Genomic DNA, 54,461 nt, shown 5'->3' with positions numbered 1-54,461 from the left:
AGCAGACCTGGCTGCCCGGCGAGCGCGAGCGGCGCAGGCGACCGGTCAATGTGCTGGGCATCATCGTGCCGACCATCGAGGCCGCGACGGGCCAGCCCTGGACCCACCAGATCGACCGCCCCTCCGACAAGAAGGAGGCGATCGACGTGCTGGGCGTCTTCTGCACCGCCGCCACGGCGATGAGCCGGGTCTATGAGATCGAGATCGACAAGCGCAGCGAGGATCTGGCGGTGTTCTCCGAGCCGTGCCCCGGCCTCGCGGGTCTGATCGAGCTGGGGGCGCCGGAGGAGGAGCTGCGGCTCGTGATCCGCGACCATGTGGACGCCCTGCGCCGCCGGATCGGGCGGCATCCGGACCGGGCGGTGCTGGGCTGCACCCACTATGAGATCACCGCGCCCCTGTTCGCCGAGGCCCTGCCGCCGGGCACGCCGGTGATCCACCAGCCGGGCGCGGTGGCCGACGCCCTGGAGCGCTATTTCCGGCGGCATGCCGAATACGGTCTGGGCGACAGCGGCCGCCGCGATTTCCTGACGACGGGCCAGCCGGGACCCCAGTCCGACCTCGTCGCGCAGTTCTGGGGCGCGCCCCTGACGTTCGAGGCCGCTTGACGCGGAGGGCGCGACGGCGCCCCCTCGCGGGGGGAGGACCCGTCATGAGGATCATCACCATCAGTCTGGCCGCCGTCGCCGCCGCCTGCATCGCCGCACCGGCCTCGGCCGAGGTCGTGGAGCGCGGCGAAGACGGCTTCGTCCTGGCCTTCGAGACGACGACTCCGGCGGAGGCGGAGGCCATCCTGGCCGCCGTCGGGCGTCCGGCGGCGTGGTGGAGCGACGCCCACACCTATTCCGGCTCGGCGGCGAACATCACCGTGGACCTGCGCCCCGGCGGCTGCTGGTGCGAGGCCCTGCCCGGGGGCGGGGTCAAGCACGGGGAGGCGGTGCTGGTCTGGCCCGAGCGCGGGCTGGTGCGGTTCGACGCGCCGTTCGGCCCGTTGCAGGACCTGGGCGCCGACGCCGTCCTGACCATGAGCTGGGCCGAGGCCGAAGGGGGCGAAGGGCGCCGTCTGCGCTGGAGCTTCCGGGTCAGGGGGGCCGGGGCCGGCGCCATGACCGACCCGGTGCACATGGTGATGGACGAGCAGTTCCGCCGCTTCGCCGCGCACCTGGCGGGCGGCTGATCAGATCAGGGTGATACCGGGGTCAGCCGCACCGTGACGCCGTTGGCGGACCGCAGGGTGAGCTTGGCCACGGGCTCCGGCGGCGGCCAGGCCTCGTCCCGCGTCAGCTCGAAGCGGCCGAGGATCAGGGCCAGCATCAGCGTCGCCTCCTGCAGCGCGAAGGCGGCCCCCGGGCAGACCCGAGGGCCGAGGCTGAACGGCAGATAGGCCTGACGCACCGCCTCGCGGCCCTCGGGCGTGTCGAACCGGTCCGGATCGAAGGCGTCGGCGTTGGGCCAGACGCTGGACAGGCGGTGCAGGATCCAGGGGGCCACGAACAGGGGGTCGCCCGGCCGGGCCTGGTGGCGGCCCATGGGCTCGGGGCGGGCGCATTCCCGAACCACGGTGGTGACCGGCGGATAGAGCCTGAGCGCCTCTCGGAAGACGTCGCGCACCAGCCCGAGCCGCTTCATGTGCTCGAAGGCGATCGAGCCGCCGCCGACCACGGCCTTCACCTCGGCGCGGGCCCGCGCCTGGACGTCGGGCGCCTCCGCCAGGAGATAGAGGGCCCAGGCCAGGCCGCTGGCGGACGTCTCATGGCCGGCCAGAAAAAGCATGGAGACCTGGTCCAGAAGTTCGTCCGGCGAGAAGCCGGTTCCCGTCTCCGGATCGCGCGAGGCCATCAGGCTGGCGAGGATGTCGGTGGGCAGGTCCGGCTCCCCGGCCGCGACGCGGGCCAGCCGCCGGTCGAGCGGCCGCTTCAGCACCCGCCGCAGGCGCTTGCCGGCGCGCATGCGGGCCCAGGTTCCGGGCATCAGCCAGCCCGGCAGGCCCGACAGGCCGATCATGCCGTGGGCGTAGGCCAGGTCCTGGAAGGCCTCGAAGGCGGCGATCGCCTCGCGCGCCTCGGCTTCGGCGATGGGTTCGGAGAAGATGGTGCGGAAGATGACGTCGGCGGCGAAGACCGTCATGGCGTCGTCGACCCGGACGGCGCCGCCCGGACCGGCGCTTCGCTCCAGACCCTGAAGCGCGGTTTCGGCCGCCTCGCGCATGCGGGCGAAGCTCTCGCGCACCCGGGCCTGCTCGAGCGCGGGGTCCACCAGCCGACGCTGCCGGCGCCAGACCTCGCCGTTGGTGGTGAAGATGCTGTCGCCGGTCAGGGGCCGGAGCATCCAGCCCATCAGCTCGCCCTTGGGAAAGTCCCCGGCGCGGTTGACCAGGATGTCGCGGGCGCAGGCCGGGTCGCGCACCTGATAGACCCAGCGGCGACGGCCTCTCACCGACGGAACCGCCATGCGTCCGACCCCGGGGGCGGCGTAGGAGCCGCTCTGCAGCACCGCCAGGCTGGAGCGGGCGATCAGCCGGGCGCGCTTCAGCAGACCCGGCTTCTCGGGCAGGGGCGCGGGCTTCGGAGGGACGAACAGGCTCATCGAGCGGCCTCGGGCGGCGGGGCGATCAGGCGGCGGACGTCATAGACCTCCGGCCGGTCCGAAAGCCCGAGATACTGGAAGTGCAGCGCGCGGGGATCGCGGCGCAGCCGGGACATGCGGGCGGGGTCGAGGGCCTCGTGGAAGCGCGGGGATCGGGCCCGGACCCGGTCCTCCCCGGCCGCCTCGTGCGCGCTGAACCTCAGCGGGCCCCAGCGCCCGGCCGAGGCGCCGTCCGCCGGGGAGGTGACGTCCGTCCACGGAAGATCGGACGCCGTGAGCCGCGCCAGGTCCCGCCGCCAGCCCGCGTCGCCGCCGAGTAACGTGTAGACCGACAGGCAGTGGCCGAGCGTCACCAGGCGCGCCCGTCGCTCAAGGCCCGGCGATAGGGCGAGCGCCCGCGACACGGCCGCGGCCGCCATCAGGGTTCCGATGCTGTGGCCGACCACCAGCACCTCCTGATCCGGGGCGTCGCGCGCCACCTCGGCGATCCGGGCGGCGAGCGCGTCGAGCTTCGCCTCCCGGTCGGGCGGCATGTCCCTGAAGCGGGCCAGGGCGTCGAAGCACTGGCTGAGCCAGTCGAGGTCCAGCCGACCCTGGATCGCGCGCCGGAGCGGCGACCAGGCGAGCAGCGCCGCCAGACCGGTCAGGCCCCAGGCGGCGGACCCTCCGAGCCGGGTCGCGAGGGCGGCGATCGCCAGGACCGCCAGGGTCGTCACGGCGATCATCAGGGCGCCGTGCGACGCCGCGACGAGGGCCGGCAGCAGCATGGCCGCGAAGAGGGGCCGGTTGTCGCGCATCGCCCGGGCGACCACCCCGGCGCGCACATAGGCGGCCAGAAACCGCCACGGCAGGCCGGCGGCGCCCGGACCCCGCACCCAGTGCGCCCGGACCAGATCATCCCAGCGCAGCACCTCGACGCGGCTCTCGGCGCGGCCTTCGGGCCAGTCTACGGCGACGGTCCACGCCGCGCCCTGTCGCGGCCCGACCTCGAACAGGCCGGGCCGGGCCTCGGCGGCCATCAGGGCGTGATAGGGCGCCGGCCCCCGGGGATCGTAGCCGTGAACGAATAGCACGCGCCGCTCGACGACGCCGACCGTCCTCCACGCCTCAGCCCGCTCGCCCGTCGTGTTCGCGCGCACCCGATCCTCCCGACGGCGAGCGTAGGGGGAAGGGCGAGGCTTGGGCAATCCGCGATCGCGCCGTCGGAATAGGCCGGCTTGATGGGACTTGGTCTGAGGATAGGGCGGCCCTAAGTTGAGCGACGATGCTCCCCACCCTGCGCCAGCTTCAGTACCTCAAGCTCCTGGCCGAGCACGGCTCGTTCAGCCGCGCCGCCGACGCCGCCCACGTCAGCCAGCCCGCCCTGTCCTCGGGCGTGCAGGAGCTGGAGCGCATCCTTGGCGGTCCCGTGGTGGAGCGGACGCGGGGGCAGGTGCAGCTGACGGCGCTGGGCGCCGAGGCGGTGCGGCGCGCCGAGGACGTGCTGGCGCGGGTCGAGGACCTGGTCGAGGCGGTCCGCAACGCGGGTCGGCCGCTGTCCGGGCGGTTCCGGCTGGGGGTGATCCCCACGATCGCGCCCTTCCTGCTGCCCCAGACCCTGCCGCGGCTGCAGACCGCGCATCCGGCGCTGAAGCTGTTCATCCGCGAGGACCTGACCCCCCGTCTGGTGGCCGATCTCAAGTCCGGGCGGCTGGACGCGGCGGTCATCGCCCTGCCCTACGCCGCCACCGGGCTGGATCACGCCCGCATCGGCGACGACGAGATCCTGGCGGTCGCGCCGGAGGGCCACAGCCTGGCGAGCGGGCCGCCGCTGGGCCCGGACGCCTTCGCCGGCCAGGACCTGATCCTTCTGGAGGACGGCCACTGCCTCAGGGATCAGGCGCTGGCGGCCTTCAACCTCGACGCGCCGCGTGGAGAGGACGCCTTCGCGGCGACCAGCCTGCCGACGCTGGTGGAGATGATCAGCTCGGGTCTGGGCGTCTCGTTCCTGCCGGAGATGGCGGTGAAGGCGGGGCTCGCCGACCGGCCCGGCGTGGTGGTGCGGCGGCTGGCGGAGGCGGGGGCGGAGCCGCCGCGCCGCGAGATCGTGGTGGCCTGGCGCGCCGGCTCGAGCCGCGCCGACGAGGCCCGGCTCATGGCCCAGGCGCTGAAGCTGGACTGATCAGCGCCCGTCGTCGGGGATGCAGAGCTGTTCGCCGCAGGCCTTGCAGTGGACGGCGTCCGGGTCGTGCCGTTGCAGGCCGCAGGTGGGGCAGGCGTGAAACACCTTGTGCGGCCGCGTCAGGGTCTGGATCAGGTTGAAGAACAGCCCCACGCCGCCCAGCATCACGGCGATCGACACCAGCCGCCCCCAGACGCCCGGCAGGATGATGTCGCCGTAGCCCGTCGTGGTCAGGCTGGTGATGGTGAAGTAGAGGGCGTCGACATAGCCGCCGATGCCTTCGTACCGGCCGATGAAGCCCGTGTAGACGAAGCCGGTGACGACGAAGACGAAGACCACCAGCGCCACGGCCGAGCGCGTCACGTCCTCCACCCGCGTGTCGTCGTAGCGGTGGCCGACCGTCTTCCAGAAGAACTCGCTGTTCACCAGGGTCCACAGCCGAAGGACCCGCAGGAAGCCGAGGTTGAACAGCCAGGCGGGGAACAGCAGCGTGGCCAGGATGAACAGGTCGACCCAGACGATCGGTCGCTTGATCCAGTCCTTCAGGTCCGAATAGGCCAGCGCCCTGGCCGCCAGGTCGGCCGCCAGCAACGCGGCGATGGCGTAGTCGAGCGCGTAGAAGACCCAGCCCTCGGCCTTGAGGAAGGGGGCGGCGATGAAGAAGGCGATGATCGCCATGTCGATGGCCAGGACGGCGATGCGGAAGCGCACCGCCTGACGCGAGCCGCCGTGGTAGAGCGCCCGCAGCCGCGCCCGGATGCGCATGCGCTGCATGAAGCTCTCGCGCGGTTTGGCGGTGGGGGAGGGGCGCGCGGAGCCATGTGCCATGCGCCAGACTTAAGGCCCCATCTGCCGCGCGCCAAGCCGAGCCGCTATATGGGGCCGATGGCGACCCCCTATGTGAAGATGAACGGCCTCGGCAACGACTTCGCCGTGGTGCGCGTCGGGCGCGACTGGTCGCCGTCGGAGGCGCAGGTGCGCGCCTGGGCGGACCGGGCGTCCGGGATCGGCTTCGACCAGCTGATCGCCCTGTCCGAGGGCGACGGCGGGCCGTGGGTGCGGTTCTGGAACAGCGACGGCGGCGAGGTCTCGGCCTGCGGCAACGGCTCGCGCGCGGCAGCCTGGCTGATGATGGAGGCGACCGGAACCGACCGCGTGGGCTTCGGCACGCCGGCCGGGCCGCTGAGCGCCGAGCGCGCCGGCGATCGCCGGGTCACGGTGGACATGGGCGCGCCCCGCCTCAACTGGGATCGCATCCCCCTGGCCGAGGAGATGGACACCCGGGGCATCGAGCTGCAGGTCGGGCCGATCGACGATCCGGTGGTCCACACGCCGGGCGCCGTGTCGATGGGCAACCCGCACGTGGTCTTCTTCACCGATCGGCAGGACGACGCCTTCGTGCGCGGCACGGGCTCGCTGATCGAGCATCACCCCCTGTTCCCGGAAGGGGTCAACGTCGGTTTCGCGAACGTGCTGGGGCGGGACCGCATCCGCCTGCGGGTGTGGGAGCGGGGGGCGGGTCTGACGAAGGCCTGCGGCACCGGCGCCTGCGCGGCCCTGGTGGCGGCGGCGCGAAGGGGGCTGACCGATCGCGCGGCGACGCTTCAGCTGGACGGCGGCGAGCTGCGCATCGTCTGGGACGAGGCGACGGACCACGTCCTGATGACCGGCGGGGTCGAGGTCGAGGGAACCGGCGTCCTGCCCGAGACCAGCCCGGCGTGACGCTGGAGGTCGTCACCTTCGGCTGCCGGCTGAACGCGCTGGAAAGCGAGGCCATGCGCGACGTGGCGGGCGCAGCGGGTCTGACGGACGCGGTGCTGGTCAACACCTGCGCGGTGACGGCGGAAGCGGTGCGCCAGGCGCGCCAGGCGATCCGTCGCGCGGCGCGGGACCAGCCGGGGCGGCCCATCGTGGTGTCCGGCTGCGCGGTCCAGATCGCGCCCGAGGACTTCCGCGACCTGCCGGGCGTCGTGCGGCTGGTGGGCAACAACGACAAGGGGCGCGCCGAGGCCTATCGCGGCGAGGCGCGCGCCATGTCGGACGTCTTCGCCGAGGCGCGGCCGCCGGTTCCCGCCCGCCCGCTGACCGATCGGGTGCGCGCGCATCTGGCGGTCCAGACGGGCTGTGATCACCGCTGCACCTTCTGCGTCATCCCCTATGGCCGGGGGGCCAGCCGCTCGGTCCCGGCGGGCGAGGTGCTCCGCCAGGTGCGCGAGCTGGTCGCGAGCGGGGTGAGGGAGGTGGTGCTGACCGGCGTCGACCTGACCAGCTGGGGTCAGGACCTGCCCGGGCGGCCGCCGCTGGGACGGCTGGTGCGGCGGATCCTGAAAGGGGCGCCGGACCTGAAGCGCCTGCGCCTGTCCTCGATCGACGCGGCCGAGATCGACGCCGAACTGTTGGCCGCCTTCGCCGAGGAGGCGCGGCTGATGCCGTATCTGCATCTGTCGCTGCAGCACGGCGACGACCTGATCCTGAAGCGGATGAAGCGGCGCCACCTGCGCGCGGACGCCGCCGCCCTTGTCCAGCGGGTGCGCGCCGTCCGGCCCGACCTCGCCTTCGGGGCCGACCTGATCGCGGGGTTTCCGACGGAGGACGAGGCGGCGTTCGCGAACCTGCTGAGTCTGATCGACGATCTGGACCTCGCCTATGTGCACGCCTTCCCGTTCAGCCCCCGGCCGGGCACGCCGGCGGCGCGGATGCCGCAGGTCCCGCGCGAGGTGGTGAAGGCGCGGGCGGCGGAGATCCGGGACGCGGGCGCTCGAGCCCTGACCCGGCATCTGGAGCGCGGCGCGGGGCGCCTCGTGACCGCGCTGGTCGAACGGGGCGGGCGCGCGCGGGCGCCGGATCACACGGAGATCGACTGGACGGGCGAACCGGGGACGCTGGTCGAGCTGAGGCTGGTCGGCCACGACGGCCGCCGCGCGAGGGCGGAGATCGCCTGAGCCTCAGGGCTGAGCCTCAGGACTTGCCCGTGCTCTCCCACTCGGCTTCCGAGGCCCTGCGCACATACTGCTCGGCCACCATCCAGCCCTTGATCGGCGGCAGCACCGCCAGGCAGGCGAGGACGAGCAGCGGGAAGGTCACCACCATGTGCACCCACACCGGCGGGCGCACGGTGAACTCGAACGCCATGAAGGCCATCATCCCGAACAGGCCGACGAGGCTCATGCCGAAGAAGGCCGGGCCGTCGGCGGGATCGGCGAAGCCGTAGTCCAGGCCGCAGGCCGGACAGCGGTCGCGCATCTTGAGGAAGCCCTTGAGCACCGGCCCCTGACCGCAGCGCGGGCAGCGACGGCGCAGACCCACCAGAAGGGTGTTCTGTTTCGGATAGTCCGGGGTCTGGGCCATGCCGGTCAGATGCGCCCGTTCCGGCGGGGGCGCAAGCGCCGATCAGACCAGCAGGCGTTTCAGGATCGCGTCCAGCACCGGCCGACCGGCGGCGGTCGCGGCGACCCGCCCCTCGGCAAGATGAACCAGGCCCATGTCCATGAGCTCGGCGAGCGGCCCCTGGGCGGGATCGAGACCCAGCCCCGTCAGCCCCGCGAGCGGCGCGCCCTCGGCGGTGCGCAGGCTCAGCAGCAGCCGCTCCTCAAGCGCGGCCCGATCGTCGAGCGCGGCGGCCTCGGCCCAGGGCGCTCGCGCCGACACGCCCGCGACATAGTCGCCGACCCGGCGGTGGGCGACGGTGGCCGTGCGCCGGCCGTCCAGCGTCAGCCGCCCGTGCGCCCCCGGGCCCAGGCCCAGATAGTCGCCGCCGCGCCAGACATGCAGGTTGTGCCGCGAGCGGTCGGCCGGGGTCCGGGCGTGGTTGGACACCTCATACGCGTCGAAGCCGTGGGCGGTCAGCACGGCCTGCGTCGCGTCATACAGATCGGCGGCGGCGTCCTCGTCGGGCGGGATCAGCGCGCCGCGTTCGAAGGCCCGGCCGAAGGCGGTCCTCTGCTCGATGGTCAGCTGATAGGGCGAGACATGCCCCGCGCCGAGCGCCAGCGCGCGAGCCAGCTCCGCCTCCCAGGCCGCGACCGTCTGGCCCGGCCGGGCGTAGATCAGGTCGATCGAGACGCGCGGGAAGAGGTCGAGCGCCGTCGCCAGGGCGTGGAGGCCGGTCGCCGCGTCGTGATTGCGGCCGAGGAACCGCAGCGCCTCGTCCTGTAGCGACTGCAGCCCCAGCGAAAGCCGCTCGACGCCGGCGGAGCGGAGGCCCGCCATTCGCTCCGCCGACACGTCGTCGGGATTGGCCTCCAGCGCGACCTCCAGATCGTCGGCGGGGCTGAACCGCGTCGTCGCCGCGTCGATGATCCGCGCGACGGCGTTCGGCGGCATCAGCGAGGGCGTGCCGCCGCCGAAGAAGACGGAGGCCAGGGGGCGGGGCCCCAGGCGCGCCGCTTGGGCGTTCAGGTCGCTGACGATGCCCTCGACGAGGGCCGCCTGCTCGGCTTGGCCCCGGTCGCGCACGACGTTGAAGTCGCAGTAGGGGCAGATGCGCCGGCAGTAGGGCCAGTGGATGTAGATGGCGACCGCGTCCGGCCGGTCCGGCTCAGTCAAACAGCGCCGCCTTGAGCTTTTCGAAGGCCCGGGCGCGGTGGCTCATGGCGTCCTTCCTGACCGGGTCCATCTCGCCGAAGGTCTCGGTCTCGCCCTCGGCGATGAAAATGGGGTCGTAGCCGAAGCCCCGGTCGCCGCGCGGCGGGAAGCTGACCCGGCCGTGGACCTGGCCCTCGACCACGACGGCGGGCCCGCCCGGCCAGGCGACCGCGAGCGCCGAGGTGAACCAGGCGGAGAAGTCGCGCGCGCCGACCTCCTCCAGCCGGTCCTCGACCTTTCTCATGGCCAGGGCGAAGTCGCGGTCCGGCCCGGCCCAGCGGGCGGAGAAGATGCCGGGCGCCCCCTCCAGGGCCGCCACCGACAGGCCGCTGTCGTCCGCCAGGGCCGGCAGGCCGGAGCGTTCGGCCGCGTGACGCGCCTTCAAGAGCGCGTTGCCGACGAAGGTGCTCTCGGTCTCGTCCGGCTCGGGCACGCGGGCCTCGGCGGCCGAGACGACGTCGAAACGGCCGTCGAGCAGGGCGGCGATCTCGCGCGCCTTGCCGGCGTTGTGGGTGGCGGCGACCAGGCGGGTTCCGGCGGGCAGGATCAGGGGCATGGGCGACCCTTACGATCTCGTCATTGATTGCGAAAGTTTCATCTCGTTAAACGATATGTAACGTGCATTGCAAGGTAGCGACGGCTATTGCTCTGTTCATGGAAACGGACGCCGCGCCTTTCCAGGTCGGAGCCGGGAACGGCAACGATCTTCCAGCGGAGACAATAAACCGGGCGAAGATCGCCCAAGACGGAGACGAGACCATGCAAGCCCTGAGCACCACCTACCTGATCGAACGTATCGGCCACGGCATCCTGAACACCTTCCTGCTCGCCGCCATCCCGGCCGCGATGATCGCGACCCTGGTCCAGGCGTTCTGATCGCCTTTGACGTTCGCCATGAAGATCGCGAAAAGTGACGCCGCGCGCGGGCCGGCCGGACCCGCCGCGGCGCTGTCGCCGATCTTCCCGGCCTGAGAGGCCGAGAATTTGCGCCCGCCGCGCCTCACCAGACTGACCCTGCCGCGTCCATGGGGCAGCGCCGCGCTCAGGACCCTGGGCCCGGGTTCGGTGTCGAGCCTGCTGAAGGTCGGACTGGACGTGGCCTATGTGCTGCTGTGGGCCATCCTGGCCATCCTGATCCTGGCGTTCGTCGCCGCCGTCTTCATCCCGCTGGACAATCTGACCGTCACCGTCGACGACGCCGCGGGCGGCCGCGAACTGCCGCTGGAGCGCGCCATCCTGCTGTTCGCGGTGGGCTCTTTCTGCGCCTATTTCGGCGCCTTCGCCCTGATCGTCGGCCGTTTGCGCGCGATTTTCCGCACCCTGACCCAGGGCGACCCCTTCCATCCCGAGAACATCAGCCGTCTGCGCCAGATCGGGCTGATCCTGGCCGTGGTGACCGGCGGCGTCTGGCTGTGGCAGATCTGGGCCGCGCGGCTGGCCCCGGGCGCCATGGAGCCGCAGGGCGTGGGCGAGCTTCTGACGCCCATCTTTTCCGTGCTGGTGGTCTTCGTGCTAGCGGAGGTGTTCCGCGAGGGCGCGCGCCTGCGCCGCGAAGCCGAACTGACGATCTGACCATGGCCATCCGCGTCCAGCTCGACCGCCTGCTCGTGGAGCGCCGCATGTCGCTGACCGAGCTCGCCGACCGCGTCGGGGTGACCGTGGCCAATCTGTCGATCCTCAAGAACGGCCGGGCGCGGGCCGTGCGGTTCTCGACGCTGGACGCCATCTGCCGGGAGCTGGACTGCCAGCCCGGCGACCTGCTGGCCCATGCGCCCGGTCCGATGGACTATGGCGCGGAGGACGGAGCCGCCGACGACGCGGCCGCCTGATGGCTCGGCCGCCCCGCGAGCCGGGACAGGACCCTGAGGACCGACGGCTGTGGGCCCGCGTCGCCCGCACGGTGACGCCCGCCAAGGGGCGCGCGCGACCCGAAGCGCCGCCCGAGCCGGCCGCCACCCCGGCCAGGACGGCGCCGCCCCCCCGCCGCCCGGCGGTCGCCCCGCCGGGGCCCGCCGTCAAAGCGGCCCCGGCGCCACCCTCTCGCGCGACGCCTGACGTGCTCGAGCCGCGCCGTCAGCGCCGGCTGGCCCGCGAGCGTGATCCGATCGAGGCGACGATCGACCTGCACGGCTTCGGCCGGTTCCAGGCCGAGGACGAGCTGGTGGCCTTCCTGAGCCGGTCCCAGGCGCGGGGCCTGCGCGCGGTGCTGGTCATCACCGGGCAGGGCCGACGCGGCGGCGGCGTCATCCGCGCCTCCGCCGCCGAATGGCTGCAGGGGCCGAGGCTGAGGGGCGTGGTGTCCGGCTTCTCGTCGGCCCACCGCCGCCACGGCGGCGACGGCGCCTTCTATGTGACGCTGAGACGATAGGGTCAGGCCAGCGTCAGGCCGCGGCCTTCCGCCAGGGCCTTCAGCGGCGTCATCGGACGCGGCCCCCAGTGGGCGATGACCTCGGCGGCGGCCAGCGAGCCGAGCCTGCCCGCGTCCTCCAGCGACAGCCCGCGCGCCAGGCCCAGCAGCAGGCCCGCCGCGTACTGGTCTCCGGCCCCCGTCGTATCAACGACCTTGGCGACCGGATCGGCGGCGACGACCGCGCGCTCGCCGCCCCGGATGACGAGGGACCCCTCGGCGCCGCGCGTGATCCCCGCCACCTCGACCCGCTCCGCCAGCAGCCCGGCGGCGTGGTCGAAGTCCTCGTGCTCGAACAGGGCCGTCAGCTCGCCCTCGTTGGCCAGGACGATGTCGGCGGAGCGTTCGATGAAGTCGAGCAGCTCGGCGCGCCAGCGGGCGACGACGAAGGTGTCCGACAGGGTGATGGCGACCTTGCGACCCGCGTCGTGCGCGGCCTTCGCCGCCGCCTCGAAGGCGGCGCGGGCGGGGGCGGGATCGAACAGGTAACCTTCCAGATAGACGATCTCCGACGTCGCGATCCGCTCGGCGTCGATGTCCCCGACCGTCAGCTGGTTGGCGGCGCCCAGGAAGGTGCACATGGTGCGCTGGCCGTCCGGCGTGACGTTGATCAGGCAGCGCCCGGTGCCGAAGCCGCGATCCGCGCCGCCGACAAGGGGCGCGGTGTCGAAGGCCACGCCCGCGGCGCGGATGTCGTGGGTGAAGACCTGGCCCAGCTGATCGTCCGCCACCTTGCCGATATAGGCCGCGCGGCCGCCCAGCGAGCCGACTCCGGCCACGGTGTTTCCGGCCGAGCCGCCCGAGGCCTCCACGCCCGCGGCCATGGCGTCGTAGAGTGCCGCGCTCTGGTCGGCGTCCACCAGCTGCATCGAGCCGGGCGTCAGGCCCTGGCCCTCGAGGAAGGCGGGCTCACAAGGGGCGAGGACGTCGACGATGGCGTTGCCGACGGCGCAGACGTCGAAGAGGGCGGGCTTTGTCATGGACGCGGCTTAGCGGGCGCGGCGACGCAGCGCCAGTGCGGGACGCGACAAGGCGCGCCGGTGCGGCTAGAGGGCGGGTCATGACCGAGATCGCCGTCCTGACGCCCGACCCCGCCGACCTGTCCTACGCCTCGCACTGGCCGGGGGTGCTGGAGCGTCTGGGCGCGGCGCTGGAGGGGGTGGGCGTCTCGGCGACGCCGCTGCCCTGGACCGGGCAGATCGAGGATGCATCACGGCTGAAGGCCTTCCCGCTGGTCCTGCCGGTGGTGGTCTGGGGGTATCATCGCGACCACGCGCGCTGGATCGCGGCCTGCGAGGCCTGGGCGGCGGCGGGCGCGCCGCTGGCCAATCCGGCGTCGGTGCTGCGCTGGAACTCCGACAAGAGCTACCTCGGGCGGCTGGCCGAGCGCGGCGTGCCGATCCCCGAGACGATCTGGCTCGACCGGCCGACGGTCGCCGACGTCGAGGCCGCGCTGGATCGCTTCGGCGAGGTGGTGGTCAAGCCGGTGGTGTCGGGCGGCGCGTGGCGCACCCAGCGGATCCGGGCGGGCGACGTCGTCGCCGACCTGCCCGAGGCGCCGTCGATGATCCAGCCGTTCCTGCCGGCCATCGAGGCGGAGGGCGAGCTGTCGCTGCTCTATTTCGGCGGACGTCTGAGCCACGCGGTGAGAAAGACCGCCGCGCCGGGCGACTTTCGCATCCAGGTGCAGTTCGGGGGCCGCTACGACCCGGAGCCCGCCCCGCCCGAGGCCGCGCTGCGGGTCGCCGGGACCGCGCTCGCCGCCGTGGACGAGCCCTTGCTCTACGCCCGCGTGGACATGGTGCGCGACCCCCGGGGCGGCTGGCGGCTGATGGAGCTGGAGCTGATCGAGCCCGACTTCTACCTGTCCTGCGATCCCCGAGGCGGGGCCGGGTTCGCCGAGGCGGTCAGGGCGCGGTTGAGCTGACCTTTCCTCTCCCATAGCGGAGCGTATGGGGGAGGGGGACCATGCGCAGCATGGTTGAGGGGGCGAGTTCAAGCGCCGGCGCCTGGGGTCGCCCCCTCCACCGCTTCGCGGTCCCCCTCCCCCGCTGAGCGGGGGAGGAAAATGATGCTAGCCGCCCAGCTCAACCCTGGACGGGCACAGCTCGGAGATCACGCAGGCGGCGCACTTCGGTTTTCGCGCCACGCAGGTGTAGCGGCCGTGCAGGATCAGCCAGTGGTGGGCCTTGGGCAGATAGGCCGGGGGCACCACCTGGTGCAGCTGGTCCTCGACCTTGTCGGGCGTGTTGCCGGTGACGAGCTTCAGCCGGTGCGAGACACGGAACACGTGGGTGTCCACCGCGATGGCGGGCTCGATGCCCAGCTCGTTCAGCACGACGCTGGCGGTCTTGCGGCCGACGCCGGGGAGCGCCTGAAGGTCCGCGCGGTTGAGCGGCACCACGCCGCCGTGGACCTCGAGCACCCGGCGGGACAGGGCGATGACGTTCTTCGCCTTGTTTCGATAGAGCCCGATCGAGCTGATGAAGGGGATCAGGCCCGCTTCGCCCAGCGCCAGCATCTTCTCGGGCGTGTCCGCGACCTTGAAGAGCTTGTCGGTCGCCTTGTTGACCGACACGTCGGTCGCCTGGGCGGACAGGGCGACGGCGACGACGAGGGTGAAGGGGTCCTGAAAGGTCAGCTCGGTCTTCGGCTCGGGCATGACGCGGGCCAGGCGCTCGAAGATGGCCTCGACCCGGTCGGGGTCGGGCGGAAAGCCGGGGATGCGGCGGGGCCGCTTGGCCGCCGTCTTCGCCGTCGCCTTGGCGGGCGGCCGGCTCATGCCGCGACGGCCTGAAGCGCGAGATCCGCCGCGCGCCCGCCCTCCATCCAGGCGCCGTGGGCGGTCCCGTAGAAGCGGGTGCAGGTCGCCTCCCCCGCCAGGAAGATGCGGTCCTCGACCGGGGCCCGCAGCCGCGCGCGGTCGCCCGCGTGGCCGGGGCGGGCGTAGGAATAGGCCCCGCGCGACCAGGGGTCGGCCCCCCACATCGAGGTCGACAGGGGCGTCAGGCGCTTCCTCATGCCCGACCCCAGCAGCGACACCAGCTCGTCCACGGCGAAGGCGTGAAACGCGGCCTCGCCCTCCGCCTCCAGGCCCCAAGCCAGGGGGCCGCCGAAATAGGCCTCGATCATGCCCCGCCCGAACGGCCTGAGGTGATAGCCGGCGGTGTCGGCGCTGTCGGCGCGGCCCCACAGCTGGCTGTCCTTAGGGAAATCCTCCGCGCCCGTGACCGCCATGTGGTGCTTGGCGGCCAGGCCGAGAGGCACGCCGTGGGCGGCCTCGACCAGGTCGGGCAGGGGCGGATCGAAGCGGATCGCCTCCTCGGCGATCAGCCGGGTCGGGACGGTCACGATCACGGCCCGGGCCGAGACCGCGCCCGAGGGCGTCTCCAGCACCAGGCGCGACCCTGTCCGGTCGACCCGTGTCACCGGCCGGTCGAGCGCGATCGGCAGGCCTTCGGCCAGCGCGGCGAACAGGGCGCCGTAGCCGGCGGGGACCCGCCAGTTCACGCCGGAGTCCTCGTAGCCCGCGTAGTCCTGGGCCGAGACCTCGCCGAAGCGGGCGCCGTTCAGGGCGCCGGAGACCGCGTCCATGCGGGCGTTCCAGCGGCCGTCGGGATCGAACAGGTCGGACGCCGGTCGATCCGGCCCGTCCTTCGCGGCCGCCTCCACCCGCTGGTCGAAGGCGTCGAAGGCGGCGCGGAAATCGGCGCGCTCCTCCGGCGTCATGCCCAGGTTGAAGGCCTGCTGGTCCCAGGGGGGCGGCGTCCGGTCGATCTCGAAGCCGATCCGCTCGGCCAGCGGCGACAGCGGGTTCTCATCGGCGGAATGCAGCCAGCCGGCCCCGACGTCGATCGCGACGCCGCCACGGATGATCGTGTGGGCGCGCCCGCCGACGCGGGGGCGGGCTTCCAGAACGATGACGTCGGCCTTGGCGGCGATCAGCCGCCGCGCCGCGGCGATGCCCGCAGGGCCCGCTCCGATGACCGCGATGTCGACCTCGTCCGTCATGTCCTGCTTCAAGCCCGCGCCCGCGCGCTCCGCAAGCCTTTCCCCGCGACGCCGAACGGCCTTAAGGACGCAAGCAGCAGTTCCGGAGTTCCCTCATGCTGATCCATCTGTCGTCCTGGCCCGAGATCGACGCGCGGCTGAAGTCCGACCATCCGCTGGCGCGCGCCGTCGTGGTGCCGATCGGCTCGAACGAGCAGCACGGGCCCACGGGCCTGCTCGGCACCGACTGGCTGTGCCCGGAGATCATCGCCCACGCGGCCGAGGCCTCGGACGACAGCCTGACCGTCGCGCCCACCTTCAACATCGGCATGGCCCAGCATCACCTGGCGTTCGCGGGCACCATCAGCCTGCGCCCCTCGACCTTCATGGCGGCGATCTCGGACTGGATCTCGTCGCTGGCGCGGCACGGGTTCGAGCATATCTACTTCCTGAACGGCCACGGCGGGAACGTCGCGACGATCGAGGCGACCTTCTCGGAGGTCTGGGCCGAGTGGTCGTTCGCGGAGGCCCGGCCGCAGATGACGATGAAGCTGAGGAACTGGTGGGACCTGCCGGGCGTCACGGGCCTGTGCAACCGATTGTTCCCGACGGGCCACGGCATGCACGCCACGCCGTCGGAGATCGCGGTGACCCAGGCCGCCTATCCCGAGCGGGTCAAGACCGCCGCCTACGCGCCGCAGATCGCGCCGGTCGGCCCCATCCGCGACGCGCTGGATTACCGCGACCGCTTTCCGGACGGCCGCATCGGATCGGACCCCGCGCAGGCGAGTCCGGCGAAGGGCCGGGAGATCATCGATCTGGCGGCGCCGGCGCTGATCAAGGACCTGCACGCCTTCGCCGCCGAGCCCTTGCCGCAGGACTGAAAGGGGCCCATCGTCCGCCTCATGACGAAAGGAGATGTGCGTCGCGCCCAAAGGGCCGCCCAGACGGCCGCGGCGACGGCGGTGGCGCAGGGCCAGATGATGAAGGCGGCGGGCGACGTGGTCGCCGCGCGGCTGGAGATCCTGGCCGCCGGGATGGCCGACCCCCGGCGCGTCGATCTGCCGGAAATGGCCCGCATGAGCCTGGAGAAGGTCGAAGCCGGCGCCCTGGCCGCCGCCGGCGCGTCGGGCAAGCTGGGCGAGGCGGCGACGCGCGCCGGCGCCTCGGCGCTGAACGAGGCGCGGCTGGCGGGCGAGGCGATGACCCGGGCCGCCAGCGCGCGCAATCCCATGGACGCGGGTCTGACCCTGATGAGCTACGGCATGGGCTGGTGGGGCCGCGCCGCCGGCGAGGCGCTGAGGCTCAACGCCACCCTGCTGGAGGCCCAGGCCGAGGCGCTGAAGCCGATCCACCGGGCCGCCACCGACAACGCGAGGCGGTTGAGGCGGTAGAGCCGAAGTCCTTCTCCCCTCGCGGGAGAAGGTGGCATGCGGAGCATGACGGATGAGGGGGATGCAGCCGCCCGCTCATCGTCTGACGGCTTGCCGGTTGAACGAGCCCCCTCATCCGAGCGCCTCCGGCGCCCACCTTCTCCCACGAGGGGAGAAGGGTTCTATAGCGCCCGCTCGAACGCCGCGATGAAAAAGCCGTCCAGGCCGCCCTGGTCCGCCCACATGGACGGCAGAAGCCGGAGCCACCCCTCGGGGGTCGACGACTCGCCGGGCGCGCCCACGGCGGCGGGGTCGAGCGGGAGGGTGCGGAAGCCGGGCGTGCGGCGCAGGAAGGCGATGGCCTGGGTCTCGCCCTCCTCGCGCTCCAGCGAGCAGACGCAGTAGACCAGCCGCCCGCCGGGCCCGACGCGCGCCGCGGCCACGTCCAGCAGCCGATGCTGCACGTCGGCCAGCTTGGCCACGTCGGCGGGGCGGGTGGCGCGCAGCACCTCGGGGTTGCGCCGATAGGTGCCCGTGGCGGTGCAGGGGGCGTCGAGCAGCACCGCGTCGAAGGTGCGGCCGTCCTGCCAGTCCTCGGCCGGGACCGCGACCACCTCGGCCTCAAGGCCCGCGCGGGCGAAGTTCTCCGACAGGCGCTTCAGGCGCGGGGCGGAGCGGTCCAGCGCCGTGACGGCCGCGCCCGTCGCCGCCAGCTGCAGGGTCTTGCCGCCCGGCGCGGCGCAGAGGTCGAGCGCGGTCGCGCCGGGCTTCACCGCCAGCGCCCGGGCCGGGATCGCGGCGGCGGCGTCCTGAACCCACCAGTCGCCGGCGTCGAAGCCCGGCCAGGTGGCGATGTCGCCCTTCAGGCCGCTGCGGACCGTGCCGCCGGGCAGCACGCGCCCCTCGACCGAGGCGGCGAGCGCCGCCAGGTCCACGCCGGGCTTGGCGGACAGGTCGGTGGCGGGCTCCACACGCGTGGCTTCGGCCAGGCCGGCGAAGGCCTTCTCGCCATAGGCGGCCTTCCAGCGCGCGGCGATCCAGTCGGGCAGGTTGCGCTCCGCCGAGGCGGCGCCGGGCCCGTCGCGCCCGACCCCGCGCAGCACGGCGTTGACCAGGGCCTTGTAGGGGCGGGTCTTGGCGTCCCGCTCGGCCAGCTTCACCGCGGTCGAGACGGCGGCGAAGTCCGGCGTGTCCAGATAGAGCATCTGCGCCAGACCGATGCGCAGCAGGGTGCGGACCGGCGCGGGCGGGGCGGTCTTCAGGCGGCGGTCCAGGATCTGGTCGAGTTCACCCAGGCGCCGCAGGGCCGCCATGGCCAGCGCGCGGGCGAAGGCCCGATCGGCGGGCGACAGGGCGGCCACCTCGCGAAAGCGCAGCGCCTCGTCCAGTCCGCCGCGCTTCTCCAGCGCGGCGTTCAGCAGCACGCCCGCGGCGATGCGGGCTTCGACGCCGGGGTCGTTCAAGTCAGGGCCTTTCTCGGCGCGGGCGGGGAGCAGGGGTGAAGAGTGAACGGTGCTCGTGAGCGAGAGGTGAGCCGTGCGTGGCGCTGCATTCGCTCACCCCTTGCTCACTGGCACTCTTCACCCACCGTCAAACCGACACCTGGGTGCCGAGCTCCACCACGCGGCCGGGCGGGATGCGGAAGAAGTCGGTCGGGTTGGCGGCGTTGCGCATCAGGAAGATGAACAGTCGGTCCTGCCACAGGGGCATGCCCTGCTGGGCCGACGGGATCACCGAGCGGCGGCCGAGGAAGAAGCTGGTCGCCATGATGTCGAACTTCAGGCCCTGCTTCCGGCACACCCCCAGCGCCTTGGGCACGTTCGGCGTCTCCATGAAGCCGTAGGAGATGGTCAGGCGCTTGAAGTCCTCGTTGATCGGCTCGATCACGACGCGGTCGGCCTCGCGCACGCGCGGCTGGTCCAGGGTGCGCACCGTCAGGATGACGTTCTTCTCGTGCAGCACCTTGTTGTGCTTGAGGTTGTGCATCAGCGCGACCGGCGCGACGTCGGGGTCCGACGTCAGGAAGATGGCGGTGCCCGGCGCCCGGTGCGGCGGGCGGGCGCGCAGCATCTCGATCAGGTCGTTGAGCGGAAGGCTGTCCTTGCGGGTCTTGGCGGTCAGGATCTGGGTGCCGCGCACCCAGGTCCACATGAGCAGGAGCAGGCCGACGCCCAGCACCAGCGGGAACCAGGCTCCCTGCGGGATCTTCAGCAGGTTCGAGGTCATGAACACCAGGTCGATGAGCACGAATGGCGTCATGGCCACGATGGCGACCGGCGTCCGCCATTTCCACAGGTGCCTGATGACGAACCAGGCCAGCAGGCTGTCGACGAACATCGCCCCGGTGACCGCGATGCCGTAGGCGGCCGCGAGGTTCGACGAGGTCTGGAACAGGGCCAGCAGGAACAGCACGCCGACCATCAGGGCAGAGTTGACCGAGGGCACGTAGATCTGGCCGGCCTGGCTCTCGGAGGTGTTCCTGATGTCCAGGCGCGGCAGCAGGCCCAGCTGCACCGCCTGTTGCGTCACCGAGAAGGCGCCGGTGATCACGGCCTGGGAGGCGATGACCGTGGCCATGGTCGCCAGGCCGAAGACGGGCCAGTAGGCGATCTCGGGGATCATGGACCAGAAGGGGTCCAGACGGGTCTCGGGTTCGGCCAGCACAAGCGCCCCCTGCCCGAAATAGTTCAGCGTCAGGCACGGCAGGACGATGAACAGCCATCCCGCCCGGATCGGCGCCTTGCCGAAATGGCCCATGTCCGCATAGAGCGCCTCGGCCCCCGTCACGGCCAGGAACACGCTGCCCAGGATGACGAAGCCCAGGAATCCGTTGTCGATCAGGAAGGCGACGCCGTACCAGGGCGACAGGGCCCTGAGGATCGAGATGTCGTCGAAGATGTGATAGAGGCCCAGGCCCGCGAGGGTCAGGAACCACAGGGTGGTCAGGGGCCCGAACAGCTTGGCCACGCTGCCGGTGCCGCGAGCCTGGACCAGGAACAGGCCGATCAGGATGCCCGCCGCGATCGGCAGGATGAACGGGTCGAAGGTCGAACCGACGCCGGGCGCCTTGCCCAGGCCCTCCACCGCCGACAGCACCGACACCGCCGGCGTGATGATGCCGTCGCCGTAGAACAGGGCCGCGCCGCAGACGCCCAGGAGGAAGATCACCGCCGAGCGGCGGCCGACCGCGTGCTGGGCCAGCGCCATGAGGGCGAGCGTGCCGCCCTCGCCCTTGTTGTCGGCGCGCATGAGGAAGGTGACGTACTTGATCGTCACCACCAGGATCAGGGCCCAGAACACCAGCGACACGACGCCCAGCACCGCCAGCTCGGCCGCGCCGCCGGAGCGGGAGTGGGCCAGGGCCTCGCGCATGGCGTAGAGCGGGCTGGTGCCGATGTCGCCGAAGACGACGCCGATGGCGCCGATCATCAGGGCCCAGAAGCCGCTGCGGCCGTGACCGCCCTCGCCGGCGGCGGCGGGGTGCGGGTGCTCCGGCCCGATCTCGGCGCCGGCCCTGGGATCGGTGTTGGAAGGCGCGGCGGCGCTGTTCTGGCCGTCGCGGGGGGCGGCCCCGACCATGCACATCCTCCGGGCCCGGGGAGGGGGCCCAAAACAGCGGCGAGCCTTTAGGCGCTTTCCCCCCGCGGTTCAATCGCGCCCATGACGATTTTGTTGCGGCGCACAGCGGCGGTGGCGGGGCCGTTTGGCGGAACGGCCGCAAGCGCCTATCTTTCCATGCGAAAGCCATGTCCGACAGCCAAAGATTCCCCGTCGCCGCCCACGCCCTGGCCTATCTGGCCCACAAGGGCGCCTATGCGGCCGCCGATGCGGTGCCCAGCGGCGTGCTGGCGGCCTCGGTGCCGACGAACCCCGTGGTGGTGCGCCGGGTCACCGCCATGTTGTCGCGGGCCGGCCTGATCGGGACGCGCGCGGGGGCCTCGGGCGGCGCCTGGCTGCTCAGGCGGCCCGAGGCGATCACCCTGGACGAGGTGCTGAAGGCGGTGAACGGCTGCGCCCACCTGGGCTCGCCGCCGGCAGGCGCCGCGGGCTGTCCGGTCGGGCAGCACATCCCAAGGCAGGTGGCCAAGGCGCTGGTCGCCGCCGACGAGGCTGCCGCCGCGGCGCTCGGCAAGATCACCGTCGCGGACCTGCTGGCCGACGATCCGGCGTCGCTCAGGGGCCTGATCCTGCCCCGGCCGGTCGTCGTCGCGGCGTGAGCGCGCCCGCGCGCCGGTCGGTGCTGATCACCGGCGCCTCGGCCGGGATCGGCGAGGCTTTCGCCCGCGCCTATGCCCGTCGCGGCTGGGACCTCATCCTGACCGCACGCCGCCGAGAGCGTCTTGAGGCCCTGGCGGACGTGCTGACGCCGTCGGGCGTGAAGGCGCATGTCGTTCCGGCCGACCTGGGCGCCGACGACGGGGCGGATCGCCTGCTGGCGGCCTTGCGGAGCCAGGGCCTGTCGCCCGACGGGCTGGTCAACAACGCGGGCTACAGCCGCACCTCGGGCTTCCTGGCGTCGGAATGGGCCGATCATGACGCCATGATCCGGGTCATGCTGACCGCGCCGGTCAAGCTGGCGCACGGGCTGGCGCCGGCGATGGTCGAGCGCGGCTACGGCCGGATCGTCAATGTGGCGTCGCTGGCGGGGACCATGCCCGCGACCGGGGGCGACACCCTGTACGGCCCCATCAAGAGTTTCCTGATCAAGGCGTCGCAGGGTCTGCACCTGGAGCTGAGGGATCGCGGCGTGCACGTGACCGCCCTGTGCCCCGGCTACACCTACAGCGAGTTCCACGACGTCAACGGCTCCCGCGAGGAGGTGTCCGCCGCCTATCCCCGCTGGATGTGGATGACCGCCGAGGCCGTGGTCGAGGCGGGGATCGAGGGCGTGGAGGCGAACCGGCCGCGGGTCATTCCGGGGCTGGCCAATCGCCTGCTGTCGGGTCTGGCCCAGCATCTGCCGAACGGCATGGCGCTGAGGATGGTCGGCGGCCACGCCCGCCGCCTGAAGCGTCTATGAGAAGCGAGCGGGAGCGCCGGGCGGACCCGACGCTCCCTTGCAGCGGTCAGCCGACGGGACGCACGTTGTCGTCGGAGTTCCGGTCGATCCACTTGTTGTAGGGATCGACCCCCACGTGGGTCGGGCGCTCGGCGGCGACGAAGCGCAGGACCTGGGTTCCCGTGCGGATCGGGCGACGCTCGAACAGGATCACGTCCTCCTGATCGAAGGCGGCGCGTCCGGGCTCGGCGCTGAACAGGCCGACGTCGAAGGTCTCGGCCAGCGGCGACTCGGTCTCGACGCCCTGGCCGTCGGCGTAGAGCTTCCTCGCCTCCACCGTGATCGCCACGTCGAAGCGGCCGTCGGCGCGTTCCGTCGAGGTCACATCGGTCACCTTGACGTCGTAGAGGGTGATCCGCTCGAACAGGTCGGTGATCAGCTGCTGCTTGTCGGCCGGGGCGTTGGCGCGCAGCGCGGCGATGAGGTCGAGCGAGCGCGGGAACGGCGCGGGCCGGAAGGCATGGTCGGCGATCACCTGGCGCAGGGCGGCGTTGACGGCGGCCTCGCCCAGCTGGTCGCGCAGCAGGTACATGACCAGGCCGCCCTTCTGGTAGTGGATGTAGCCCTGGTTCTCGACGCGGTAGAGCGGCAGCTCCTCCAGCACCTCGGTCCCGCGCGCGCCCAGATAGTTGTCAAGCTCGTACTTCAGGAAGCGCCGGATCTGGTCGGGGCCGTAGAGCTTCTCCATGACCATCAGGGCGCTGTACTGGGCCAGGGTCTCGGTCAAGGTGGTGGAGCCCTGCATGTCGGCGCTGACGACCTGGTGGGCCCACCACTGATGCCCCAGTTCGTGGGCGGTGATGTAGGTCACATAGTCGATCTTCTCGCCGGACTCGTCCAGCTTGGCGATGAAGCCGATGCTCTCGGAGTAGGGCATGGTGTTGGCGAAGGCCTGGGCGAAGCTGGCGTAGGCCGGGAACTCCAGGATCCGCGCCTGGCGGAACTGGTAGGGGCTGAACTCAGCCTGGTAGTAGTCGAGCCCGGTCTTCAGGGCGTTCAGCATGCGCTGGACGTTCCAGGGGTGCTGGCGGTCGTAGTAGACGGCCAGCTCGACGCCGTCGTGGGTCTCGCGCGCGATTTCGTAGTCCGCCGACTGCACCGAGAAGAAGTGCAGGATGGGAGCCTCCGACACGAAGCGGGCGGTGCGGCGGTTCCCCTGGGTGACGTCCGAGACCTTGTAGCCGGGCGCGACCGGGGTCTGGTCGGCGACGGTGGTGACGGTGATGTCAGAGCGGACCCAGTCGACGTTGCCGACGTAGTTGCGGCCTTGGGCCGATGTGTCCTCCAGCTTGGCCATCCGCACGTCCTCGGGCAGGCCGTTGCGACGCCGCACCGAGCGGTCGCGGATGATGCTGGAGCGATCCATGCCCAGGATCGGCGCGAACTCGAAGTTGTTGATGAAGGCGCCGTTGTCGACGATCTCGGTGAGATTGCCCGAGGCGCGGAAGCCCCGCTGGGCGATCTCGGTCTCGAACGCCAGCGTCCGGCGCTCGCCCGGCTGCATCGGCCGATTCAGCGTCAGGATGTGATAGTTGAACCGGTCGTAGGTGCGCAGCGGGCGCGAGCCCTCCAGGCGGATCGCCTTGACTTGGGTGTCGCGCGCGAAGCGCAGGTGAAGCTGCGTCAGGGGCGCGTCCGTGCGGTTCTCCAGGACGTAGGTCCCCTCGGTCGTCAGGCGCGGCGCATGCGGATCGAGGTCCAGCACCAGGGTGACGTCGGTGATGTTCGGCTGCGGCACCGTCTCGTACCGCAGCAGCGCCTTCTCATAGGCCGCCTGCCATTTCTCGCCGTCGCGGCCGTTGCGGTATTCGTTCCAGACGTTGGTGTTGACGAAGATGAAGGCGCCCAGGGCGACGAAGGCGGCCGCGGCGACGCCGGCGGTGACCCCCGCCGCGCCCTTCAACCGGGCCGGGGCGCGCCTGAGACGGGGCATGAGCCGCGTCTCGGTTCCCCGCCGCCACAGGGCGTAGGCGATGACCACCAGGATGACGGCGAAGGCGCTCCAGTAGGCGTCGAACCAGGCGCGTCCGATCCAGAAGTCGCCCATGCCGTTCATGTCCGACAGGGGCACGGACACCCCGGCGCCGTAGTTGTAGATCGGGTGGTCGAAGCCGAGGTTGGAGGCGACGATGCGGCTGATCAGATAGAGCACCATCACGCCCCAGCCGAAGAACTTGTGCGGCACGAGCGCCTGGATGAAGACCGCCAGCACGGCCAGGTGCACGACGTTGATCGTCTCGGGCAGGACGTACCAGAGCAGGTACTTGTCCAGCTCGAAGTCCGTCACGCCCTTGATGACCTGGGCCAGCACGCCCGCGCCGACGCTGACCAGCATCACCGCGACCAGGACCAGCGCGATCGCCAGGGTCTTGGGCAGGACGAAGGCCCAGTCCGGCACGGCGGTGGCGTCCACGATCTCGTGGGTGCGCCGCTCGCGCTCGCGCCAGACCAGTTCGCCCGCGTAGTAGATGGCCACGATCAGCGGGATGAAGGTGAAGGCGCCCTGCAGCGTCTGGATCACCAGCCGGGTCACCAGCCAGGTCTCCGCGCCGTAGAGCTCGCCCGCGAACAGCAGCGAGCCGATGCTGTTGAACAGGCCGAGCGCCAGCAGCACGAAGAAGGCCGGGCTCTTGAACACCTGGCCCATCTCGAACTTCGTGCGCGCCCACAGCTGGACGCGGGCGGCGGCGGCGTCGAAGCGCGGGGCGGGCAGGGGGCCGGACGCGACGGGGGCGCCGGCGGCGGCCTCGGCGATGGCCTTCAGCTTCTCGGCCTTCTTGAGCTTCGCGCCGCGAGTCTCGAACCGGTAGAGCAGGTAGCCCGCGACCAGCGCCGCCAGGGCCACGCCGAGCACGATCAGGCGGTTGTAGAGGAAGGCGCCCTCCAGCGGGACGAGGCGGCTGTTGCGCTCCGCCGCGGTCCAGTACTCGGTGGCCAGGCCGTAGGCCGAGCCGCCGAAGGGCTCGAGCAGCGCGACCGTGTCCTCGAACTCCGGCCGGCTGCCGAGCGTGCCCAGCGTCAGATAGGCGATGAGGAAGCCGACCACGCCGACATAGGTCCACATCATCGACCGCGTGACCGTGGCCACGGCGAAGAACAGGGCGCCCGTCAGGAACAGGTTCGGCAGGGCGATCGTGAGATACGGCTGCAGATAGTAGGCGAGGACGTGCGGCCCGAGCGTCTCGGGGTCCACCCACGGCATCAGCGCGCCGAGGAAGATGCCCAGCGGCACCGCCAGGAAGCACAGGCAGGCGGCCAGCATGGCGCCGATGAAGCGCCCGATCAGATAGTCGAACTTGCCCACCCGTGTGGCCCGGATGATGGGGCCGTAGCCCGTCTCGGCGTCGCGTACGACGACATTGGCGACGAAGGCCGTGGTCACGAACATGCAGAACAGCGACCAGATCATCATCGAGAAGCTGATCGCGTAGGGGCTGTTCTCCTTGACGTTGCCGAGGCCGCCCAGGCTGAGCTGGTCGGAGGCGACCACGCCGTAGCTGAGCAGGAAGAACAGGATGCCCACCACCCAGAACACCGGCTGGCGGGTCTGGTAGCGGAACTCGAAGGCCGTGACGGCGCCGAACATGGACGATCCTCCCGGTCAGGCCGCGCGGCGCGAGGCCGTGAGCGTCGAGAAGTAGACGTCCTCCAGCCCGCCGGAGACGGGCTCGAAGCCCTCGCCCGGATCGGCGTCGGCGAGCACGTGGATCACGGTCTTGCCGGCGAACAGCCGGGTGGAGATCACCTCGTAGCGCGCGCGGTGATCCTCCAGCGCGGCCTTGTCGATGGTCTTGCTCCAGACGCGGCCCTTCAGGGCGTCCATCAGGTCCGACGGCGCGCCCTCCAGCTGGATCCTGCCGCCCGCCAGCACCGCCATGCGCGGGCACAGGTCGGCCACGTCCTCGACGATGTGGGTGGACAGGATGATGACCACGCTCTCGCCGATCTCGGCCAGCAGGTTCAGGAAGCGGTTGCGCTCCTCCGGGTCGAGGCCGGCGGTCGGCTCGTCGACGATGATCAGCTGCGGCCGGCCGATCAGGGCCTGGGCGATGCCGAAGCGCTGGCGCATGCCGCCGGAGAAGCCGGCCACGGCCTTCTTGCGGACCGACCACAGATTGACCTGGTTCAGGAGGGTCTCGACCGTCTCCTTCCTGGCCTTGCCGTCGGTGACGCCCTTGAGCACCGCCATGTGGTCCAGTAGCTCATAGGCCGAGACGCGCGGATAGACGCCGAAGTCTTGAGGCAGATAGCCCAGGGTTCGCCGCAGCTGCTCCGGCTGTTTGACGACGTCGATGTCGCCGAAGCGGATGTCGCCCGACGTCGGCGTCTGCAGCGTCGCGATCGACCGCATCAGGGTCGACTTGCCCGCGCCGTTGGGGCCCAGGAGGCCGAACATGCCCTTGGGCACCTCCAGCGAGACGCCGTCGAGCGCCCGCGTGCCGTTGCCGTAGACGTGGACGAGATTGGTGACCGTGAGCAACGCCTTGCCCCCCTGGCTTGGAAGTTGAGCCGACAGGGTGTGTCAAAGACGCTTGTCTTCGCAAGTTAACGATCGTTCAGGTGGCGATGCGAGCGGCGCCCTAAGGCAGTTGCGAGCCGAACCGTCTGACCATCATCCGGGCCCCGTCCAAGGTCAGGTGGCCGTAGTCGAAGTGGAGGGGAAGGCCCTTGTCGTCGAGCAGCGTGCATCGGTCCTCGGGGCACTCGGCCTGCCAGGCTGAAACGTAAGTGGCGTCGATCTCGCTGAACGTCGCACGCATCGCGGCGTCGAGGTCCCGCCTGCGCGCGAGCCGGCGATGTGACGGCACGTCCGCCTCGCCCATCAGGGTCGCTCGCGCGAGGATCAGGGGGAAGTCCCCGTCGTACTCGACGGTCGGACCGATGACGACCACGGCGAGTCCCCGTCTGCGGACCTCTCGAACGGTCCGGACCAGTTCCGGCACCTCGTCTTCGCGCCACTGGCCGGCGAACACGACGCCGGCGGTCCTTTCAGGCCGCAAGACGTCCCGGAAGACGTGATCGGCCAGGTCCGTGCACAGGGCGGCCCCTTCGGTTTCCAGCAGCGGACGACATCCCGACGCCGTCGCCTGAATGACATGGCGTTGCGGCCAGTATTCCTGAAGCGCTCGCCAATACTGGGCGGCGTGACTGTCGCCAAACACCACCCAGTTCTCTCGACCTGGAGCGGCTTCGAGGCAGCCGGGGTCGTAGCGCCGGCCGTCGCCGGTCCCCCAGAAGCACACGCCGCGCCTGAACTGGCGGGCGTAATCCGGCGTCTGACGATAGTCCACGACCGATGCCAGCCGCTCCACCTCCGCCGGCGCCGGGCGCAGCCGCACCGGGCGCTCCGAAGAGGCCCAACTCGCCCCCGCGACAGCGGCCAGAGCCGCCACACCGCCAAAGACCACCGGCAGGCGCGGCAAGGCGGCCAGTCGCCTGCGCGCCGGCTCTTCCAGAGCGACCCGCGTCAGCGCGGCGGCGATGATCGAGGCGACGACGAGCGCGACGGTCTCGACGCCGTCGAGTTCGACGCCGGTCTGGAGTCGGTAAAGGGTGATGATCGGCCAGTGCCAGAGGTAGAGCGAATAGGAGATGTCGCCGACCCAGACCATCGGACGCCAGGACAGCAGCGCCGCCGTGGGGCCGGTCTGTCCGTATGCGATCAGCAGCGCGGCTCCCATTACTGGCAGCAATGCGGAAGGGGCTGGAAAGAGGGCGTCCGGACGAATCGTCAGCACACCGATCACGATCAAGGCCAAGCCGACCATTGCGAGAGCGTGCTTGACGCGGTCCCGAAGCCCCGAGGGCGCCGCGCCGAGAGCGACGAGCGCCCCGACGCCGAGCTCCCATGCCCGTGTCGGAAACATGTAGAAGGCGGCTTCAGGCGCAATCTGCCCGACGACGAGCGCGAGGCCGAAGGACGCCAAGCACAAAGCCCCGATGATCGCCGTCAGCCAGCGGCGGGCCCATTTCCAGACCGCCAACACCAGGATGGGATAGAAGACGTAGAACTGCTCCTCGACGGCGAGCGACCAGGTGTGCAGGAGGGGCTTGTACTCGGCCGCGCCGCCGAAATAGTCCGTCGTCAGCATGAAGTGAAAGTTCGAAACGAAAGCCGCCGCCGCGACGGAGCTCATTCCGAGGTCGCGGGCCTCGCGCGGAAGCATTAAGGCGGCTCCCGCGATCAACGTCGCCGTCAGAACGAGGGCGAGCGCCGGAAAGATCCGCGCCACCCGTCGACGATAGAACTCCATGATCGAAAAGCGATCCGAGCCCAGATCACGGACGATGATGCGGGTGATCAGGAAGCCCGAAATCACGAAGAAGACGTCGACGCCGACAAACCCGCCGCCGAGCGCGCCGAGACCCGCGTGGAACAAAAGAATCGGGAGAACGGCGACCGCCCTCAGACCAGCGATGTCGGCACGATATTCGTGAGACGCGTTCGCGTACATCGACACCCCCGTTCGCCGACCTCCGTACTCGAGGATAGAACAAAGCGACGGCGGGATTACAAGCCCGAGAGGGCCTCGCCGCCGTCGCTCTTTCCCTGGTAGGGCTTCGGCGCCTCAGACCGCCTGCACCGTCTGTTCGATGGCGCCGAAGATGGAGTGGTGTTTCTCGTCCAGCATCTCGATGCGGACGGTGTCGCCGGCTTTCAGGAAGGGGGTTTCGGGCTTGCCGCGCAGAATCGTCTCGACGGTGCGGACCTCGGCGATGCAGGAATAGCCCAGTCCGCCCTCGGAGACCGGCTTGCCGGGGCCGCCGTCGGCGTCGCGGTTCGACACCGTGCCCGAGCCGATGATCGAGCCGGCGCCCAGCGATCGCGTCTTGGCCAGGTGGGCGATCAGCACGCCGAAGTCGAAGGTCATGTCCTGGCCGGCGTCGGCGCGGCCGAACGGGCGGCCGTTCAGGTCGACCGAGAGCGCGCCGTGCAGCTTGCCGTCCTTGAACCGGTCGCCGAGCGCGTCGGGCGTCACGAACACCGGCGACAGCGCTGAAGCCGGCTTGGATTGGACGAAGCCGAAGCCCTTGGCGAGCTCGGCCGGGATCAGGTTGCGCAGGGAGACGTCGTTGACGAGCCCGACCAGGCGGATCGATTCCAGAGCCGCGTCGCGGGAGGCGCCCAGCGGCACGTCGCCGGTGACCACCACCACCTCGGCCTCCAGATCGCAGCCCCAGGCCTCGTCCCTCAGCGGAATCGGGTCGCGCGGACCCAGGAAGCCGTCCGACCCGCCCTGGTACATCAGCGGGTCGGTCCAGAAGCTGTCGGGCATCTCGGCGCCGCGCGCCTGCCGCACCAGCTGGACATGGTTCACATAGGCCGAGCCGTCAGCCCACTGATAGGCGCGGGGCAGGGGCGCCGCCGCCTCGCGCTCATGGAAGCGGCCACGCGGGACGGCGCCGTGCTCCAGGCTCTCGGCCAGGGCGCGCAGCTCGGGCTCGCAGCGATCCCAGTCGTCCAGCGCCGCCTGGAGCGTCGGCGCGATCAGGAAGGCGTCGGTGAACCAGGCGAGATCCTCGGACACGACCACCAGGCGGCCGTCGCGGCCGTGCTTCAGAGAGGCGAGCTTCATGCGTCAGGCTTAGGCCGTTTCCACCGGCTTGGAAACGGGGCGGGCTCCCGCGGCGGGCCTCAGTGGCGCGCGCCGTGCCCGCCGTGTCCGTGGTGGGGGGGCTTCGCCGGGGCGGTGGTGAGGGCGCGCACGACCGCCCGAAGCTCCGCCTTGCGCGGGGCCGCGTCGGACCACCACGCGTGGAACTCCCGCGTGGCGCGGGCCAGGGCGTGAACCTGTTCCTCGATGGTCATGTCCTCGGTCACCTTGGCGGGTGCGGGGGCCGGCTTGGGCGGCGGGGCGGGTTCAGGAAGGGGCCTCGCCTCGGCCTCGGGCTTGGGCGGCGGGTCGGTGCGCACCGCCTCGGCGACCCCGCCCAGCACATTGACGATCACCGGCGATCCGGCGGCCGCCGCCGCGACGGCCGAGGGCGGATGGGCGGGGCCGTGCGACGGATGAGAGGGGTGAGAGTCGGGCGTGTCCGGCTTGGGCTTGGCCTCGATCTCCTTCTTGCCCGCGATGGCCTGGTCGAGCGCCTTGACCGGGCCGCCGGCGCCCTTGGCGACGGTCAGCAGCGGGCCCAGGTGGACGTCGATCCTCCGGCGCAGCGTCTTGCAGCGGCCGAGCAGGTCGGCGTCGCCCGCGATCATGGCCTCGCGACTGGCGTCCAGCAGGTCCTGATGGATCGCGTCCACCGCATCCCCCGCGCGGCGGCCCGAGCCTTCGCCCCGCCCGACCAGATAGGCGACGACGAGACCTCCCAGCACAGCCAGCGCCAGGAGCGCGGCGATCAGGGGATCGACGCCCAGGAACAGCCCGGGCTCAGCCAGCTGATAGGCGTCCTGAACGCCGGGAAAGTCGGTCGGATAGGCGCTCATCGGTCTCTTCCCCTCCCGTCGCTCCGCCATGATGCCCTGTGGCGGCGGCGGCGCAATGGAAAAGGTTAACGGCGCTCGATGACGGCTGATCTAGGGGGTGACGAGCGCCCGCGCCTCCGCGCCGCAGCGCTCGCGGCCCGGCAGGCAGCGGACCTCCACCTCGACCATGACCGCGCCCTCGGGGTCGTGGGCCCAGAGGTAGCGCCGCTCGATCTCGACCTCCCGGCCGGAGGGCGCGAAGCCGAGGAAGCTGTCGCCCCACGGGGTGATCCGGCGGATCTCTTCGAAGGTCAGGGCGCAGGCGGCCTCGAGCTCCTCGCGCGCCATGACGGCCAGTTCGTCGTCGGTGGTCATATCCATCGCCTGACGGAACGCGTGTAGGCGCGATAGGATTCGCCGAACTTCTCCTCGAGGTACTTTTCCTCGCGGGCGATGACGAAGCGGTCGACCACGACCAGGCAGGGCAACAGCAGCGCCAGCGCGATCGGGGCGTCCATGGCCACGGTGAGCCCGGCGTAGGTGATGGCGAAACCGACGTAGATCGGGTTGCGGCTGAAGCGATAGGGGCCGTCGGTCGCCAGCACGGTGGACGGCTTCCACGGCTCGACCGCCGTACCCAGCCTGCGGAACAGGCCCGCCGCCATGCCGTCGAGCAGCAGCCCGCCCAGGATGAGGGCCAGGGCGACGCCGCGCCGGACCTCGGTCGCGAGTCCCAGGGTCATGGCCTCGTCCGGGGGCAGGCCGATCTGCGCCCCGAACCGGTCCAGCGCCCAGCCCAGACCCAGGAAGGCGAAATAGATCAGCGGCGGCGGGGCGATGACGCCGGGATGGTCGGGGCGGGCCGTCATTCCTCGTCCGCGTAGATGGCGACGCGCGGCGCGGATCCGGCGGTCATCGCGCCGCGATACATGCCCGAGGTGTTCATGGCGAAGGCGACGGAGCCGTCGGCGCCCATGACGATCACCCCGCCGTCGCCGCCGATCGAGCCGACGTCGGCGATCTCGGCCTCGGCGGCCGCCTGGACCGGCAGTCCCCGCGCCGTGCGATGGCAGATGTCGCGCGCGACCGTGGCGCGGATGAAGTACTCGCCCGAGCCCGTGGCCGAGACGGCGCAGCCGTCGGCGTTGGAGGCGTAGGTGCCCGCGCCGATGACCGGCACGTCGCCGACCCGGCCCCAGCGCTTGGCGGTCATGCCGCCGGTGGAGGTGCCCGCCGCCAGCCGGCCCTCTCGGTCCAGCGCCACCGCGCCGACGGTGCCGAACTTGCGCTCATCCAGCGGCGGCTGCGCCACGGCGGCCGTCGCGCCGGACGGGGGGACGCCCGAGGGGCGCTCCGGGATCGGCTCGCCGCGTTCGCGCAAGGTCCGCTCCAGCGCCCGCCAGCGGCTCTCGGTGAAGAAGAAGGCCGGATCGACCTGCTCCAGCCCTTGGGCGGCGGCGAAGGTCTCGGCGCCCTCGCCGATCAGCATGACGTGCGGGGAGTCCTCCATGACCGCCCGCGCTGCGGCGATGGGATGGCGCGTCCGGGTCAGACCCGCCACGGCCCCGGCGTTGCGGGTCGTGCCGTCCATGACGGCGGCGTCGAGCTCATTGCGGCCGGCGGCGGTGAAGACCGCGCCACGGCCGGCGTTGAACAGGGGATCGTCCTCCATGATCCGGATCGCCGCCTCGACGGCGTCCAGCGCCGACCCGCCGGCCTCCAGCACCTCGCCGCCCGCCCGGAGCGCGCGGTTCAGGGCGGCGCGATAGGCGGCGTCCTGCTCCGGCGACAGGTCGGCGCGTTCGATGACGCCCGCGCCGCCATGGATGGCGAAGGACCAGGCGGGCCGATCCTGGGCCGCACAGGGCGTGCAGAGCGCCAGGGCGGCGGCGGCGAGCATGACGACGGATCGCATCGGTGAAGGTCCCCCGGAGCCGGCCTCAGTCAGGCCGGCGGTGATGCCAGCGTTTCCACAGGCGATAGGCGATGATCGGCAGGAAGCCGACCGCCGTCGCGACCAGGATCAACAGCCAGACGTTGGGCTCCGACCGCCCCAGCACGCCGGCGGTCAGGCCGGCGACCGGAGGGCCCAGGAACGGCAGCCATGAGGGCGGACGCAACCCCGGCGATCCTCAGGCGTCGACCTTGATGACGCCGCGCCGGATCTGGTCCAGCTCGATGGAATCGAACAGCGCCTGGAAGTTGCCCTCGCCGAAGGCCTGGTTGCCCTTCCTCTGGATGATCTCGAAGAAGATCGGACCGAAGGTGTCCTGGGTGAAGATCTGCAGCAGGATGCCGTCCTCGTCGGAGCCGTCGATGAGGATGCGGTTCTTGCGCATGCGCTCCACGTCCTCGCCGTGGTTCGGCAGGCGCTTGTCGATCAGCTCGAAGTAGGTCTCGATGGTGTCCTGGAAGGCGATGCCGCGACGCTTCATCTCCTCGACCGTCTCGAAGATGTCGTCCGTCGCCAGCGCGATGTGCTGGATGCCCTCGCCGTTGTAGCGGCGCAGGAACTCCTCGATCTGGCTGTTCTCGTCCTGGCTCTCGTTCAGCGGGATGCGGATGGCCTTGTCCGGCGCGATCATCGCCTGGCTGAACAGGCCCGTCGCCTTGCCCTTGATGTCGAAGTACTTCTGTTCCTGGAAGTTGAACACCGAGCCGTAGAAGCCGGACCAGTTGCGCATCTGCCCGCGCCGCACGTTGTGGGTCAGGTGGTCCAGGCAATAGAGGCCGACCGAGTTCTTGCGCTCCGCCTCCTCCCAGCCCTCGATCTCGTCCCAGCCGTCGTAGAGCGAGCCGGCCTCGCCGTACTTGTCGATGAGATAGAGCAGCGAGCCGCCGATGCCCTGGAGCACATAGGGATAGTCGGCGCCGAGCGCCCCGCCCTGGTGCGCCTCGGCCGGGCGCGCGCCGCGCGCGACCGCGCCCTCGAAGGCCGCCTTGGCGTCGGCCACGCGGAAGGCCATGCCGTTGGCCGACGGGCCATGTTCGCGGGCGAACTCCCCGGCCTGACCCTTGGGCGCGCGGTTGACCAGCAGGGTGATGTCGCCCTGCTTCAGCCGCACCACCTGGTCGGGCGACACATGGGTCTGGGTGAAGCCCATCAGCTCCAGCCGTTCGATCATCGCCCCGGGCTCGGGCCCGGTGAACTCCACGAACTCGAAGCCGTCGACGCCGAGCGGGTTGTCCGCGTCCAGCCGCTGGGCGGGGGTCATGTCGTCAGCCATGGTCGTCTCCTGAACCTGGGCGCCGGGTCCGAGCCGGGCGCGTTTGGCCGGGAACCTAGTCACGACGGGCGCGCAAGCCAACCCGAGGCGTGCCCCGTCGCGCAGACGTGACGGCTCTCGCAACGGGCCGCGCGATCGGATATCGCAGCCGCCATGAGCCAGCCGGACCTGCATCGCGACACGGGCGACCACAGCTTCATCCGCCTGATCGCGCGGCTGTCGGAGACCTCGGGCCCCGACGGCATGACGATCGGCGAGATCGTCGACCGGCTCGACGAGCGCAGCTTCGGCATCCTGATCCTTATCCTGGCGGTGCCTTGTCTGGTGCCGGCGCTCTACGGCGTGCCGCAGATCGTGGGCATCCCCGTCCTGCTGCTGGCGGGACAGATGCTGGTGGGCCGCGAGGAGCCCTGGCTGCCGCGCCAGATTCTGGAGCGCCGCGTGTCGAAGGTTTGGCTGGACCGGATGGGAGACTTCGCCGTCAAGCGCATGGGCTGGTTCGAGCGGGTCAGCCGGCCACGCCTGAAGGTCTTCGCCGAGGGTTGGGCCGAGCGGGCGGCGGCGGCCTTCATGATCCTGGCGACCGTGACCATCGTCCTGCCGCTGACCAACACGATTCCGTCGGTGGCGCTGACGCTGCTGGCCGTCGGGCTGATCCAGCGCGACGGCCTGTTCGTGGCGGGCGGGGCCGCGATCGCCACGGCCTGGGCCGGAGCCCTGATCACGGTCGTCATCGCCTTCTGGCTGGGCGCCGGATGGGCGGTCGCCCTGACCCAGCGCTTCACCGGCGGTTGAGCCCGATCGACGAAGCCCGCCGGCGCGGTTAAGGATGCGGTCCATGGGCCTATATCGCCTCCTGACCCGCTGGTGGACCGGCTTCGCGCTGCTGGCGTCGCTGGCCATGCTGGGCGCCGCGCACGCCTTCGAGCGGTTCGGCGGCCTGGCCCCGTGCAACCTCTGTCTCAAGCAGCGGGAGGTCTATTGGGCGGCGGCGGCCATCGCCCTGATCGCCACGGCCTGGACGCTGTTCAGCCGGGCCAGCCGGGGCACCCCGCGCATCGCCGCCTTCCTGCTGTTCTGCGTCTTCACCACCGGCGCGATCACCGCCGGCTTCCATGCGGGCGGAGAGCTGGACTGGTGGGAGCTGCCGGCCGCCTGCGCGGGCGGGGGAACAGCCGACCTGGAGAGCCTGACGGCCCTGGCGCTGGGCGTCGGCCCGGAGTCGCGGCCGGTCATGTGCGACGCCGTGGCGTGGAGCTTCCTGGGCGTCAGCATGGCAGGCTGGAACGCCCTGTTCAGCGCGGCGTTGGCGGTGTTCAGCCTGCTCGCCGCCAAGCGACCGAAGGACGCCCGTGCCCCCCGAAAGTGACGCCGCCCGCATCCCGCTGCCCCGCCCCGGCGCCGGCCAGACCCGCGCGCGCCTGGCCGAGATCCTGAGGGTCGATCACGCGGGCGAGTTCGGGGCGGTGGAGATCTATCGCGCCCAGAAGGCGGTCTTCCGGGGGCGCAGGGGCCATGAGGGGATCACCGAGGACCTGACCGAGATGCAGGGCCACGAGGCGGTGCATCTGGCCCGTTTTCAGGAGCTGCTGACCCAGCACCGGGTGCGGCCGACGGCGTTGCTGCCGTTCTGGCGGGTCGCGGCGCACGCGCTCGGCGCCGGCACGGCCCTGATGGGCGATAAGGCGGCGCACGCCTGCACCGAGGCGGTCGAGACGGTCATCGGCGAGCACTACGACCGCCAGATCGCGGAGATCCGCGAGCGCGATCCCGAGCTGGCGGCCGAGCTGACCAGGTTCCGCGACGAGGAGCTGGCCCACAAGGATCACGCCATCGAGCACGGCGCCCACGAAGCCCCCGCCTATCGCCTGCTGAGCGCCGTGATCCAGACCGGCTGCAGGGCCGCCATCAAGATCGCCGAGAAGGTGTGACGACGGCCGCCTCAAACCCCGAGGGCGCGACGGCGGCCGGGTCCACCGGCCGCTGCCTGTGCGGGGCGGTCACCTTTCGGGGCGTGGGCTCCCCCAAGGGTGTTCACTGCTGCCACTGTCGCGATTGCGCGCGCTGGAACGGCGGTCCCCTGATGGCGGTCGAGTTCACCGGCGTGTTGGAGATCGCCGGGCCAGTCCGGTGGTACGAGAGTTCGGACTGGGCCGAGCGCGGATCCTGCGATCGGTGCGGCTCGGCGATGTTCTGGCGGATGCGCGACGGATCGACCAGCAGCGCCGCCGTGGGCGCGTTCGATGACCAGACCCAGTTCGCCGGGATCGAGTCGCACATCTTCGTGGACTCGAAGCCCGCCTACTACGAGTTCGCCGACGGCGCGCCCCGGCTGACGGCGGCGGAGGTGATGGCGCTGTTCGCGTCGGGGGACGCCGACCCCTCGAAAGTCACGCCGCCCGCCTGAGCCGCTTCTTCGGCGCCGCGTCCTGGTCGAACAGTTCGGCCAGTTTCTCGATCATGGCGCCGCCCAGCTGTTCGACGTCCACCAGGGTCAGGGCCTTCCGGTACCAGCGGGTCACGTCGTGACCGATGCCGATGGCCAGGAGCTCGACCGGGCTCGACCCTTCGATCTCGGCGATGACCTGGCGCAGGTGCTTGTCCAGATAGAGCGCGGCGTTCGCCGACTGGGTCGAATCGTCCACCGGCGAGCCGTCGGAGATCACCATCAGGATGCGCCGCTGCTCGGGCCGGGCCAGCAGGCGCCCGTGGGCCCAGGCCAGGGCCTCGCCGTCGATGTTCTCCTTCAGCAGCCCCTCGCGCATCATCAGGCCGAGGTTCTTCTTGGCCCGGCGCCAGGGCGCGTCGGCTGACTTGTAGATGATGTGGCGCAGGTCGTTCAGCCGTCCGGGCGAGGGCGGCTTGCCGGCGCTGATCCAGGCCTCGCGGCTCTGGCCGCCCTTCCAGGCGCGGGTGGTGAAGCCCAGGATCTCGACCTTCACGCCGCATCTTTCCAGCGTCCGCGCCAGGACGTCGGCGCAGACCGCCGCCACCATGATCGGCCGCCCGCGCATCGAGCCGGAGTTGTCCAGCAGCAGCGTGACCACCGTGTCCCGGAACGGGCTCTCGCTCTCCATCTTGAAGGACAGCGGGCTGGTGGGGTCGGTGATGACCCGGGTCAGCCGGGCGGTGTCGAGGACGCCTTCCTCCAGATCGAAGGTCCAGCTGCGGTTCTGCTGCGCCAGCAGGCGGCGCTGCAGGCGGTTGGCCAGGCGGGTGACGACGCTGGACAGGCTGGTCAGCTGCTGGTCCAGCAGGGCGCGCAGGCGCTCGAGCTCGTTCGGGTCGCACAGGTCCTCGGCGCCGACCACCTCGTCGAACTTCGTGGTGAAGACGCGATAGGCGTCGATCGCGCGGCCGTCGTCCTGGCTCTCGACGCGGTTGGGCCGGGCGCCCTCGTCCAGGTCGGGGGCGTCGTCGGACGGCTCGGCGTTCGGGTCGGCGGGCGCGCCGTCGGGACGGGTCTCGCGCTGTTCGGAGCTCTGCTCCTCGTCGCTCTGGCCCTCCATCCCTTGCGAGCCCTCGCCGCCGTCGGGCTCCTCCTCGTCCTCGGCGTCGTCCTCGGGCGGCGGCTCCTGGGCGTCGGGCTCGTCCTCGCCGGGATCGTCGTTGGCCTCCTCCCCGCGCCCGTCGCCGGGGTCGAGGTCGAGCGCCACCAGCAGGTCCTTCAGCCGGTCGGCGAAGGCGGTCTGGTCGCCCGCCGCCTCGGCCAGCCGATCGAACTGACGGCCGGCCTTGGACTCCAGCTCGGCGCGGACGAGATCGAGCAGCCGTCCGGCGCCGTCGGGCGCGGGCTTTCCGGTCAGGCGCTCGCGCGTCATCAGGGCCGCGGCCTCGGCCAACGGGACGCGCGCGGCGTCGGCGACCCTGAGCGCGCCCATCTTCTCCAGCCGCGACAGGAGCGCCGCGTCCATGTTGGCGCGCACGCCGGGCAGCGCGACGGAGCCGATCGCCTCGACCCGGGCCTGCTCCACCGCCTCGAACACCTCGGCCGCGTTTCGGTCCGGCGGGCTCAGCCGCGCGTGCAGGCCTTCGTCGTGATTGGCCAGCCGCAGGGCCAGCCGGTCGGCCTGGCCGCGCAGGGTCGCGCTCTCGGGGCCCGACAGGTCCCGCGGCGGCTGGGGCAGGGTGAGGACGCCGTTGGCGAGCTTGGGCCCGTCCGAGCCGAAGGCGACCTCAAGCTCGGCCTGTTCGGCCAGCGCCCGGGCGGCGGTCGACAGCGCGCGCTTGAACCGGTCCTGCGGAGTCTCGGGCGAAGCCATGGCCGATGACATAGCGGGTGCGGCGCGAGAGGGAAGGGCTCAACGGCTTCCTTCTCCCCTCGTGGGAGAAGGTGGGCGCCGGAGGCGCTCGGATGAGGGGGCTCGTTCAGCTCGCAGTCTGTTGAACGATGGGGAGCCGACACAGCCCCCTCATCCGTCATGCTCCGCATGCCACCTTCTCCCACGAGGGGAGAAGGCTGAGTTCGTCAGGCCGCGTCGGCCTTCAGCTTTTCCCGGTGGGCGCGGATGCCCGTGGCGATCAGTTCGGCGGCCTCGCCGGCGTCGGCCCAGCGGGTCACCTTGCTCATCTTGCCCTTCTCCAGGTCCTTGTAGCGGCTGAAGAAGTGCTCGATCTGCTCGATCAGGATCGGCGGCAGCTGACGGTAGCTGGCGATGTCGGAGTAGAAGGGGTTCAGCTTGTCGACCGGCACGGCGAGGATCTTCTCGTCCCGGCCCGCCTCGTCCTCCATCAGCAGGGCGCCGATCGGCCGGGCGCGAATGACGCAGCCGGGGACCACCGGCGTCGGGTTGATGACCACCACGTCGCAAGGGTCGCCGTCGTCCGCCAGGGTGTGGGGCACGAAGCCGTAGTTGCCGGGATAGTACATGGCGGTATGCAGGAAGCGGTCGACGAACAGGGCGCCGGACTCCTTGTCCATCTCGTACTTCACCGGGAGGCCGCCCTGCGGGATCTCGATGACCACGTTCAGGTCCCACGGGGGATTGGGGCCGACGGGGACGGCGTCGAGGTTCATGGCGGACCTTTTGTGCGTATGCGAAGAAGAGGGACGCGTGATAGGCCTGAGCGTGGCGCGAGGCAAGCGCGGCGCGCCCGGATCGGGAGAACGACGTGACGGCTTGGGACTGGGCGGCGCTGACGCTCTTCTTCGCCTGCTGGCTCTTCTACGAACCCCTGCTGGGGGTGCTGTCGCGCCGCAGCGGCTCGCTGAACTCCGACATGAAGGTGGTGCGCGAGGTCTGGATGCGGGCCATGACCGCGCGGGAGATCCGGCTGGTGGACAGCCAGCTGATGGGCCACACCATCAACTCCGCGTCCTTTTTCGCCTCGGCCAACCTGCTGCTGATCGCGGCGGTGGCGGGGGTGCTGTTCGGCGGCGAGACCGCGCTCAGGGGCGTGGCCGATCTGAGCGCCGAGGCGGGCACGCCGCAGATGCTGGAGGCGAAGCTGGGGCTGGTGCTGGCGGCCCTGGCGCGGGGACTGCTCGACTTCATCTGGTCGATCCGTCAGCTGAACTACACCCTGGCCCTGATCGGCGCCGCGCCGGAGGCGGTCGAGGACGGCGAGGCGGCGCGCTCGGCCTTCGCCGAGGCCGCGGCGGCGGCGCTGAACCCGGCGATGTCGGCGTTCAGCCAGGGGGTTCGGACCTACTATTTCGCCTTGGCGGCGGGGGCGTGGCTTTTCGGGCCGCTGTGGCTGGGGGGCGGCGTGCTGGCTGTGTTCACCCTGCTGATCTGGCGCCAGGCGGCGTCGCCGGCGGCCCAGGCGGTGCGGGCCGCACGCCGGCGACTCTCCTGATGATTTCGCACCTGCGAAATCGCTCTGTCCGAGAACGATCGTGAAACCGGTTTCAGGGCTTGACGCGTTGTGCGCCGCACCCTAACTTGGCTTTCGACGCTTTCGAGCGTCTTGCCCTTCCTGGGCGTTTCCTCCCTATAGACTTTCATGCCGCGCCCTCGGGCGCGGCTTTTTTTCTGTCCGGAGGCCGTCGGCGAGCGCCCGCGCCAGGTCCACGGCCACGGCCGTCGCGCGGGCGAACCCCGGGCCGGGCGAGAGGCTGACGGAGTCGAGATAGAGCTCGCGGTTGATCTCGACCTGCAGGGCGTGGAGCCCCTCGGCGGGCCGTCCCCAGCGCTCCGTCGACCAGCCGCCGGCGTAGGGGCGGTTCAGCGACACCCTGAGGCCCTTCGCTTCGAGGGCGGCGCGCGCGCGACGCACGAGCGCGGCGTCGCAGGCCGCGCCATGCCGGTCGCCCAGCACCACGTCGATCCCCCTGACGCCCGGGCGGGCGCCGGCCGCACGTCCCGGCATGGAGTGCCAGTCGATCAGCACCGCACGCCCGTGCGCGGCCCGCGTCGCCTCCATCAGGCGCGCCAGCTCCGCGTGATAGACGCCGTGGATCCGGGTCAGGCGCCGGTCGGCCTCGTGGCGGGGCAGGGGCGAGGCGCGCAGCGGCCGCCCGTCGCCGCTCAATCGAGGTATCACGCCATAGCCGGCGCGGGCGCGGGGGCTGGGCTCGACGGCGTCCGCACCGGCCACGGCGGCGGGGTCCAGATCATCCGGGGCGCGGTTCAGGTCGATGTAGGCGCGCCCGATGCACGCGGCCAGAAGCGGGGCGTCGACAGCCTCGGCGGCCGACCGCGCCAAGGTCTCCATCAGGGCGTCCTCCGCACTGCGCAGGAACGCCGGGGTGAGGTCGGGGTGCGGGTCCGGCTCCGACGGATAGACGTCGCCCGAATGGGGTGAGGCGAACACCAGGGGCGTCGCGCCCAGGTCCGGGCCGTGCCGTCGGAAGACGGGCGGGGCGATCTCGGACGGGGAGGACGGCGACGTCATCGGCTCCGCTTAACGGATTTCAGCCACGCGCACAGCGCTTTCGCCCTCGCCCGGCAGGCGATGTTCATGGGCGGTTTACGGGCGCGGGGGTAGCGTCACGGCGCAAAATCGACCTCTATGGATCCCCATGGCGCGCATTCTCCTGGCCGAAGACGACGACTCCCTGAGGGGCTTCCTGACCCGCTCGCTGGAGCGGGCCGGCCATCAGGTCGTGGATTGCGAGAACGGCGACGACGCCATCGACGCGCTGGAGCACGGTCCCTACGACCTGCTTCTGACGGACATCGTCATGCCGGGGGCGGACGGCATCGAGGTGGCGCGGATCGCCGCCCAGCGTCAGCCGGGGCTGCGCATCATGTTCATCACCGGTTTCGCCGCCGTGGCCCTGTCGGCCGCCCAGGCCGCGCCCCAGGCCAAGGTCCTGTCCAAGCCCGTGCACCTGCGCGACCTGGTCGGCGAGGTGGAGAAGATGATCGCCGCCTGACCGGATCCGGCCCTTGGAGAGGGCCGCGCCGCTCGCCGAGCGCGCCGGGGGCGCGCTTGCCGCCCGCCCCGGGTTCCGCTATGGAGCCGCCCAGCGGACCGGGCCCCTCTGGCGTCTGATGGCAGACGTGATGTCGGACCGCATCGAGCGAGCTCGGTGCGCGACGACCCTCCCCGGTCGGCCTCCCCCATGCGCCCCGCAGGTCGCTCCTTGAACAAGGGGAGTCCTGATGGACCTGATGAGTCTCTTCCTGGCCGACTGGCTGGGCAAGCCGGCCTGGATGTGGCTGGCCTTCATGGGCGTGGTCGTGGCGCTTCTGGTGCTCGATCTCGGCGTCCTCCATCGCGACCAGCACGAGATCGGCGTCCGCGAGAGCCTGCTGCTGTCCAGCATGTACATCGCCATCGCGCTCGTCTTCGGCGGCTGGGTCTGGTGGGAGCTGGGCAGCCAGTCCGGCATCGAATACCTGACCGGCTTCGCGATCGAGAAGTCGCTGGCGATGGACAACGTCTTCGTCATCGCGATGATCTTCGGCTATTTCGCCATTCCGCGCGCGCTCCAGCACCGGGTGCTTTTCTGGGGCATCCTGGGCGTGATCGTGCTGAGGGCCCTGATGATCGGGGCGGGCGCGGCCCTGGTCAGCCAGTACGGCTGGGTGCTGTACATCTTCGCCGCCTTCCTGATCTTCACCGGGATCAAGATTTTCATCGCCGGGGACGGCCACGCGGACGTGGGCGCCAATCCGCTGGTCAAGTGGATGCGCGGGCACCTGCGCATCACCGACCAGCTGCACGGCCAAAAGTTCTTCGTGCGCGAGCCCCATCCGAAGACCGGCAGGATGGTGCTGTGGGCCACGCCGATGTTCCTGGCGCTGGTGATGATCGAGATCGCGGACGTCATCTTCGCGGTGGACTCCGTGCCGGCGATCTTCGCCATCACGACGGACCCCTACATCGTCTACACCTCGAACATCTTCGCCATCCTGGGCCTGAGGGCGCTGTATTTCGCCCTGGCCGCCATCATCCATCGCTTCGCCTATCTGAAGCAGGCGCTGGCGGTGCTCTTGGTGTTCATCGGCGGCAAGATCTTCGTGGCCGACCTCCTGGGCTGGGAGAAGTTCCCCGCCGAGTGGTCGCTGGCCATCACCGCCCTGATCCTGACCGGCGGCGTGGTCTGGTCGCTGTGGAAGACCCGCGGACCGGCGGCGGAAGCCTCGTCCTGATCGTGGCCGGGCCCGCCTCTGGAGGGGCGGGCCCGCTCGCGGCGACGCTCAGGGCTCCGGATGCGCCGCGCCGAGGGCCGGCCGCGTCCTTAAACTGACCTCCGCGGTGAGACCGTCGGGCCGCCGGCGCCTCACGACCTCGCCCTTCGGCTGCGAGACGAGCAGTCGAGCTACGACACGGCCGGCACGGCGTTGGCGGGCTTGATGAACACGCTGGCGGCGCGTCATTCTTCAGATGTCCTTTAGCCGATCTTTGGGTCGGAGGGCGCGTCGTCCGCGATCCTGACGGTCTTCACGTCAGGAGGACCGACCATGCAGACATCCCGCTCCCGCCCGAAGGCCCGCCGCCCGGACATGACACGCCGCGCCGCCCTCGGCGGCGCCCTGCTGGGCGCCCTCGCCGCGCCCGGCGTGGCCAAGGCGTCGATCAGATCGCTCGATGAGGACACGGCCAAACGGATCATGGCCGTTCCCTGGGCTGTCGCGGGTCCGCGCGCGTCGCCGCCGGCGATCCACGCCCTGGGTGACGAACACCTGTCCCTACTCCCGCGCGTTCATGCGGGACGTCTATCCCGGCCTCGTCCGGTCGCGGCCGACGGGGCTGCTCCTGGCCGCCGTGGAGGGCGAGAGCACGACGGCCGTCGCGGGCGCCGCGCTGCGCCGCGACGCCTCGGTGATCGAGTCGGTCTTCGCCGGCCGGCGACCGGCGGAGCGCGATCTGTCCGACGAGGAATGGGACGCCTACGACCGCGCCGTTCAAGGGACCGTGCTGATCCGGGATGCGTCGGTCAGGGCCGGCTTCGCCGCCTTCATCCCGTCCTTCGTCTGGCCGCGGTCGGACGGCCGGTGGCGCATCTCCTCCGGCTATTCGCCCCAGGTCTGGGCCCCCATCGCGAGCGAGCTCGCCGCCTGAGCCGGCGGACTTGCCAGCACACGCGCCTTCGGCGAACGTCGGATTTCGGCGTTAGTGCGTGGGGGTGGCGTTGCAGCGTAAACCGATGAGCCTCAGTCGGCGGCGGCGGCGCTGGACGTTCGCCCAGGCGGTGTTCGACGAGGTGGCCTGGACCCTGACCGTCGACGGCCGCGCGGTGGAGCTGGAGGGCAAGCCGCTTCAGGTGCTGATGGAGCTGCTGCTCCACGCCGGAGAAACGCTCACCCGCGACGAGCTGCTCGACGCGGTCTGGCCGGACGTCAACGTGGTCGAGGCCTCGCTGACGACCGCGATCTCGAAGCTGCGACGGGCGCTGAACGACGGGGACGCCACCCTGATCGAGACGGTGCCGAAGATCGGCTACCGCCTGACGGCGCCGGTCGCGGTGGAGCACGACACGGCCCCGCCGGCCCCGAGGTTCGCCTTCCAGCCGGGCGACGCGGTTCCCGGGCGGCCGCAATGGAAGCTCGAGGCGGCGCTGGGCGACGCCGGGACGCAGGACGTCTGGCGCGCGGCGCACGAGAAGTCCGGCGAGCGCCGGATCTTCAAGTTCGCCGACAGCGCCGACCGCCTGGCGGCGCTGAGGCGGGAGGTGACGATCTTCAGGGTGCTGAAGGCGGCCGCGGGGACCGCGCACACCGGGATCGAGATCCTGGAATGGAACTTCGAGACGCGGCCCTATTGGATCGAGAGCCGCGACGCGGGCCAGGACCTGCGGCGGGCGCTGGAGACGCTGGATCCGGACGCCCAGGCTGAGGACGTACGACGCACGCTGGCGGTTCAGCTCTGCCGGGCGGTGGCGGCCGCGCACGACGCAGGCGTGCTGCACGAGGACCTCAAGCCGTCCAACATCCTCGTGGCGGTGGACCAGGAGGGGACGCCCGTCGTCAGGCTCGCGGACTTCGGCAACGGGCGACTGCTCGACGCCGCGCTTCTCGGCAGGCTGAACATCTCCGGCGACATCGATCCGGAGGCGTTGGACGGCGAGCGATCGGGCACCCGGGCCTATATGGCGCCCGAACTGTTCGCCGGTGCGCCGCCGAGCGTGCAGTCCGACATCTACGCCCTGGGTCTGATCGTGCTCCAGCTGGTCACGCGCAACTTCGATCTGACCTTCGCCCCAGGCTGGGAGGACGCCGTCGCCGACGATCTCCTGAGGGAGGACGTCAACGCCGCGAGCGCCAGCGATCCCCAGGCCCGCCTTCGCGACGCGGCGGAGCTGGCCCTCAGGCTCGAGTCCCTGGAGGAGAGGCGGGCGGCGCGCGAGGCCCGCCGAGCGGAGGCCGAGCGGCTCGCCGCGTTGGAGGCGCTGGAGGCGCGGCGCCGCGCGCGCAGGCCGGCGGTGATCGCCGCGGGGATCGCCCTGACCGTCGGCGTTCTCGGCGCCGCCGGGGGAGGCCTGGCCGCCCTGCAGCAGCGCAACGAGGCGCGTCAGGCGCTGGCGCTCAGCGAGGCCAGCTACGCCTTCTTGGCGGACGAGATACTGGCCAGCCCGGATCCCACGCAGGCGAGCCAGGCCGACGAGCCGCTCGTCACCGCCGTGCTGCGGGCCGCGAACACCATAGACGCCCGCTTCAGCGAACAGCCCCTGATCGCCGCGCGGCTCCACGCGTCCCTGGCCAAGGCGTTCGACCAGCGCTCCGACTATGCCAACGCCTTCCGCTTCTACCAGGCGGCGGATCGGCAGTTCCGCAGGGGCGGGGGCGAGGACAGCGACGGCGCCGTGATCAACCAGCTCCAGTGGGCGACCGCCGAAGCCCTGTCGACCCGCGAGGGCGGACTGGCCAGCGCCCAAGCGCGCCTCGCGGCGCTGGAGCCGCGCATCACGGCCACGGCCGCGGATGACGAGCTCAGGTTCTGGTGGGCTTCGGCCAAGGCCCACATCGCCCTCGTCCAGAGCGACGCCGAGGAGGCGCAGGCCCAGTTCGCCGCGGCCAAGGACTATGCGGAGGCCCATCCCGAGCGGTTCACCCCGGTCCAGCGGCTCAACATCGCCCAACGCCACGCCTTCATGCTTCTGCGCATGGGGGACGGGGCGGGGGCCGAACCCGTCTTCCGCACCCTGAGTACGCAGATGGCGGCCCTGCGCGGCGTCGATCATCCCGACACGCTGCTGCTTCGCCTGAACCTGGCGCAAAGTCTGATGATCCAGCACCGCCACGAGGCGGCGCTCGAGCAGATGAACGCCCTGCTGCCGGTCATGGAGCGGCGCCTGGGGCGGGACCACCGGCACACCCTGCTGCTGCTGGCCGCGCGCCAGCAGTCGCTCGGATCGCTGGGCCTGTACCGGGAGGCGGCGGCCGACGGCGACCGGGTCTGGCGCGCGGCGGAGGCCAAGGACGGCCCGGCGTCGTTCGCGGCGATCGCCGGGAGGACCGACACGGGAATCAGCGAGTGCCGGGCGGGCAACACCGACGTCGGCCTGGCGAACGTGCGTGCGGCGCATGGGACCACGACCGCGTCGGGGCTGGGAGGCCCGGCGCTGGAGCAGGCGGTGCGCGCCGCTCTGGCCGACTGTCTGGTCATGGCGGGACGGCATCGGGAGGCCGAGGCGCTGATCGCCGGCATCGAGCCGCGCCTGGTGGCCCAGCTGGTCGGCGACGCCAACTGGGACGCCACGCTCAGTCTGCTCCAGGCCGAGATCGCCTGGGCGGGCGGGCGGCTGGACGAGGCGCGGCGCCTGCTGGCGTCGTCGCGGCCGGGGCTGAGCGGCAACCGCGATCGCTTCCTCGTTCAGCGCCAGGAACGCCTGACGGCCGCGCTCAGGGGCTGATCCCGCCGTCTTTTGATTTTCTTTAGACCGTCTTGGGGATCGCCGAGGTCCCCGGCGCCACCCTGCTCGACGTCTCCGCATCGGGAGACGAACGTTTTGCGGAGGGGGCCATGCGGGGGCGGATACTGGGGATCGAGCCGGACGGGTCCGGCGTGGTGGTGTCGGACGCCGGCGCGCGTTTCAGGTTCGGAGCCGCCGACTGGCGAGGGCAGCGCCCGCCCTCCGTGGGCGCGCAGGTGGACTTCGAAGCGGCCGAAGAGGGCGCGCGCGACATCTATCCGGCGATCGGTGCGATGAGCGGCCTGACCGGCGGCATCGATCTCGACGCGCTGCGGCAGTCGGCGAGCGGCGGCAAGATGGGCGACATCCTGCGCCGGCCGACCGCGCTGCCGGCGGGGGCGGCGGTGCTGAGCCTCATCGCCTTCGTCCTGCCGGCGCTGTCCGCGCCCGAGCTGACGACGTCGCTCCTGGACATCGACCGGGTGCCGGCGCTGATGGGACCGGCGGCGGCGCTGGCCGGAGAGAGCGGCGGCCTGGGTCTGGCGGAGTCGCTGCTGATCTTCAGGTTCCTGTCGCCCCTGGCGGCGGGCGTGCTGATCTTCCTGGCGCTGACCCAGCGGCCGATGGGACCGGCGCCCCTGGTCGCGGGGGGCGCGGCCCTGTTCGCCGGCGTCCTGCCCTTCATGATCAAGGGCGCCATCATCGATCAGGTGCAGTCGTCCGCCTTCATGGGCGCGATGGTCGGGGAGTCGCTCGGGGCGCTCATCCAGGTGGGGCCGGGCGCCTGGCTCAGCCTCATCGCCGGCGCGGTGATGATCGCCTCCGGCCTGGGGGTGCTCAAGAACCCGCTCGCGGCCAAGGCCGCCGCCTGACCTTCCTTCCGACATCGCGATCTCAATGGAGTTCGACATGAACCGCCATTCCACGACGGTGCTCGCCACCGCCCTCGTTCTTTCACTCTCGGCCTGCGGCGACGGGGACGGAGGCGGCGGCCTGCTCGCCGCCGATCCCGAGCCGGGCTCCGCGGAGGCCGTGGCGGCCGAGGCGCGTGGCGAGGTCCGCTGTCCGCCGCGCATCGCCACGCCCGCGCCCGCCGCCGGCGCGCCGACCGTGGACGTCATCGGGCTGCGGCCCGGCCTGACCTATGACGAGGCGGTCAACATCGTGCTCTGCCACCATCCTCGGATGGTGGTGGAGGAGGAGCGCTATCGCGGCTTCCGCGTCGAGACCGCCGGCGGCGACTATCGCCGGGGCTTCGTGGGAACCTTCGCCCAGCCCGCCTCGACGCTGACGCCGCAGCAGATGATGCAGCAGTCCCTCGACGAGGCGGCGGCGCGCAGCGCGGGGGCCGCCCCCGACGACGACGTCCTGCCCGGCGAGTCCAAGGTCTATGTCGCCACCATGGGCGTCAGCGGCGAGGAGCGGGTCATCTCCGCCTCGCGGCGCGAGCGTTTCGCCGCCGGCGAGGCGCCGACCATCGCCAATCTGGTCGCCGCCCTGACCGAGAAGTACGGCGAGCCGACCTACACCGGAACGTGGGGCGACGGTCGTGAGCTTCGGTGGGCCTATGACCCCACGGGACGCCGGATCCTGGAGAGCTCTCCCTACTATTCGAGCTGCAGAGCGCCCGCGGATCCAGACGACGGCAGCAATCTCTCTCCGGACTGCGGCGTGGTGGTGCAGGCCCGCATCGACCCCCTGCGCGACAACCCCGAGCTGGCCGACAGCCTGGCCGTGGGCGTGATCGATCAGGCCGGCGGCTTCGCGCTCATCGAACGCACAGAACAGGCCTTCGCCGCCCAGGACCAGGCGCGCCGCGCCGCCGAGGTCGCCCGCGCCGCCCAGACCGACGCGCCGACCCTTTGAGGAGATCCGACATGACCATCGTCCGCCCCGCCGTCATCGCCGCCCTCGTCCTGACCGCGGCCGCCTGTGATCGCGCCGAGAACGAGACGGCCGTCCCGGCCGCGCCGACCGGAGAGGCCGCGTCGGCCTCGTCTTCGCCGGCCGGCTCCACCAACCCGTCGGCCCTGTCGTCCGCCACCACGCCGGACGGGGGCGCGCCCGCGTCCTTCGCCAACCGGACCGGCGAGCTGGTCAATCCGGACGATCTGGCCATGATCTTCCTCTATTACGACCTCGCCGGTCTGACGCCGCCCATCGAGCGATGGATCGAGGAGGATCGCGACGTCCGCTTCGGGGACGCGTCCGAGAAGCCCGCCCGGCGCGAGGCCCTGCGCGCCGCCTTCACCGCCGCCCAGGCCAGCGTGCGCGGCGTGGGCCGCCTGCGCCTCACGGTCCAGTCGGACCTCAGCGACTACGATCCGACCTACGGGGAGTTCACGGTCCGCGCCCTGGCCCCCAGCTCGACCTTCAGCTACGCCGCCCAGTCGCAGCGGGTCACCATCCGCCTCGCCAACGGCCAGGTGGCGCAGCGCTGGCCCGTGTCGGCCGCCCAGGCCCAGTCGATCAACGACCGGGTGTCCTATCTGCGAGGCACGCAGGTGGACGTGCTCCTGCGCATCATCGGCGTCCAGCCGGGAACGGACGGGGGCAGCCTGACGGCCGAGGTCGTCTCCTACGAGGTGCGCGATCGCGACGCCGGCGTTCTGGGACGCCTCACCGTCGCCCAGTGAGGCGGTACGGGCCTCAGAAGTTCACCGCGAGGCCGACGAAAGGCGCGTGACCCACCCGATCGTCGGCGTTCTCGCGGATGTCCTGTTGCCGCAGGTAACCGACGCTGACGTCGTACCGGCCATAGCTTCGTTCGAGGCCGATGAACGTCCGCAGGCCCGTCAGGCCGGTCTGGCCGTCGGGTTCGGTGCTGCGCAGGGTCACGAAGACCTCCGCGTCCCCCGTCAGCGCCCAGCCGTCGCCCCGGTCGGAGAGGGGGACGGTCGCGCCGATCCTCTGGCGCACCCGCACGCCCGTGCGCGGGTCGACGTCGACGAAGCGCTGCTCCAGTCGCGTCCGGAGCTCCAGCGGTCCCAGGTCGTAGCCGACCTGTTGAAGCAACCGCACCTCGCGCTCGTCCGGGCCGTCCCAGCGGTGCTCCACGCCGACGCTCCACTCCCGGCCCGCCGCATCCTCGCGGTTGAGCCACGCCCGGGCGAAATAGGTGTCGGTGCGAGGGGCGTCCCGAAGACGCTGGGCCGTCTCCAGCTCGACGGAGGTGCGCGCGTCGAGCGTCTTGACGAAGGACGGATTGAACCAGAGCTCCCCCTCCTCGTCCCCAGCGACGGCGGGAACGGCCGAGAGGGCGGCGATGACGGCGACCGACGCGCCGACGCACAGGGGATTCATGGGGTCTCCAGGAGCAAGACGCAGGGACCGGCCGCGCCAGGGGCCGCGCGGCCGGTCGGACACGCCGTCAGTTCGGCGCGTAGGGCAGCGAGGAGTGGTGCAGAACGATGCGCAGGGCGCCGTCGGAGTCGCGCACCCAGCCCCAGGTCTTGTCGACCGTGGTCACCCGACCCTCGCTGTCGGTCAGAATGACGTTCCCGGTCGAGATGGCGGTCGCGCCGTTGATGACGACGGCGGCGTTGTCGATCTCGTAGGAACGCCAGCCCTTCAGCGCGAAGCCGGTGTCCCCGGCGAAGCGGCTGTCGCCGCCGACGAAATAGGCCAGCGCGCCGTCGCGGGTCGTCCGAAAGGTCTGGTCGCCCGAGGCCAGGGTCGGCTTGAAGGCGACCGGGCCGAGGTTGTAGCCGTAGGCGGCGTCGAGCACCTGGCCCGCCAGACGGGTGGCCGCGGCCCGGCCGTTGCGCTCGTATTCGGTGGAGATGGCGACCAGGGCCTCGCCCCAGGCGCGCTGGGCCGCCTCGACCTCGGCGACGGTGATCGCGGCGGTCGCGGGGGCGGCGGGCGTCAAGTCGGCGACGGCGTAGGCGTCGCGAGAGGCGGTCGCCTCGGAGGCGACGGGCAGGGCCACGACGGGGCCGGCGGCCAGACAGGCGACCAGGGCGGTGAGGGTCAGGGTGTTTCGCATCGGTTCATCCTCGTCTCGGGGCCGCGCACGGCGGCGACGGACGAAGCTTGCCGGGGCGTCCAAGCCCGCACATCAGCCTGACGGCAGGCCGGACGACCTATGCCGTTTGGCATACGACGCGCGGGGTGTTGTCGGCTAGAACACCCGGGTGTCGCCAGAGCTCAACCCCATGCCAGACGACGTCGCCACGTCAGCCCTCGACCTGCGCTCGATCTTTCGGGACTCGGAGGCGCGCGCCGCTCGCCTGAAGCTGCTCATTGAGGTGAGCCGCGATCTGGCGGCGACCGACGGCGACCGCCTGATCGAAGCCGTCGATCGGGCCGCGCAAAGAGCGGCCCTGTTCGCCGGATACGGCGCGGGCCGCGTCGGGACGGTCGCCGAACCGGCGGCCGACGGCGCCCTGGTCATCCCGCTCTCGGCCCTGGCGGCGCGCGGTCGCGAAGGCGTCAGCCTGACCTTCTCGACCCCATTGAATCCGGCGGCGATCTCGAGCCAGGAGGACGCCGACGCCCTGCGCCTCATGGTCGAGATGATCGAGGCGCGACTGATCGTCGATCTTCAAAGGCGCAAGGAGGCCGAACTCCTCAAACGACTGGAACGTCGCGAGAAGGCGCTGGAACAGGTTCTGTCGCGCGTGGTCACCGCCCAAGAGGGAGAGCGGGCGGCGATCTCGGCGGACCTGCACGACGGCGTGGCCCAGCAGGTCGCCGCCCTTCACCGTCGTCTGGAGCTCGTTCACCTCGATCTGACGCCGCGCGACCCGCGCATGGCTCTTGAGATCGGCGCCCTCATCGAGGTGGCGCGCAAGGCGGTTTCGGACCTGAGGGGCGTGATCGCCGGCCTGAGGCCGCTGAGTCTGGACGATCTCGGCGTGGCGGCCGCGCTGCGCGAGGAGGCGCGTCGCCTGGAGGCCGCGGGCCACGTCGTCAAGATCACCGACAGGGTGGGCAGACGCCTGCCCGACTGGCTCGAGACCCTGCTCTTCCGAGTCGCCCAGGAAGCGTTCAACAACGTCGCCAAACACGCCCCCGGAGCGACGGTCAATCTGGAGTTCGACGTCGGCCGCGACGGAGAGGAGGTGGTGCTGTCGATCGAGGACGCCGGCGGCCAGGGTCCTCGAGCGACGGCGTCCGATCAGACGCCCCGGTTCGGGCTGGACATGATGCGCGAACGCCTCTCCGCCGTGGCGGGCTCGCTGGAGGCCGGGCCGACCGCGCGGGGGTATCGTATCCGGGCCGTCGCGCCGCTGACGGAGGTCTGAGGTGCGCATTCTTATCGCGGACGATCACGAGTTGACGCGCGCGGGCCTGCGCGCGCTCATCGACCGGGAGGCCGATCTGACCGTCGTGGCCGAAACCGACACGGCCGAGGCGGCCATTGAGCGGTGCGCCGAGGGCGACATCGATCTCGCCATCCTGGACATCCGGTTCGGCGCCGGCATGACCGGGCTCGAGGCGGCCCGCAGGTTGCTTGAAGCGGGCTTGACGCGGGTGCTCCTGCTGACGCTTCACGACACCGCCGAATATGTCCGCAGCGCGGTCTCGGCCGGGGTCACGGGCTATGTCCTGAAGGACGCCGGGCGCGAGGAGCTGCTGCACGCGATCCGTGCGGTCGGCGGGGGGCGCACCGCCATGCCGGGCGATCTTCTGCGCGTGGCGCTGGCCCCCGCCGCCGGGCCCAGCGACGCCGATCTGGCGCGCCTCACTCCGCGCGAAATCCAGGTGCTGACCCTGATCCGCGGCGGGCTGACCAACAAGGCCATCGCGCGAGAGCTCGGGATCGGCCCGGGCACCGTCAAGGTCCATGTCGAGAAGGTCATCGCCAAGCTGGGCGTCAGCGATCGAACCCAGGCCGCGGTCTTCGCCGCGCGAGCCCTGCCTTGATCGGGGCGCGTGTCGGCCGCGTCTGGGCGGATCTCGGCCTGGGGTCCAAGGGCCTCATCGTGGTCGCCCTCCCGCTGGCCATCCTGCTGTCCGGCATCGGCGCCCTGCATCTGTCGGGCCGAGCCGAGGCCGAGGCCGAGGCCCGCGTGCGGCTGACCTTCGCCATCCAGCGCGACATCCACGAGGTCCACGCCCTTCTGGCCGAGGCCGCCAGCGGGGTGCGCGGCTTCCGCCTGACCGGACGACGGGCCTTTCTGGAACCCTATGTGAAGGCCGAGGCCCTTCTGCCCCAGACCTTGGACAGGCTGCGCCGAACCGCTCAGGATCCCGAGATCCGCCGGAGGCTGAGGCGGGTCGACGCCCTCGTCGTTCAGAAGCGCGACGGCCTGGCCCAGCTCGCGGCGATGCCGGGCGCGGGCACGGCCGCCGGCCTCGAGGCCCCCGAGGTCGCCAACGCCCTGGTCGCCAACAAGGCGGTGCTGGACGCGCTGCGAGCCGAGATCGACGCCATGCAGAGGCGCGAGCGCGAACTGCTCGAAGAGCGCCAGGCGAGGGCCGACGGCGAGCGTCGCCGGACCTGGACGCTGACCGCCGTGATGGCGGGAATCGGCCTCATGGGAGGACTGGCGGCGGCCCAGCTCCTGTTCACCGGCATCGTGCGGCGCGTTCGCGGTCTGGAGCGCGACGCCGAGCGCCTGGAGCGCGGCGAGCCGCTGACCCTGATGGACGAGGCCGAGGACGAGATCGGGCGGCTGGCCCGCCGACTCGTCCAGGCCGGGGACCTGCTTCGCTCGCGCGAAGCCGCGCTGCGCGAGGGCGAGGAACGCTATCGCCGGGTCATCGAGGGGGTGCGCGACTACGGCATCTTCGCGCTCGATGTCGACGGCAGGGTGGTCAGCTGGAACACCGGGGCCGAGCGCATCAAGGGGTGGACGGCCGACGAGATCCTGGGCCGCCACTTCTCCACCTTCTACCCGCCGGAGACGCGCGAGGAGACGCCCGGCCGCCTGCTCGACATCGCCCGACACGAGGGCCGTGTCGAGGACGAGGGCTGGCGCGTGCGCCGCGACGGCGGACGGTTCTGGGCCAATGTCGTCATCACCGCCCTGCGTGACGACAAGGGCGTGCTGATGGGGTTCTCCAAGGTCACGCGGGACGTCACGGAACGTCGCATGGCCGAGGAGGCGCTGACCCACGCGCGCGCGGAGGCGGAACGCGCCAGCCGCGCCAAGAGCGAGTTCCTGTCGCGCATGAGCCACGAGCTTCGCACGCCGCTGACGGCCATACTGGGCTTCAACCAACTGCTCGGCATGGATCGGGCCATGCTCAGCGAGGACCAGCGTCATGCGGTCGATCAGATCGCCAAGGCCGGCGGCCACCTGCTGGCCATGATCGAGGAGGTCCTCGACATCGCCCGGATCGAGGCGGGCGGGCATGCGCTGACCCTCGACACGATCGACATCGACCCCCTGATCGAGGACGTGCGCAACCTGATCGCCCCTCAGGTGCAGGCGGCCCGGATCGAGGTGCGCCGGTCCGGCGACTCCGACGTGCGCGCCACCGCCGATCGGCGCGCGACCGTACAGATCCTCCTGAATCTGCTGTCGAACGCCGTGAAATACGGCTCCGGCGGCGGAGTGGTCACGCTCAATGTCGTCGCGCAAGCGGACGGGGTGCTGATCGAGGTGATCGACGAGGGCTCGGGCGTGCCGCCGGCGCTCGTCGATCGCCTGTTCACCCCCTTTGATCGGCTCGACGCGGAGCGGTGGAGCGGGATGGAAGGCTCCGGACTTGGCCTAGCCCTGTCGCGCGGCCTGGCTCAGGCGCAGGGCGGCGATCTGATTTATCGACCGCGTCCGGATCGTCCCGGGGCGGTTTTCGTCCTGAGCCTGGCCGCACAGCCTCGGATGCAAGGAGAGGATTCATGAAGATCGTTCCCGAGGACCCGGCGCTCAAGTCGGCGCGAATCCTGGCCGTGGATGACGAGGCCGCCAACCTGAGCCTCGTGGAGCGCGCTTTTCGACGGGAGGGCTTCAGCAGCGTGGTCGCCTTTCAGGCCCCCCGCGAAGGACTGGCGGACTTCGCCGCCAGTCCCCCTGATCTGGTCCTGCTCGACCTGATGATGCCCGGCGTCGACGGCTATGAGCTGCTGGAAAGCTTTCGCCGCCTGACGCCGGCGGCGGAATACCTGCCGATCCTGGTGCTGACGGCGGATTCGACCATGAACGCCCGGCTTCGCGCCCTCGCGCTCGGAGCGAACGACGTTCTGCTCAAGCCCTATGACGTCGGCGAGCTTCTGATGCGCAGCTGGGTGCTGCTGGACACCCGGCGGCGGTTCCTCAGCGTCAGGGGAACGGCGCCCCATCTTCCGGCCGACCAGCCGGCTCACGACAGCCTCATGGGGTGATCGGGGATCACGTCAGGCAGGCCGAGGCCTGTCGAGCACAGCTAAGACATTGAAAAGAATGGTGGACGCGACAGGGATTGAACCTGTGACCCCTACGATGTCAACGTAGTGCTCTCCCGCTGAGCTACGCGTCCGC

General features: G+C 71.4%; 55 protein-coding genes and 1 tRNA gene (1 of these 56 running past the window's edge). 29 read left to right on the top strand and 27 right to left on the bottom strand.

Translation table 11 applies throughout. From position 1 onward, the window contains the following. Both ACFFGE_RS07095 and ACFFGE_RS07090 read left to right on the top strand, forming a co-directional pair. Positions 1-608, top strand: the 3' portion of a protein-coding gene (locus ACFFGE_RS07095) for a glutamate racemase (protein WP_376835597.1). It extends 244 nt beyond the left edge of the window; 608 of the gene's 852 nt are visible here — the last part of the coding sequence; its start codon lies off the left edge, out of view; its stop codon occupies positions 606-608. 44 nt (positions 609-652) lie between these two features. Continuing rightward, on the top strand, positions 653-1,177 hold the full coding sequence (locus ACFFGE_RS07090) for an ATPase (RefSeq protein WP_376835561.1): 525 nt from the start codon (positions 653-655) through the stop codon (positions 1,175-1,177). 5 nt (positions 1,178-1,182) lie between these two features. On the opposite strand, the gene ACFFGE_RS07085 is transcribed toward ACFFGE_RS07090, so the two are convergent. After that, a complete protein-coding gene (locus ACFFGE_RS07085) occupies positions 1,183-2,586 on the bottom strand; it encodes a cytochrome P450 (RefSeq protein WP_376835560.1) in 1,404 nt (467 codons plus the stop codon). Further along, entirely contained in the window at positions 2,583-3,725 is a 1,143-nt protein-coding gene (locus ACFFGE_RS07080; RefSeq protein ID WP_376835559.1) for a hypothetical protein, read from the bottom strand. Before ACFFGE_RS07080 ends, ACFFGE_RS07085 begins: the two co-directional genes overlap by 4 nt. A 125-nt stretch (positions 3,726-3,850) precedes the next feature. Between ACFFGE_RS07080 and ACFFGE_RS07075 the strand changes: the two genes are divergently transcribed. Next, positions 3,851-4,747: a hydrogen peroxide-inducible genes activator gene (locus ACFFGE_RS07075; RefSeq protein WP_376835558.1), complete on the top strand. Its 897-nt coding sequence runs from the start codon at positions 3,851-3,853 to the stop codon at positions 4,745-4,747. Here the strand turns inward: ACFFGE_RS07075 and ACFFGE_RS07070 are convergent, their stop codons facing one another. After that, positions 4,748-5,521: a potassium channel family protein gene (locus tag ACFFGE_RS07070; RefSeq protein ID WP_376835557.1), complete on the bottom strand. Its 774-nt coding sequence runs from the start codon at positions 5,519-5,521 to the stop codon at positions 4,748-4,750. It abuts the gene before it with no gap. A gap of 111 nt (positions 5,522-5,632) precedes the next feature. Between ACFFGE_RS07070 and dapF the strand changes: the two genes are divergently transcribed. Both dapF and mtaB read left to right on the top strand, forming a co-directional pair. After that, positions 5,633-6,469, top strand: a complete 837-nt coding sequence (gene dapF, locus ACFFGE_RS07065) for a diaminopimelate epimerase (protein ID WP_376835555.1) — start codon at positions 5,633-5,635, stop codon at positions 6,467-6,469. Then, entirely contained in the window at positions 6,466-7,689 is a 1,224-nt protein-coding gene (gene mtaB / locus ACFFGE_RS07060; protein WP_376835554.1) for a tRNA (N(6)-L-threonylcarbamoyladenosine(37)-C(2))-methylthiotransferase MtaB, read from the top strand. Before dapF ends, mtaB begins: the two co-directional genes overlap by 4 nt. Before the next feature lie 16 nt (positions 7,690-7,705). Here the strand turns inward: mtaB and ACFFGE_RS07055 are convergent, their stop codons facing one another. The 3 genes from ACFFGE_RS07055 to rdgB are packed head-to-tail and all read right to left on the bottom strand — an operon-like array spanning position 7,706 to position 9,887. Next, on the bottom strand, positions 7,706-8,095 hold the full coding sequence (locus ACFFGE_RS07055; RefSeq protein WP_376835553.1) for a DUF983 domain-containing protein: 390 nt from the start codon (positions 8,093-8,095) through the stop codon (positions 7,706-7,708). A 42-nt stretch (positions 8,096-8,137) separates the two neighbouring features. After that, positions 8,138-9,292, bottom strand: a complete 1,155-nt coding sequence (gene hemW, locus ACFFGE_RS07050; RefSeq protein WP_376835551.1) for a radical SAM family heme chaperone HemW — start codon at positions 9,290-9,292, stop codon at positions 8,138-8,140. After that, positions 9,285-9,887: an RdgB/HAM1 family non-canonical purine NTP pyrophosphatase gene (rdgB, locus tag ACFFGE_RS07045; RefSeq protein ID WP_376835550.1), complete on the bottom strand. Its 603-nt coding sequence runs from the start codon at positions 9,885-9,887 to the stop codon at positions 9,285-9,287. Before rdgB ends, hemW begins: the two co-directional genes overlap by 8 nt. A gap of 428 nt (positions 9,888-10,315) precedes the next feature. On the opposite strand from rdgB, the gene ACFFGE_RS07040 reads away from it, so the two are divergent. From ACFFGE_RS07040 to ACFFGE_RS07030, 3 genes are read left to right on the top strand one after another with little or no spacing between them, the layout of a single operon-like run. After that, positions 10,316-10,903: a DUF2975 domain-containing protein gene (locus ACFFGE_RS07040; protein ID WP_376835549.1), complete on the top strand. Its 588-nt coding sequence runs from the start codon at positions 10,316-10,318 to the stop codon at positions 10,901-10,903. A gap of 2 nt (positions 10,904-10,905) precedes the next feature. Next, positions 10,906-11,160: a helix-turn-helix domain-containing protein gene (locus ACFFGE_RS07035; protein ID WP_376835548.1), complete on the top strand. Its 255-nt coding sequence runs from the start codon at positions 10,906-10,908 to the stop codon at positions 11,158-11,160. After that, positions 11,160-11,699, top strand: coding sequence for a Smr/MutS family protein (locus ACFFGE_RS07030; protein WP_376835547.1), 540 nt, complete (start codon positions 11,160-11,162; stop codon positions 11,697-11,699). Before ACFFGE_RS07035 ends, ACFFGE_RS07030 begins: the two co-directional genes overlap by 1 nt. Positions 11,700-11,701: 2 nt before the next feature. On the opposite strand, the gene ACFFGE_RS07025 is transcribed toward ACFFGE_RS07030, so the two are convergent. After that, positions 11,702-12,718, bottom strand: a complete 1,017-nt coding sequence (locus tag ACFFGE_RS07025; RefSeq protein ID WP_376835545.1) for an adenosine kinase — start codon at positions 12,716-12,718, stop codon at positions 11,702-11,704. Positions 12,719-12,798: 80 nt separating this feature from the next. Here ACFFGE_RS07025 and ACFFGE_RS07020 point away from each other — a divergent pair, with 80 nt between their 5' ends. Beyond that, positions 12,799-13,665 carry an ATP-grasp domain-containing protein gene (locus ACFFGE_RS07020; protein ID WP_376835544.1) on the top strand — a complete coding sequence of 289 codons (867 nt, stop codon included), beginning with the start codon at positions 12,799-12,801 and terminating at the stop codon, positions 13,663-13,665. Positions 13,666-13,812: 147 nt separating this feature from the next. Here ACFFGE_RS07020 and nth read toward each other — a convergent pair whose 3' ends face one another. Further along, on the bottom strand, positions 13,813-14,520 hold the full coding sequence (gene nth, locus ACFFGE_RS07015; protein ID WP_376835542.1) for an endonuclease III: 708 nt from the start codon (positions 14,518-14,520) through the stop codon (positions 13,813-13,815). After that, positions 14,517-15,749, bottom strand: coding sequence for a flavin monoamine oxidase family protein (locus tag ACFFGE_RS07010; protein WP_376835541.1), 1,233 nt, complete (start codon positions 15,747-15,749; stop codon positions 14,517-14,519). Before ACFFGE_RS07010 ends, nth begins: the two co-directional genes overlap by 4 nt. Before the next feature lie 95 nt (positions 15,750-15,844). Here ACFFGE_RS07010 and ACFFGE_RS07005 point away from each other — a divergent pair, with 95 nt between their 5' ends. Both ACFFGE_RS07005 and ACFFGE_RS07000 read left to right on the top strand, forming a co-directional pair. Next, positions 15,845-16,612: a creatininase family protein gene (locus tag ACFFGE_RS07005; RefSeq protein WP_376835540.1), complete on the top strand. Its 768-nt coding sequence runs from the start codon at positions 15,845-15,847 to the stop codon at positions 16,610-16,612. A gap of 36 nt (positions 16,613-16,648) precedes the next feature. Continuing rightward, complete coding sequence (locus tag ACFFGE_RS07000; RefSeq protein WP_376835539.1) at positions 16,649-17,122, top strand: phasin; 474 nt, start codon at positions 16,649-16,651, stop codon at positions 17,120-17,122. A gap of 161 nt (positions 17,123-17,283) precedes the next feature. Here the strand turns inward: ACFFGE_RS07000 and ACFFGE_RS06995 are convergent, their stop codons facing one another. Continuing rightward, positions 17,284-18,564: an RsmB/NOP family class I SAM-dependent RNA methyltransferase gene (locus ACFFGE_RS06995; RefSeq protein WP_376835538.1), complete on the bottom strand. Its 1,281-nt coding sequence runs from the start codon at positions 18,562-18,564 to the stop codon at positions 17,284-17,286. Between the two features lie 127 nt (positions 18,565-18,691). Further along, positions 18,692-20,680, bottom strand: a complete 1,989-nt coding sequence (locus ACFFGE_RS06990) for a potassium transporter Kup (RefSeq protein ID WP_376835537.1) — start codon at positions 20,678-20,680, stop codon at positions 18,692-18,694. 167 nt (positions 20,681-20,847) lie between these two features. Between ACFFGE_RS06990 and ACFFGE_RS06985 the strand changes: the two genes are divergently transcribed. Next, complete coding sequence (locus ACFFGE_RS06985) at positions 20,848-21,318, top strand: Rrf2 family transcriptional regulator (protein ID WP_376835536.1); 471 nt, start codon at positions 20,848-20,850, stop codon at positions 21,316-21,318. Next, entirely contained in the window at positions 21,315-22,121 is an 807-nt protein-coding gene (locus tag ACFFGE_RS06980) for an SDR family NAD(P)-dependent oxidoreductase (protein WP_376835535.1), read from the top strand. Before ACFFGE_RS06985 ends, ACFFGE_RS06980 begins: the two co-directional genes overlap by 4 nt. Before the next feature lie 46 nt (positions 22,122-22,167). Here the strand turns inward: ACFFGE_RS06980 and ACFFGE_RS06975 are convergent, their stop codons facing one another. The 10 genes from ACFFGE_RS06975 to hppD form a co-directional block, all read right to left on the bottom strand. Next, the gene (locus ACFFGE_RS06975) at positions 22,168-25,746 is read right to left on the bottom strand and encodes an ABC transporter permease/M1 family aminopeptidase (RefSeq protein ID WP_376835534.1); all 3,579 of its coding nucleotides are present in this window, start codon (positions 25,744-25,746) and stop codon (positions 22,168-22,170) included. Between the two features lie 15 nt (positions 25,747-25,761). Then, positions 25,762-26,640, bottom strand: a complete 879-nt coding sequence (locus tag ACFFGE_RS06970; protein ID WP_376835533.1) for an ABC transporter ATP-binding protein — start codon at positions 26,638-26,640, stop codon at positions 25,762-25,764. Between the two features lie 100 nt (positions 26,641-26,740). Continuing rightward, the gene (locus tag ACFFGE_RS06965; protein ID WP_376835532.1) at positions 26,741-28,615 is read right to left on the bottom strand and encodes an acyltransferase family protein; all 1,875 of its coding nucleotides are present in this window, start codon (positions 28,613-28,615) and stop codon (positions 26,741-26,743) included. Between the two features lie 114 nt (positions 28,616-28,729). After that, positions 28,730-29,737 (bottom strand): fumarylacetoacetate hydrolase family protein, encoded by a 1,008-nt coding sequence (locus ACFFGE_RS06960; RefSeq protein ID WP_376835531.1) that lies wholly within the window; start codon positions 29,735-29,737, stop codon positions 28,730-28,732. A gap of 59 nt (positions 29,738-29,796) precedes the next feature. Continuing rightward, positions 29,797-30,594, bottom strand: a complete 798-nt coding sequence (locus ACFFGE_RS06955; RefSeq protein WP_376835530.1) for a hypothetical protein — start codon at positions 30,592-30,594, stop codon at positions 29,797-29,799. Positions 30,595-30,684: 90 nt separating this feature from the next. Beyond that, positions 30,685-30,948, bottom strand: coding sequence for a hypothetical protein (locus tag ACFFGE_RS06950; protein ID WP_376835529.1), 264 nt, complete (start codon positions 30,946-30,948; stop codon positions 30,685-30,687). Continuing rightward, the gene (locus tag ACFFGE_RS06945; protein ID WP_376835528.1) at positions 30,945-31,442 is read right to left on the bottom strand and encodes a methyltransferase family protein; all 498 of its coding nucleotides are present in this window, start codon (positions 31,440-31,442) and stop codon (positions 30,945-30,947) included. The genes ACFFGE_RS06950 and ACFFGE_RS06945 overlap by 4 nt, the downstream gene beginning before the upstream one ends. After that, entirely contained in the window at positions 31,439-32,488 is a 1,050-nt protein-coding gene (locus tag ACFFGE_RS06940) for an isoaspartyl peptidase/L-asparaginase family protein (RefSeq protein WP_376835527.1), read from the bottom strand. The genes ACFFGE_RS06945 and ACFFGE_RS06940 overlap by 4 nt, the downstream gene beginning before the upstream one ends. A 25-nt stretch (positions 32,489-32,513) precedes the next feature. After that, positions 32,514-32,693, bottom strand: a complete 180-nt coding sequence (locus tag ACFFGE_RS06935; protein ID WP_376835526.1) for a hypothetical protein — start codon at positions 32,691-32,693, stop codon at positions 32,514-32,516. A 12-nt stretch (positions 32,694-32,705) separates the two neighbouring features. Then, the gene (gene hppD / locus ACFFGE_RS06930) at positions 32,706-33,788 is read right to left on the bottom strand and encodes a 4-hydroxyphenylpyruvate dioxygenase (protein ID WP_376835596.1); all 1,083 of its coding nucleotides are present in this window, start codon (positions 33,786-33,788) and stop codon (positions 32,706-32,708) included. A gap of 165 nt (positions 33,789-33,953) precedes the next feature. On the opposite strand from hppD, the gene ACFFGE_RS06925 reads away from it, so the two are divergent. Genes ACFFGE_RS06925 through ACFFGE_RS06910 form a run of 4 tightly spaced genes read left to right on the top strand, consistent with a single transcriptional unit; the run spans position 33,954 to position 36,207 of the window. After that, positions 33,954-34,595: an exopolysaccharide biosynthesis protein gene (locus ACFFGE_RS06925; RefSeq protein ID WP_376835525.1), complete on the top strand. Its 642-nt coding sequence runs from the start codon at positions 33,954-33,956 to the stop codon at positions 34,593-34,595. 43 nt (positions 34,596-34,638) lie between these two features. Continuing rightward, positions 34,639-35,169, top strand: coding sequence for a disulfide bond formation protein B (locus ACFFGE_RS06920; protein ID WP_376835524.1), 531 nt, complete (start codon positions 34,639-34,641; stop codon positions 35,167-35,169). Then, complete coding sequence (locus tag ACFFGE_RS06915; RefSeq protein WP_376835523.1) at positions 35,153-35,731, top strand: demethoxyubiquinone hydroxylase family protein; 579 nt, start codon at positions 35,153-35,155, stop codon at positions 35,729-35,731. Before ACFFGE_RS06920 ends, ACFFGE_RS06915 begins: the two co-directional genes overlap by 17 nt. After that, positions 35,728-36,207 carry a GFA family protein gene (locus ACFFGE_RS06910; RefSeq protein ID WP_376835522.1) on the top strand — a complete coding sequence of 160 codons (480 nt, stop codon included), beginning with the start codon at positions 35,728-35,730 and terminating at the stop codon, positions 36,205-36,207. The genes ACFFGE_RS06915 and ACFFGE_RS06910 overlap by 4 nt, the downstream gene beginning before the upstream one ends. Here the strand turns inward: ACFFGE_RS06910 and cobT are convergent. Both cobT and ppa read right to left on the bottom strand, forming a co-directional pair. Beyond that, positions 36,191-38,062: a cobaltochelatase subunit CobT gene (cobT, locus tag ACFFGE_RS06905; protein WP_376835521.1), complete on the bottom strand. Its 1,872-nt coding sequence runs from the start codon at positions 38,060-38,062 to the stop codon at positions 36,191-36,193. The genes ACFFGE_RS06910 and cobT overlap by 17 nt on opposite strands. A 206-nt stretch (positions 38,063-38,268) precedes the next feature. Next, the gene (gene ppa / locus ACFFGE_RS06900; RefSeq protein WP_376835520.1) at positions 38,269-38,817 is read right to left on the bottom strand and encodes an inorganic diphosphatase; all 549 of its coding nucleotides are present in this window, start codon (positions 38,815-38,817) and stop codon (positions 38,269-38,271) included. A gap of 95 nt (positions 38,818-38,912) precedes the next feature. On the opposite strand from ppa, the gene ACFFGE_RS06895 reads away from it, so the two are divergent. Further along, positions 38,913-39,599 (top strand): DUF599 domain-containing protein, encoded by a 687-nt coding sequence (locus tag ACFFGE_RS06895; protein ID WP_376835519.1) that lies wholly within the window; start codon positions 38,913-38,915, stop codon positions 39,597-39,599. Between the two features lie 135 nt (positions 39,600-39,734). On the opposite strand, the gene ACFFGE_RS06890 is transcribed toward ACFFGE_RS06895, so the two are convergent. Then, entirely contained in the window at positions 39,735-40,637 is a 903-nt protein-coding gene (locus ACFFGE_RS06890; protein ID WP_376835518.1) for an N-formylglutamate amidohydrolase, read from the bottom strand. A gap of 127 nt (positions 40,638-40,764) precedes the next feature. On the opposite strand from ACFFGE_RS06890, the gene cpdR reads away from it, so the two are divergent. The 7 genes from cpdR to ACFFGE_RS06855 all read left to right on the top strand — a co-directional run bounded on the left by cpdR (position 40,765) and on the right by ACFFGE_RS06855 (position 48,683). Then, positions 40,765-41,121 carry a cell cycle two-component system response regulator CpdR gene (cpdR, locus tag ACFFGE_RS06885; protein ID WP_376835517.1) on the top strand — a complete coding sequence of 119 codons (357 nt, stop codon included), beginning with the start codon at positions 40,765-40,767 and terminating at the stop codon, positions 41,119-41,121. A gap of 238 nt (positions 41,122-41,359) precedes the next feature. Further along, on the top strand, positions 41,360-42,343 hold the full coding sequence (locus ACFFGE_RS06880) for a TerC family protein (protein WP_376835594.1): 984 nt from the start codon (positions 41,360-41,362) through the stop codon (positions 42,341-42,343). Positions 42,344-42,899: 556 nt separating this feature from the next. Beyond that, on the top strand, positions 42,900-43,256 hold the full coding sequence (locus tag ACFFGE_RS06875) for a hypothetical protein (RefSeq protein WP_376835516.1): 357 nt from the start codon (positions 42,900-42,902) through the stop codon (positions 43,254-43,256). Positions 43,257-43,341: 85 nt separating this feature from the next. Then, entirely contained in the window at positions 43,342-46,047 is a 2,706-nt protein-coding gene (locus ACFFGE_RS06870) for a protein kinase domain-containing protein (protein ID WP_376835514.1), read from the top strand. Positions 46,048-46,157: 110 nt separating this feature from the next. Beyond that, complete coding sequence (locus ACFFGE_RS06865) at positions 46,158-46,919, top strand: hypothetical protein (RefSeq protein ID WP_376835513.1); 762 nt, start codon at positions 46,158-46,160, stop codon at positions 46,917-46,919. 37 nt (positions 46,920-46,956) lie between these two features. Beyond that, positions 46,957-47,913 (top strand): hypothetical protein, encoded by a 957-nt coding sequence (locus tag ACFFGE_RS06860; protein ID WP_376835511.1) that lies wholly within the window; start codon positions 46,957-46,959, stop codon positions 47,911-47,913. 11 nt (positions 47,914-47,924) lie between these two features. Next, positions 47,925-48,683, top strand: coding sequence for a hypothetical protein (locus tag ACFFGE_RS06855; RefSeq protein ID WP_376835510.1), 759 nt, complete (start codon positions 47,925-47,927; stop codon positions 48,681-48,683). 13 nt (positions 48,684-48,696) lie between these two features. On the opposite strand, the gene ACFFGE_RS06850 is transcribed toward ACFFGE_RS06855, so the two are convergent. Next, positions 48,697-49,350, bottom strand: a complete 654-nt coding sequence (locus ACFFGE_RS06850) for a DUF2490 domain-containing protein (protein ID WP_376835509.1) — start codon at positions 49,348-49,350, stop codon at positions 48,697-48,699. Positions 49,351-49,417: 67 nt separating this feature from the next. Then, positions 49,418-50,035, bottom strand: coding sequence for a metal-independent carbonic anhydrase family protein (locus ACFFGE_RS06845; protein ID WP_376835507.1), 618 nt, complete (start codon positions 50,033-50,035; stop codon positions 49,418-49,420). Positions 50,036-50,204: 169 nt separating this feature from the next. Here ACFFGE_RS06845 and ACFFGE_RS06840 point away from each other — a divergent pair, with 169 nt between their 5' ends. From ACFFGE_RS06840 to ACFFGE_RS06825, 4 genes are read left to right on the top strand one after another with little or no spacing between them, the layout of a single operon-like run. Further along, on the top strand, positions 50,205-51,296 hold the full coding sequence (locus ACFFGE_RS06840) for a sensor histidine kinase (RefSeq protein WP_376835506.1): 1,092 nt from the start codon (positions 50,205-50,207) through the stop codon (positions 51,294-51,296). Between the two features lies 1 nt (position 51,297). Next, a complete protein-coding gene (locus ACFFGE_RS06835) occupies positions 51,298-51,918 on the top strand; it encodes a response regulator (protein WP_376835505.1) in 621 nt (206 codons plus the stop codon). Further along, positions 51,915-53,846 carry a sensor histidine kinase gene (locus ACFFGE_RS06830; RefSeq protein WP_376835503.1) on the top strand — a complete coding sequence of 644 codons (1,932 nt, stop codon included), beginning with the start codon at positions 51,915-51,917 and terminating at the stop codon, positions 53,844-53,846. Before ACFFGE_RS06835 ends, ACFFGE_RS06830 begins: the two co-directional genes overlap by 4 nt. After that, the gene (locus ACFFGE_RS06825) at positions 53,843-54,325 is read left to right on the top strand and encodes a response regulator (RefSeq protein WP_376835502.1); all 483 of its coding nucleotides are present in this window, start codon (positions 53,843-53,845) and stop codon (positions 54,323-54,325) included. Before ACFFGE_RS06830 ends, ACFFGE_RS06825 begins: the two co-directional genes overlap by 4 nt. A gap of 59 nt (positions 54,326-54,384) precedes the next feature. On the opposite strand, the gene ACFFGE_RS06820 is transcribed toward ACFFGE_RS06825, so the two are convergent. After that, positions 54,385-54,459: transfer RNA gene (locus tag ACFFGE_RS06820), tRNA-Val, on the bottom strand. Between the last annotated feature and the right edge of the window lie 2 nt (positions 54,460-54,461).

This window comes from Brevundimonas balnearis, assembly GCF_042434805.1.
GTDB classification, from domain to species: Bacteria; Pseudomonadota; Alphaproteobacteria; order Caulobacterales; family Caulobacteraceae; genus Brevundimonas; species Brevundimonas balnearis.
This window is presented reverse-complemented; position numbering and strand designations above follow the sequence as displayed.

Coding starts and splice junctions, on each gene's coding strand:
- ppa (WP_376835520.1), bottom strand. CDS start 38,817: ATGAACCTCGACGCCGTCCCCGTCGGCCCCAATCCCCCGTGGGACCTG.
- ACFFGE_RS06920 (WP_376835524.1), top strand. CDS start 34,639: ATGGGCCTATATCGCCTCCTGACCCGCTGGTGGACCGGCTTCGCGCTG.
- ACFFGE_RS07025 (WP_376835545.1), bottom strand. CDS start 12,718: ATGACAAAGCCCGCCCTCTTCGACGTCTGCGCCGTCGGCAACGCCATC.
- ACFFGE_RS06965 (WP_376835532.1), bottom strand. CDS start 28,615: ATGTACGCGAACGCGTCTCACGAATATCGTGCCGACATCGCTGGTCTG.
- ACFFGE_RS06890 (WP_376835518.1), bottom strand. CDS start 40,637: ATGACGTCGCCGTCCTCCCCGTCCGAGATCGCCCCGCCCGTCTTCCGA.
- hppD (WP_376835596.1), bottom strand. CDS start 33,788: ATGACCCCCGCCCAGCGGCTGGACGCGGACAACCCGCTCGGCGTCGAC.
- ACFFGE_RS06945 (WP_376835528.1), bottom strand. CDS start 31,442: ATGACGGCCCGCCCCGACCATCCCGGCGTCATCGCCCCGCCGCCGCTG.
- ACFFGE_RS06855 (WP_376835510.1), top strand. CDS start 47,925: ATGACCATCGTCCGCCCCGCCGTCATCGCCGCCCTCGTCCTGACCGCG.
- ACFFGE_RS06860 (WP_376835511.1), top strand. CDS start 46,957: ATGAACCGCCATTCCACGACGGTGCTCGCCACCGCCCTCGTTCTTTCA.
- ACFFGE_RS07075 (WP_376835558.1), top strand. CDS start 3,851: ATGCTCCCCACCCTGCGCCAGCTTCAGTACCTCAAGCTCCTGGCCGAG.
- ACFFGE_RS07035 (WP_376835548.1), top strand. CDS start 10,906: ATGGCCATCCGCGTCCAGCTCGACCGCCTGCTCGTGGAGCGCCGCATG.
- ACFFGE_RS06870 (WP_376835514.1), top strand. CDS start 43,342: ATGAGCCTCAGTCGGCGGCGGCGGCGCTGGACGTTCGCCCAGGCGGTG.
- ACFFGE_RS07090 (WP_376835561.1), top strand. CDS start 653: ATGAGGATCATCACCATCAGTCTGGCCGCCGTCGCCGCCGCCTGCATC.
- ACFFGE_RS06875 (WP_376835516.1), top strand. CDS start 42,900: ATGCGGGACGTCTATCCCGGCCTCGTCCGGTCGCGGCCGACGGGGCTG.
- ACFFGE_RS07010 (WP_376835541.1), bottom strand. CDS start 15,749: ATGACGGACGAGGTCGACATCGCGGTCATCGGAGCGGGCCCTGCGGGC.
- ACFFGE_RS06985 (WP_376835536.1), top strand. CDS start 20,848: ATGTCCGACAGCCAAAGATTCCCCGTCGCCGCCCACGCCCTGGCCTAT.
- nth (WP_376835542.1), bottom strand. CDS start 14,520: ATGAGCCGGCCGCCCGCCAAGGCGACGGCGAAGACGGCGGCCAAGCGG.
- ACFFGE_RS06990 (WP_376835537.1), bottom strand. CDS start 20,680: ATGGTCGGGGCCGCCCCCCGCGACGGCCAGAACAGCGCCGCCGCGCCT.
- cpdR (WP_376835517.1), top strand. CDS start 40,765: ATGGCGCGCATTCTCCTGGCCGAAGACGACGACTCCCTGAGGGGCTTC.
- ACFFGE_RS07070 (WP_376835557.1), bottom strand. CDS start 5,521: ATGCAGCGCATGCGCATCCGGGCGCGGCTGCGGGCGCTCTACCACGGC.
- ACFFGE_RS06840 (WP_376835506.1), top strand. CDS start 50,205: ATGCCAGACGACGTCGCCACGTCAGCCCTCGACCTGCGCTCGATCTTT.
- ACFFGE_RS06975 (WP_376835534.1), bottom strand. CDS start 25,746: ATGTTCGGCGCCGTCACGGCCTTCGAGTTCCGCTACCAGACCCGCCAG.
- cobT (WP_376835521.1), bottom strand. CDS start 38,062: ATGGCTTCGCCCGAGACTCCGCAGGACCGGTTCAAGCGCGCGCTGTCG.
- ACFFGE_RS06825 (WP_376835502.1), top strand. CDS start 53,843: ATGAAGATCGTTCCCGAGGACCCGGCGCTCAAGTCGGCGCGAATCCTG.
- ACFFGE_RS06955 (WP_376835530.1), bottom strand. CDS start 30,594: ATGAGCGCCTATCCGACCGACTTTCCCGGCGTTCAGGACGCCTATCAG.
- ACFFGE_RS06960 (WP_376835531.1), bottom strand. CDS start 29,737: ATGAAGCTCGCCTCTCTGAAGCACGGCCGCGACGGCCGCCTGGTGGTC.
- ACFFGE_RS06850 (WP_376835509.1), bottom strand. CDS start 49,350: ATGAATCCCCTGTGCGTCGGCGCGTCGGTCGCCGTCATCGCCGCCCTC.
- rdgB (WP_376835550.1), bottom strand. CDS start 9,887: ATGCCCCTGATCCTGCCCGCCGGAACCCGCCTGGTCGCCGCCACCCAC.
- ACFFGE_RS06865 (WP_376835513.1), top strand. CDS start 46,158: ATGCGGGGGCGGATACTGGGGATCGAGCCGGACGGGTCCGGCGTGGTG.
- ACFFGE_RS07055 (WP_376835553.1), bottom strand. CDS start 8,095: ATGGCCCAGACCCCGGACTATCCGAAACAGAACACCCTTCTGGTGGGT.
- ACFFGE_RS07005 (WP_376835540.1), top strand. CDS start 15,845: ATGCTGATCCATCTGTCGTCCTGGCCCGAGATCGACGCGCGGCTGAAG.
- ACFFGE_RS06880 (WP_376835594.1), top strand. CDS start 41,360: ATGAGTCTCTTCCTGGCCGACTGGCTGGGCAAGCCGGCCTGGATGTGG.
- ACFFGE_RS06845 (WP_376835507.1), bottom strand. CDS start 50,035: ATGCGAAACACCCTGACCCTCACCGCCCTGGTCGCCTGTCTGGCCGCC.
- ACFFGE_RS06925 (WP_376835525.1), top strand. CDS start 33,954: ATGAGCCAGCCGGACCTGCATCGCGACACGGGCGACCACAGCTTCATC.
- dapF (WP_376835555.1), top strand. CDS start 5,633: ATGGCGACCCCCTATGTGAAGATGAACGGCCTCGGCAACGACTTCGCC.
- ACFFGE_RS06950 (WP_376835529.1), bottom strand. CDS start 30,948: ATGACCACCGACGACGAACTGGCCGTCATGGCGCGCGAGGAGCTCGAG.
- ACFFGE_RS07085 (WP_376835560.1), bottom strand. CDS start 2,586: ATGAGCCTGTTCGTCCCTCCGAAGCCCGCGCCCCTGCCCGAGAAGCCG.
- ACFFGE_RS07030 (WP_376835547.1), top strand. CDS start 11,160: ATGGCTCGGCCGCCCCGCGAGCCGGGACAGGACCCTGAGGACCGACGG.
- ACFFGE_RS06940 (WP_376835527.1), bottom strand. CDS start 32,488: ATGCGATCCGTCGTCATGCTCGCCGCCGCCGCCCTGGCGCTCTGCACG.
- ACFFGE_RS07020 (WP_376835544.1), top strand. CDS start 12,799: ATGACCGAGATCGCCGTCCTGACGCCCGACCCCGCCGACCTGTCCTAC.